Origin of the sequence: Pseudomonas sp. MWU16-30316 (assembly GCF_020515645.1) — a bacterium.
In the GTDB taxonomy this organism is placed as follows: domain Bacteria; phylum Pseudomonadota; class Gammaproteobacteria; order Pseudomonadales; family Pseudomonadaceae; genus Aquipseudomonas; species Aquipseudomonas cerasi.
The window spans coordinates 634,388-692,058 of record NZ_JAIZAZ010000003.1 but is presented as its reverse complement, the minus strand read 5'-3'; the positions used below and the strand labels follow the sequence as shown (position 1 = coordinate 692,058).

Annotated in this window: 45 protein-coding genes (2 of these 45 running past the window's edge); 11 read left to right on the top strand and 34 right to left on the bottom strand. The window is 59.4% G+C overall.

Annotated elements, in window-relative coordinates; all coding sequences use genetic code 11:
- The 3 genes in view from LCH65_RS14165 to lexA are tightly spaced (at most 7 nt apart) and all read right to left on the bottom strand, a layout consistent with a single transcriptional unit that may run on beyond the window.
- Positions 1-802 carry the 5' portion of a DNA polymerase Y family protein gene (locus tag LCH65_RS14165; RefSeq protein ID WP_072366573.1) on the bottom strand. 614 nt of this gene lie to the left of the window's left edge, so 802 of the gene's 1,416 nt are visible here — the first part of the coding sequence; the start codon lies at positions 800-802; the stop codon falls past the left edge of the window.
- A 7-nt stretch (positions 803-809) separates the two neighbouring features.
- Complete coding sequence (imuA, locus tag LCH65_RS14160; protein ID WP_226439582.1) at positions 810-1,430, bottom strand: translesion DNA synthesis-associated protein ImuA; 621 nt, start codon at positions 1,428-1,430, stop codon at positions 810-812.
- The gene (gene lexA / locus LCH65_RS14155; protein ID WP_032609584.1) at positions 1,430-2,047 is read right to left on the bottom strand and encodes a transcriptional repressor LexA; all 618 of its coding nucleotides are present in this window, start codon (positions 2,045-2,047) and stop codon (positions 1,430-1,432) included. The genes imuA and lexA overlap by 1 nt, the downstream gene beginning before the upstream one ends.
- A gap of 181 nt (positions 2,048-2,228) precedes the next feature.
- Here lexA and LCH65_RS14150 point away from each other — a divergent pair, with 181 nt between their 5' ends.
- Positions 2,229-3,224 carry an aldo/keto reductase gene (locus LCH65_RS14150; RefSeq protein WP_003369523.1) on the top strand — a complete coding sequence of 332 codons (996 nt, stop codon included), beginning with the start codon at positions 2,229-2,231 and terminating at the stop codon, positions 3,222-3,224.
- A 16-nt stretch (positions 3,225-3,240) separates the two neighbouring features.
- Here the strand turns inward: LCH65_RS14150 and LCH65_RS14145 are convergent, their stop codons facing one another.
- Positions 3,241-3,927, bottom strand: a complete 687-nt coding sequence (locus LCH65_RS14145; protein WP_032609586.1) for a hypothetical protein — start codon at positions 3,925-3,927, stop codon at positions 3,241-3,243.
- Positions 3,928-4,402: 475 nt separating this feature from the next.
- Between LCH65_RS14145 and LCH65_RS14140 the strand changes: the two genes are divergently transcribed.
- The 3 genes from LCH65_RS14140 to LCH65_RS14130 are packed head-to-tail and all read left to right on the top strand — an operon-like array spanning position 4,403 to position 6,972.
- Positions 4,403-5,413, top strand: a complete 1,011-nt coding sequence (locus LCH65_RS14140) for an aliphatic sulfonate ABC transporter substrate-binding protein (protein WP_151341960.1) — start codon at positions 4,403-4,405, stop codon at positions 5,411-5,413.
- A complete protein-coding gene (locus tag LCH65_RS14135) occupies positions 5,410-6,255 on the top strand; it encodes an ABC transporter permease (protein ID WP_003434080.1) in 846 nt (281 codons plus the stop codon). The genes LCH65_RS14140 and LCH65_RS14135 overlap by 4 nt, the downstream gene beginning before the upstream one ends.
- Positions 6,256-6,258: 3 nt before the next feature.
- Complete coding sequence (locus LCH65_RS14130) at positions 6,259-6,972, top strand: ABC transporter ATP-binding protein (RefSeq protein WP_003369514.1); 714 nt, start codon at positions 6,259-6,261, stop codon at positions 6,970-6,972.
- 6 nt (positions 6,973-6,978) lie between these two features.
- Here LCH65_RS14130 and LCH65_RS14125 read toward each other — a convergent pair whose 3' ends face one another.
- A complete protein-coding gene (locus LCH65_RS14125; RefSeq protein ID WP_003434083.1) occupies positions 6,979-8,058 on the bottom strand; it encodes a polyamine ABC transporter substrate-binding protein in 1,080 nt (359 codons plus the stop codon).
- Between the two features lie 389 nt (positions 8,059-8,447).
- On the opposite strand from LCH65_RS14125, the gene LCH65_RS14120 reads away from it, so the two are divergent.
- Positions 8,448-8,714 (top strand): DUF1652 domain-containing protein, encoded by a 267-nt coding sequence (locus LCH65_RS14120; RefSeq protein WP_003420677.1) that lies wholly within the window; start codon positions 8,448-8,450, stop codon positions 8,712-8,714.
- Positions 8,715-8,724: 10 nt separating this feature from the next.
- On the opposite strand, the gene LCH65_RS14115 is transcribed toward LCH65_RS14120, so the two are convergent.
- The 15 genes from LCH65_RS14115 to LCH65_RS14045 all read right to left on the bottom strand — a co-directional run bounded on the left by LCH65_RS14115 (position 8,725) and on the right by LCH65_RS14045 (position 21,655).
- A complete protein-coding gene (locus LCH65_RS14115; protein ID WP_164989769.1) occupies positions 8,725-11,217 on the bottom strand; it encodes a UvrD-helicase domain-containing protein in 2,493 nt (830 codons plus the stop codon).
- 129 nt (positions 11,218-11,346) lie between these two features.
- Positions 11,347-12,270, bottom strand: a complete 924-nt coding sequence (locus tag LCH65_RS14110) for a sugar kinase (RefSeq protein ID WP_054081459.1) — start codon at positions 12,268-12,270, stop codon at positions 11,347-11,349.
- Positions 12,271-12,297: 27 nt separating this feature from the next.
- Positions 12,298-13,500, bottom strand: a complete 1,203-nt coding sequence (locus LCH65_RS14105) for an amino acid deaminase (protein WP_003369502.1) — start codon at positions 13,498-13,500, stop codon at positions 12,298-12,300.
- 16 nt (positions 13,501-13,516) lie between these two features.
- Positions 13,517-14,281 carry an IclR family transcriptional regulator gene (locus LCH65_RS14100; RefSeq protein WP_003369500.1) on the bottom strand — a complete coding sequence of 255 codons (765 nt, stop codon included), beginning with the start codon at positions 14,279-14,281 and terminating at the stop codon, positions 13,517-13,519.
- Between the two features lie 82 nt (positions 14,282-14,363).
- Positions 14,364-14,750, bottom strand: coding sequence for a RidA family protein (locus LCH65_RS14095; RefSeq protein WP_003369497.1), 387 nt, complete (start codon positions 14,748-14,750; stop codon positions 14,364-14,366).
- Positions 14,751-14,790: 40 nt separating this feature from the next.
- Positions 14,791-15,576, bottom strand: coding sequence for an amino acid ABC transporter ATP-binding protein (locus LCH65_RS14090; RefSeq protein WP_003345505.1), 786 nt, complete (start codon positions 15,574-15,576; stop codon positions 14,791-14,793).
- Positions 15,573-16,235: an amino acid ABC transporter permease gene (locus LCH65_RS14085; RefSeq protein ID WP_003434088.1), complete on the bottom strand. Its 663-nt coding sequence runs from the start codon at positions 16,233-16,235 to the stop codon at positions 15,573-15,575. Before LCH65_RS14085 ends, LCH65_RS14090 begins: the two co-directional genes overlap by 4 nt.
- 9 nt (positions 16,236-16,244) lie before the next feature.
- A complete protein-coding gene (locus LCH65_RS14080) occupies positions 16,245-16,907 on the bottom strand; it encodes an amino acid ABC transporter permease (RefSeq protein WP_003345502.1) in 663 nt (220 codons plus the stop codon).
- Between the two features lie 63 nt (positions 16,908-16,970).
- A complete protein-coding gene (locus LCH65_RS14075; RefSeq protein WP_003416527.1) occupies positions 16,971-17,822 on the bottom strand; it encodes a transporter substrate-binding domain-containing protein in 852 nt (283 codons plus the stop codon).
- A 359-nt stretch (positions 17,823-18,181) separates the two neighbouring features.
- On the bottom strand, positions 18,182-18,541 hold the full coding sequence (locus LCH65_RS14070; protein ID WP_003369487.1) for a hypothetical protein: 360 nt from the start codon (positions 18,539-18,541) through the stop codon (positions 18,182-18,184).
- A gap of 48 nt (positions 18,542-18,589) precedes the next feature.
- Entirely contained in the window at positions 18,590-19,033 is a 444-nt protein-coding gene (locus LCH65_RS14065; protein WP_003369485.1) for a hemerythrin domain-containing protein, read from the bottom strand.
- A 115-nt stretch (positions 19,034-19,148) separates the two neighbouring features.
- Entirely contained in the window at positions 19,149-19,574 is a 426-nt protein-coding gene (locus LCH65_RS14060; protein WP_003369482.1) for a DUF3830 family protein, read from the bottom strand.
- Between the two features lie 70 nt (positions 19,575-19,644).
- On the bottom strand, positions 19,645-20,268 hold the full coding sequence (locus tag LCH65_RS14055) for a glutathione S-transferase (protein WP_226439559.1): 624 nt from the start codon (positions 20,266-20,268) through the stop codon (positions 19,645-19,647).
- 30 nt (positions 20,269-20,298) lie between these two features.
- Entirely contained in the window at positions 20,299-20,844 is a 546-nt protein-coding gene (locus tag LCH65_RS14050; protein WP_032609627.1) for a GNAT family N-acetyltransferase, read from the bottom strand.
- Positions 20,845-20,953: 109 nt separating this feature from the next.
- Positions 20,954-21,655: a DUF3053 domain-containing protein gene (locus tag LCH65_RS14045; protein ID WP_003369473.1), complete on the bottom strand. Its 702-nt coding sequence runs from the start codon at positions 21,653-21,655 to the stop codon at positions 20,954-20,956.
- A 458-nt stretch (positions 21,656-22,113) separates the two neighbouring features.
- On the opposite strand from LCH65_RS14045, the gene LCH65_RS14040 reads away from it, so the two are divergent.
- The 3 genes from LCH65_RS14040 (at position 22,114) to LCH65_RS14030 (ending at position 25,465) form a co-directional block, all read left to right on the top strand.
- Positions 22,114-22,251: a hypothetical protein gene (locus tag LCH65_RS14040; protein WP_003369471.1), complete on the top strand. Its 138-nt coding sequence runs from the start codon at positions 22,114-22,116 to the stop codon at positions 22,249-22,251.
- Between the two features lie 413 nt (positions 22,252-22,664).
- A complete protein-coding gene (locus tag LCH65_RS14035) occupies positions 22,665-23,501 on the top strand; it encodes a lipopolysaccharide biosynthesis protein (protein WP_060707724.1) in 837 nt (278 codons plus the stop codon).
- Between the two features lie 374 nt (positions 23,502-23,875).
- Complete coding sequence (locus tag LCH65_RS14030) at positions 23,876-25,465, top strand: ABC-F family ATPase (RefSeq protein WP_003434092.1); 1,590 nt, start codon at positions 23,876-23,878, stop codon at positions 25,463-25,465.
- A 63-nt stretch (positions 25,466-25,528) separates the two neighbouring features.
- Here the strand turns inward: LCH65_RS14030 and LCH65_RS14025 are convergent, their stop codons facing one another.
- Positions 25,529-26,662 (bottom strand): lactonase family protein, encoded by a 1,134-nt coding sequence (locus LCH65_RS14025; protein ID WP_226439558.1) that lies wholly within the window; start codon positions 26,660-26,662, stop codon positions 25,529-25,531.
- 163 nt (positions 26,663-26,825) lie between these two features.
- Between LCH65_RS14025 and LCH65_RS14020 the strand changes: the two genes are divergently transcribed.
- Together LCH65_RS14020 and LCH65_RS14015 are read left to right on the top strand one after the other, a co-directional pair.
- Positions 26,826-28,010: an MFS transporter gene (locus tag LCH65_RS14020; protein ID WP_044308186.1), complete on the top strand. Its 1,185-nt coding sequence runs from the start codon at positions 26,826-26,828 to the stop codon at positions 28,008-28,010.
- Positions 28,011-28,277: 267 nt separating this feature from the next.
- Positions 28,278-30,953 carry an autotransporter outer membrane beta-barrel domain-containing protein gene (locus tag LCH65_RS14015; protein WP_122240708.1) on the top strand — a complete coding sequence of 892 codons (2,676 nt, stop codon included), beginning with the start codon at positions 28,278-28,280 and terminating at the stop codon, positions 30,951-30,953.
- A gap of 30 nt (positions 30,954-30,983) precedes the next feature.
- Here the strand turns inward: LCH65_RS14015 and glgB are convergent, their stop codons facing one another.
- From glgB to LCH65_RS14000, 3 genes are read right to left on the bottom strand one after another with little or no spacing between them, the layout of a single operon-like run.
- Entirely contained in the window at positions 30,984-33,209 is a 2,226-nt protein-coding gene (gene glgB, locus LCH65_RS14010) for a 1,4-alpha-glucan branching protein GlgB (protein ID WP_058396965.1), read from the bottom strand.
- The gene (gene treS / locus LCH65_RS14005) at positions 33,206-36,532 is read right to left on the bottom strand and encodes a maltose alpha-D-glucosyltransferase (RefSeq protein ID WP_054081464.1); all 3,327 of its coding nucleotides are present in this window, start codon (positions 36,530-36,532) and stop codon (positions 33,206-33,208) included. The genes glgB and treS overlap by 4 nt, the downstream gene beginning before the upstream one ends.
- 19 nt (positions 36,533-36,551) lie before the next feature.
- A complete protein-coding gene (locus tag LCH65_RS14000; RefSeq protein WP_003434101.1) occupies positions 36,552-38,570 on the bottom strand; it encodes an alpha-1,4-glucan--maltose-1-phosphate maltosyltransferase in 2,019 nt (672 codons plus the stop codon).
- 294 nt (positions 38,571-38,864) lie between these two features.
- Here LCH65_RS14000 and LCH65_RS13995 point away from each other — a divergent pair, with 294 nt between their 5' ends.
- Positions 38,865-39,023 (top strand): hypothetical protein, encoded by a 159-nt coding sequence (locus LCH65_RS13995; protein ID WP_072366551.1) that lies wholly within the window; start codon positions 38,865-38,867, stop codon positions 39,021-39,023.
- Positions 39,024-39,071: 48 nt separating this feature from the next.
- On the opposite strand, the gene LCH65_RS13990 is transcribed toward LCH65_RS13995, so the two are convergent.
- The 10 genes from LCH65_RS13990 to LCH65_RS13945 form a co-directional block, all read right to left on the bottom strand.
- Entirely contained in the window at positions 39,072-39,818 is a 747-nt protein-coding gene (locus LCH65_RS13990) for an SDR family oxidoreductase (RefSeq protein ID WP_226439557.1), read from the bottom strand.
- Positions 39,819-39,930: 112 nt separating this feature from the next.
- On the bottom strand, positions 39,931-42,042 hold the full coding sequence (locus LCH65_RS13985; RefSeq protein ID WP_226439556.1) for a bifunctional diguanylate cyclase/phosphodiesterase: 2,112 nt from the start codon (positions 42,040-42,042) through the stop codon (positions 39,931-39,933).
- Positions 42,043-42,209: 167 nt separating this feature from the next.
- Positions 42,210-43,673 carry an efflux transporter outer membrane subunit gene (locus LCH65_RS13980; protein ID WP_003369448.1) on the bottom strand — a complete coding sequence of 488 codons (1,464 nt, stop codon included), beginning with the start codon at positions 43,671-43,673 and terminating at the stop codon, positions 42,210-42,212.
- Complete coding sequence (locus tag LCH65_RS13975; protein ID WP_003369446.1) at positions 43,670-46,777, bottom strand: efflux RND transporter permease subunit; 3,108 nt, start codon at positions 46,775-46,777, stop codon at positions 43,670-43,672. The genes LCH65_RS13980 and LCH65_RS13975 overlap by 4 nt, the downstream gene beginning before the upstream one ends.
- A complete protein-coding gene (locus tag LCH65_RS13970) occupies positions 46,774-49,884 on the bottom strand; it encodes an MdtB/MuxB family multidrug efflux RND transporter permease subunit (protein WP_003434108.1) in 3,111 nt (1,036 codons plus the stop codon). Before LCH65_RS13970 ends, LCH65_RS13975 begins: the two co-directional genes overlap by 4 nt.
- Positions 49,881-51,185, bottom strand: coding sequence for an MdtA/MuxA family multidrug efflux RND transporter periplasmic adaptor subunit (locus tag LCH65_RS13965; RefSeq protein WP_226439555.1), 1,305 nt, complete (start codon positions 51,183-51,185; stop codon positions 49,881-49,883). The genes LCH65_RS13970 and LCH65_RS13965 overlap by 4 nt, the downstream gene beginning before the upstream one ends.
- Positions 51,186-51,338: 153 nt before the next feature.
- A complete protein-coding gene (tpx, locus tag LCH65_RS13960; RefSeq protein WP_003369437.1) occupies positions 51,339-51,839 on the bottom strand; it encodes a thiol peroxidase in 501 nt (166 codons plus the stop codon).
- An 89-nt stretch (positions 51,840-51,928) separates the two neighbouring features.
- Positions 51,929-52,846 carry a LysR family transcriptional regulator gene (locus LCH65_RS13955; protein WP_003434111.1) on the bottom strand — a complete coding sequence of 306 codons (918 nt, stop codon included), beginning with the start codon at positions 52,844-52,846 and terminating at the stop codon, positions 51,929-51,931.
- A 119-nt stretch (positions 52,847-52,965) separates the two neighbouring features.
- A complete protein-coding gene (locus LCH65_RS13950) occupies positions 52,966-56,655 on the bottom strand; it encodes a translocation/assembly module TamB domain-containing protein (RefSeq protein WP_226439554.1) in 3,690 nt (1,229 codons plus the stop codon).
- Positions 56,652-57,671 carry the 3' portion of an autotransporter assembly complex family protein gene (locus LCH65_RS13945; protein ID WP_003369431.1) on the bottom strand. The gene runs 705 nt beyond the window's last position, so only the last 1,020 of its 1,725 coding nucleotides appear in the window; its start codon lies off the right edge, out of view — the gene reads right to left on this strand; its stop codon occupies positions 56,652-56,654. Before LCH65_RS13945 ends, LCH65_RS13950 begins: the two co-directional genes overlap by 4 nt.

Below are 57,671 nucleotides of genomic sequence, written 5' to 3'. Positions count from 1 at the left end.
GGAACAAGGCCAGATCGGCGATCAGCCGCTTGAGCGGAAACAACAGGGCCTGATGGGATTCGACATCGAAATTCAGCTCGATGCGTACATCGAAAAAATCCGGCGGCGTGTAGCATTCCAGCGCCACGGGGCGCTCGCCGAGCAAGGTGTCGAAGTGCTGCAGCACGCTGGCCGGAAACCGCCGTGCCAGCGTATCGCGGGGCAGCGCCAGCACCTGCCGCACGCTACGCAGCCCCATGCGCGTCAGGGCAGTAGCGGTTTCGCGGCTCAGGCCGATGCGTTCCAAAGGCATCTGCTCCAGACGGCGGCGCAATTCATGTGGACAGTCGATGCTCAGCCCGTCATGCATGTTGGCCAGCATTCGCGCGGCTATCGGGTTGGGCGCGACCACGATGCGATGGCGGAAACCCTGCGTGGTCAGCTCTTCACGCAAACGCGCCTCGAACACTGGCCAAGGGCCGAACAGCCTGAGGCTGGATTCGATTTCCATCAGCAGTACCCGCGGGTACTTGAGACTGACATTGGAGCTGAAACCGTAGGCCCAGGCCGCGAGCAGTTGCTGCAAACGCTCGATATCGGCCGGGTCATGCTCGATCGTGGTGAAGTTCGGCACCAGCGCCTGTGCTGCGGTCAGCGACTGCCCGGCTTTCAGCCCCAACGCACGCGCAGCCGGATTGACGCTCTGCAACACGCGACGTTGAGCGCTGCCGCTGATCAGCGCCAGCGGTTCATCGGGGTTGCCGTGACGACGCATGACGCCGTCCAGCGCCAGTTGTGGCAGCAAGACACAGGCCCAGAGCATAAGAACCTCAAGCGTCGGTCGGGAACGGAATGGGGAAAGGCGGCGCAAGTCCGCCCCGGCATTTGAGCACCCGCAACTGTGCCGGGCGGGTATCTATAGCTATGCGCAGGGCTGCGGGTGAAGGGTTGGCGGCGACCTGCTGCGGGCGACAGGCAAAAGCCAGGGTCTGCCCGGTTTCGGCAGCCACCTGCAAGCGTCGCAGCGCACGGTCATCGACCATGCCGGGCCAGCACACGACCGCGCCACAACTGCCGGAACGCAGGCATTGCTCGGCGGCCCACAAGGCATCACGGGGACTCGCCTCGATCACCACCAACTGGCGCAGATCGACACCGGCGGCCAGCCAGGCCTGTGGATACGGAATATAAGGCGGTGCGACCAGCACAATGCGCTCAGCGATTGCGGAAAGCCGTGCCAGGCTTGGCCACAGCAGGCGCAGTTCGCCGCTGCCATTGGCCGGAATGAGGATTTCAGTCAGGGCCGCTGCAGGCCAGCCGCCGGTGGGCAATGCAGCATCCAGCAACACGTGGCCACTGGGCTGCGGGCTGACCGGTGGCGCGCTCTGCTGGCGCCCTTTCCAGACCCTGCGCTCATCCAGCAAGGCATCCAGGCTGACCACCGCGCCCATCATTCGCGGCGCACCAGCCCGCAGAACACACCTTCGATGGCGAAGTCCTGATCGGGCGTGACGATGATCGGCTCGTAGGCCGGGTTGCGCGGCAACAGGCGCACCTGCTCGGCTCGGCGTTGCAGGCGTTTGATGGTCACCTCGCCGTCCAGCCGGGCAACCACGATCTGCCCGTCACTGGCCTGCGGGTTACGGTGCACGCCCACCAGATCGCCATCGAGAATACCGTCCTCGATCATCGAGTCACCCTGCACACGCAGCAGGTAGTCCGGCACACGGGTAAAGGTGCTGCGGTCCAGGTGCAGCGTGCTGTGTATATCGAGGTCAGGCCCGATAGGTGCGCCCGCCGCCACGCGCCCCAGTACCGGAATTTCCAGCAATTCGGGGAGTGGCTCACTGTTCAGCAGGCGAATGCCCCGCGCCTGATGCGCTACGACTTCGATCAGCCCGGCCTCGGTGAGGGCCACAATGTGTTTGCGCGCCACACTGCGCGAAGCAAAACCGAAAGCCTCGGAAATTTCCGCCAGGCTCGGTGATTGCCCCTGCTGCGCGATGCGATCGCGGATGAAGGTAAGGATGGCGCTGCGTCGAGGAGATAATGTGCTCATGGAGTACATTTGTACTCCACTGGTGATTTTGTGACTAGTACGGTTTGTCGGATTGACGCCGCACGCTCTCGCGCTTGGTGAACGTTAATTATTCGGATTTTCGCAACGGTGAAATAAGAAACACCAGGTTTATTGCGCCAGCCAAAGCGTAGAGACTTGATGGCTCTTTCAACGATCAGGAGCACTCATTGTGATCACGCGCCAATTGGGTCAACTCGGTCCGCACGTATCCGCCGTCGGGCTGGGCTGCATGGGAATGTCGGACTTCTACACCACCGGCATCGATGAAAAGGAATCCATCGCCACCTTGCACCGCGCACTGGAGCTGGGTGTCACCTTTTTCGATACAGCGGACATGTACGGCCCGCACACCAATGAAGCCTTGCTTGGCCGGGCCCTCGAAGGCAAGCGTGAAGGTATTTACCTGGCCAGCAAGTTCGGCATCGTGCGTGGCGACGATCCGCATGCACGTGGCGTCAATGGCAGCCCGGCGTACATTCGCCAGTCCATCGACGCCAGTCTGAAGCGGCTGAACACCGATTACCTTGATCTCTATTATCAGCACCGCGTCGACCCAAAGGTGCCCATCGAGGACACCGTTGGCGCCATGGCCGAACTGGTCAAGGCTGGCAAGGTTCGCCACATAGGCATCTGTGAAGCCAGTGCAGCGACCATTGAAAAGGCCCACGCGGTACATCCGTTGGCGGCTGTGCAGAGCGAGTACTCACTCTGGTCACGCGATCCGGAACAGAATGGCGTGCTTGCCACCTGCCGTCGCCTGGGCATTGCCTTCGTGGCTTACAGTCCGCTCGGCCGGGGGTTTCTGACCGGTGAATTGCGCACCCCGGACGATTTCGCGGCCGATGACTATCGTCGCTTCACCCCACGGTTTCAGGGCGAAAACTTCAATCGCAATCTGCAATTGGTCGAGAAGGTCAAGGCACTGGCTACGGCCAGAGGCATCAGCGCGTCGCAACTGGCGCTGGCTTGGGTGCTTGCCCAGGGAGAGGATATCATTCCGATCCCGGGCACCAAACAGCGCAAATACCTGGAAAGCAACGTGGCCGCAGCTTCATTGACGCTGAGTACCGATGACCTTGCCCAGCTGGAGGCGATTTTTCCGGCTCAGGGGTCGGCATCCGGCGAGCGCTATAGCGCGGAGTCGATGAAGTCCCTCAACGGCTAACGCTTGCGATTCGAGATCAGGTCGCCTCAGGGCAGGTCTCGGTGCCGTTGTTGAGGCCCTGCTTTTGATTTTTGTAATCGAGCGTGGCCTTGCCATCGACCCATTTCAGGGTGACGACAATCACTGAGTCGAAATCATCGTTCGTCCAGTCATCCAGCAGGTTAGTGCTCTTGCCGGACGCTTCTTCAGCAACCTTGTTGATCAGCTCCGGCAGGTAGCCATGCGACCAGGCGGTGTAGATAACTGCGTTGTGGTACTTGTCCCGCATCAGCTCATCGGCCAGGTCTGCGGTGTCGTTGGCACCAAAGTCGAGGTTGACGGGCAGACCCAGTTTGATTGCGCTGGGCCCTACCGTCATCAGCGGACGCACGTAGCTGTAGGACTGATCGCCCTCACCCTCTTCCACATGTCGGCTCGGATTGGCAGCGAAAATGAAGTCAGCCTTGCCGAATTCCCTGGGCAGGACTTCCGACAGTTCTATCGCCCTGTTGAGCCCCTGACAGTTCAGTTGCCCCAACCCCATGGCCGGTTTTTCGGCATGCCGAAGGAATACCAGTGTCTGGGTGCCATTCTTGGGCTCTGCATGCACGCCTTTGCCCATGGTGAACAGGGCCAGGGCCGAAGCCACCAGCAAGGAGGGGAAGAAGCACCACGCAAGACGGCGCTGAAGTCGGGTGATGGAAGGCATTTTCGGCATATTCATTATTTTCTGAGTCCGGTGCGCATTTGAAAGGGGACAGCCATCTGGCTGGTGCGAATACGCAGGCTTGTGCAGCTCGCCCTGGAAATTTCTGCGGATCAGTCAAACAGGGTCACGCGCGAATCTTAGTGCGCACATGTTTCGAAATTAAGAATGTGGACGATTAAGAGTGTCAAAAAACGATTCTGTTGCAATACCGGCAAAAAAAATCGTCTGACAAGCAGAGAATATGTCAAAAAATCGTCGAAAGATGGGTCATCAGACCGACTGTTTGCCTGGCAACAGCCATTCAACAGACCGCTGTCAGATCAACATCACGGACGTCGAAAAACCGCGTAAAGCCCCGGAATTCAAGCCCCTGCAGTTTGGCATAGAGCGTGCAATATTCCTGTTCTGAATTTCACGCCCTGCGAACTGCCTGTTTTGGAATATACCAGCCGATCGCTGCGGCTCTAGTTTTCCTGACCTGGATGCCACTATGCCACAACCCTCCGTTTCCTTTCGGTTGCTGTCTCCCCGTGCGCTGATTCGCTGGATGGCCAGCACCTGCGTATTGGCGTTGAGCCTCAACGGCGCGGTGCAGGCCGCCGAGGCCGTACCTGCCGAAATCCGTCTGGACTATGCCTACTATTCGCCGGTCAGCCTGGCGCTCAAGCATTTTGGCTGGCTGGAGAAAGCCCTGCCGGAGGCGAAAGTCACCTGGGTGTTGAGCCAGGGCAGCAACCGCTCGCTGGAATACCTGAACAGTGGCAGCGTCGACTTTGCATCGTCGGCCAGCCTGTCTGCGGTGCTGGCCCGGGCCAATGGCAGCCCGATCAAATCGGTGTATGTCTACAGCCGGGCAGAATGGACGGCTCTGGTGGTGCGCAAGGATTCTCCCCTGCAATCGGTTGCCGAACTCAAAGGCAAGAAAATAGCCGCCACCAAAGGCACCGACCCTTATCTGTTCACCTTGCGCGCGCTGCAGAAGGCCGGGCTGAAAAAGGATGATGTCGAGTTGCTGCACCTGCAGCATCCCGATGGACGCACCGCCCTCGAAAAAGGCGACGTAGATGCCTGGGCAGGGCTTGACCCGCACATGGCGGCCAGTGAAATACAGTCCGGCTCGCGCCTGCTTTACCGCAACAAGGACTTCAACAGCTATGGCGTACTGAGCGTCACGGAAACCTACGCCAGGGAACATCCACAGGCGATCAGAACAGTATTGAGCGCTTATGAGCAGGCTCGGGAATGGGCAGTGAAAAACCCTGACGAGCTGGCCAGGCTGCTGGCGACCGAGTCGGGTTTGCCGCTGGAAGTCGCCAGGTTGCAATTGACCCGCACAGACCTGAGCAACCCGCAACTGAGCGCGAAAGACATGGAAGCGTCCAAGGCCGCGGCGCCGATTCTGGTTTCCGAGGATCTGGTGCGCAAAGGCGTCAATGTCGAGCAGGTCATCGATCAACTGATCACGCCTGAATTCTCCAAAGCCGTGATCGCCACTCCATGACCAGCCGGGACAAAGCGTTGTCTGCATCAGCGCAGGCAACACCGAACAAGTCGCAACCAACGCTTTGGCAGCGCTACCGAACGCCACTCAAGGGCCTGGTGGTGCCGGCGGCGATCATCGTCCTGCTGGAAGTAATCGTCCGTATCGGCTGGCTACCTGCCTACCAGATGCCATCGCCCAGCGAGATCGTGCTGACCCTGCGCGATCTGGCGGACGGTGCGTTGTGGAAGCACATCAGTGCCAGTCTGTTGCGTGTGCTCAGCGGCTTTGTGATCGGCGCGAGCCTGGCCCTGGTGTTTGCTGCGTGGGTGGGGCTCAGTCGTGAAGCAGAGGCGTATCTGGAGCCGACGTTCGCCGGGCTTCGCTCCATTCCAAGCCTGGCTTGGGTGCCGCTTCTGCTGTTGTGGCTGGGCATTGGCGAAACATCGAAAATCGTGCTGATTGCCATCGGCGCGTTCTTTCCGGTCTACCTCAACGGCGTGGCCGCGATTCGAGGCATTGACCGAAAGCTGGTGGAAGTCGGCCAGATGTATGGCTTGAGCCGCTATCGCCTGACCCGGCGCATTCTTCTGCCCGCCGCCCTGCCCGGCCTGTTTACCGGTTTGCGCAACGGCATGAGCCTGTCGTGGATGTTTCTGGTGGCCGCCGAGCTGATCGCGGCCACCAAAGGCCTGGGCTACCTGCTCAGTGACGGACGCGAAACCTCGCGCCCGGACATCGTGCTGGCAGCCATCATCGTTCTGGCCACACTGGGCAAACTCAGCGACGGTCTGCTGGCAAACCTGGAAAAACGCTTCCTGGCCTGGCGCGACACATTCAACGGGCAAAGCCGTGAGGGTTGATAGATGCCGGAATCACTGATGGACATACGCGTCGACCACAAGGCATTTGCGGGCAATACCGTACTGCACGGCATCGATCTGTCGCTGCAGTCGGGGGAAATCGTCAGCCTGCTGGGCCCCAGCGGCTGCGGCAAAAGCACGCTGCTGAGAATTGTCGCCGGACTGGAGCAGGATTTTCGTGGCTCGGTGCGGCGCATTCAGGGCGAAGTGGCGTTCGTGTTTCAAGAGCCCCGCCTGATGCCCTGGCTGACCGTCGCACAGAATATCGGTTTCAGTGATGATGACCGCTACGACCGCCGCTGGGTCGGTCAATTGATCGAAGAAGTGGGCCTGTCCGGTTTTGCCGACGCCTTGCCCAAAGCGCTGTCAGGTGGCATGGCGCAGCGTGTGGCGATCGCGCGCGGCCTGTATTCGCACCCGGCGGTGTTGCTGCTGGATGAACCGTTCAGCGCAGTCGATGCGTTTACCCGGATGAAGCTTCAGGACCTGCTGCTGCAACTGGCTGCGCGCCATGCCATCACCCTGTTGCTGGTGACCCATGATGTCGACGAGGCGTTGTACCTGAGTGACCGTGTTCTGGTGATGGGCAGCCGTCCCGGCACAATCACCCACGATTTGCCGGTCGGGCTGCAGACACCGAGGGATCGTCGCGATCCGCTGCTGGCGCGATTGAAGGCTCAGGCGCTGACCGAGCTGCAGCAGGCCCATGTCATCTGAACAGCGTTACCTGCCGGCCCTGAATGTGTCCCAGAGCTTCTCGCGCAACGTATTGATAGTGTCCGAGACCTGAGACATCACGAACAGGCGGCTCAGCATGTCGGCGTCCGGGTACACCGTGGTATCGGTCCACAGGCCGGGACCGATCAGCGCGTCGGCCTTTTCATTGCCATTGGCGTAATGCACCGTATTGGTGATGTTGGCGATCACTTCGGGGCGCAACAGGTAATTCAGAAACGCGTAGGCACCCTTGGTATCGGTGGCGTCAGCCGGTATGGCGACCATGTCGAACCACATGGGTGCGCCCTCCTTCGGAACGACATAATCGATGGTAAAGCCATTGCCTTCTTTCTGCGCCTGCTCCTGAGCCTGGGAAATATCCCCGGAATAGCCCACTGCGACACAAATACTGCCCTTCGCGAGGTCGGCGATGTAATCGGCAGAGCTGAAATTGCGTATGTACGGCCGTACGCTGTCCAGTACCGCCTTTGCCTGACGGTAGTCGTCAGGCACTTCACTGTGCGGCGGCAAGCCAAGGTAATTCAGGGTGATCGGCAGAAGAGCCGGTGCGCTGTCGAGAAATACGACACCGCATTGGGCGAGTTTTTTCATGTTTTCCGGCTTGAGCACCAGATCCCATGAATCGAGCGGTACATCCTTGCCGAGGATGGCCTTGACCTTGGCTACGTCATAGCCGATGCCGGTACTGCCCCACAGATAGGGGAAACCATGCTGATTACCGGGGTCACTGCCCTCCAGCGCCTTGAGCAGGACCGGGTTGAGGTTTTTCCAGTTAGGCAATTGACGCTTGTCGAGGGTTTTGAGCAGCCCGCTCTGGATTTGTCTTCCCATGAAATGAATGGACGGAAAAACCACATCGTAGCCTGAGTGTCCGGCCAGCAGTTTTGCGTTCAGCGCCTCATTGGTTTCAAAGGTTTGGTAAGTGGTCTTGAAGCCGGTGGCGGCTTCGAAATTCTTCAGGGTGTCCGGCGCTATATAGTCCGTCCAGTTGTAGATATTGACCGTCTCCGCCGCGTGACTGGTGGAGGCCAGCAACACCAGTGCGGCAAGGGATTTTCTCAGCATGTGCAGTTCCTCGGGTCAATAGCGACAGCTTGCCCCAGACCCGGCACGAAAACCATCCTCGTCACGGCAAATTCAGTCCGTTGAAGGACTTGCGGCAGCGGCTCGGCAGATGCATGGAGCGCGCCCATTAATACCTTCGAATGACACCGGTCATATAATTGATTTTTTTATGCTGCGTCATAAAAAATTTTTCCAGAACGGCACTGGCAAATGCTATTTTCAGTATTCGTCAGACCGCTCAGCGATCCTGCTGGAAAGCAACTTGACCGACCGATGATGCGTACTGCTGGTCATCGTCTCGTCATCATGGCTTTACCGGACGCATTCTGGCTGTCTGCCTACCCATTGGAGCAAGGGAAGTGCTCGATTGATTCAGGTGGGCCATCGTCATGACTAAAGTCACATTCCCCAATGCATGCCAACTGATGCGCTGGCACTTCCATCCCGTGGGCTTTGAAGCCTCGATGGATGCGCCAGGGAGCATGATTGCGCGACTTTTCGACCGTGCCAGCGGTGAGACCGTGGTCGCCATTGCCGGCCTGCCTTGTTCTACCGTGATGAATGCCGCAGACGTGGAGCGCATCATCGAAGCGATCGAGGACGAGCTGGAGTTATTCGGCACTCAGACGCAACGACAGATCGCCGGTTTCATCTGACATGAACGCCTCAGCCAGCACGAACCCTGTTACGCAGGTCTTCGAAGAAAGGCTTGTCGCGGGCAATCCTGTCTGACGCTTTGGGCATCTGAACTGCTTCTCCCGAACTGGCGCTTTCATCGATATACCAATAACAGTGCCGCGCCGAGCGAGTAATGGCGACATAGGCCAGACGCAAGACTTCATCCTTCTGTGCTGTATCGAATGGCTGAAGATCACTCGCATCACCCAGCCCTGCCAACCGGTAAACCTGATTCTTGTATGGCGAGACGGTCAGATGCTGACAATCGCCCAGCAGAAATACGGCATCCGCCTGCAAGCCCTTGGAACTGTGGTAGGTCAGCGTTCGGATGCGGCGATTCTGCGCGCCATTTGCCGAATCAGCGTCGATCAATACCTGCAGGCGCGTCGAGAAACGTGCCTTCTCGCTGCCCTTGCGGTACAGCAGCAGGATCGAGTCGCCATCGTGATAGTGCTCGGCGACCCGCTCGGCAAGCTCGTCCTCATCGCGATCCAGTACCTTGACCGGCAGCAGCTCCTGGAGCGTGCCACTGGCGCGGGCCTTCTTGCCGGGGATAGCCGGGGCCGCACGGACGATGTGCTCGGCGGCGTCGATGATGTGCTGATGACTGCGAAAATTGTCGCTGAGCATGACCCTGGTGGTCGCCGGGGAGGAAAACTCCTTTGCGAACTCCATGAAGTATTTCGGTGAACTGCCGCGCCAGCCGTAGATCGACTGCCAATCGTCACCGACACATAACAACGATGAGTGCTGAGCGATGCGGCCGGTGTGCAATGCCGGACCACGACGCCTGATTTCGCGCAGGCTGGCGCGTAGCCATGAAACGATCTGCGGCGAGACGTCCTGGAACTCGTCGATCATCAAATGCGCCAAGGGTCTGAGCATCGGGTCACTGACGTGCTTGAGGTTCTCGGGAGACGTTTCGCCGAACAAGGCAAACATGCGGTTGTAGGTCATGATCGGCGGCGATTGAGCCAGCAGGTGCGTTTCGAAGGCTTTCCAGAACAGGCTGAGCGCTTCGAAGAAGAAACGGTCCGGGTCATCGCTGGCAAAACTCATCTCGGATACAGCGCTCGGCACATCCAGCCCGAGGTTCTCGATGAAGCTGGCAGCCGTGACAAAACAGTCAAGCAAGGGTGCCGCACCGAGCTCGCCCTTGACCCGGTAATCGAATCCAGGCCCCGCGACGGCATCGCCTGCCAGGGATTGCAAAACCTGATTGGCTGACTGGTAATTATCCATCCATATCAAAGGCTTATTGCAGAAAGCTTGAAACAGGGTGCGCTTTATGACGCCCTCTGCCCACACCGGTAACTTGGCGCCAGGGCGCTTGAGTTGCTGGTCCTCACTGGCGTCCAGACCCAGCACAACCCAAGCATCCAGCTCAGCGATATAGCCGTGAAACGAAAATGAAAAACCATTTATTTCAACAGCTTGGCGCATGGGCTCAATGCCCTTTATAGGCCAGGCCCCGGCGCGGATCCACAAGTCTTCAACGGTGTCACACCACTCTTCATCGCGTTTCGAGGACAATTCGGTCACGGCGACCCGTTTCTGCACATCAGGGTGATCGCGGTCCAGTTCCTTGAGCTGCAGGGCATGGCGATACAGCGGCGCCATGACTTCGCGAAAACGCTCATTGCCAGCGTACAGATCGCGATAGCAGAGATTGAGTTGCTGGCGCTGCGCATCGTTGATCCGCAAGTCGAAGGGGTTGCTGTCCGCCTCTTCCAGACCGGAAGACTGGCTGCTCAGGTTCTCGAACGCGCGCAGCTGCTCAAACCCCGGCAGACTGCGCACCAGCGGCAGAATGCGTGAATGGAAGGTGCGCACTACCTCGCGCGCCTGCTTTTGCTCCAGCGCATGCCCCCAGAGGGCCATGATGTCGATCAGTTTGCTGATGAAGTCCTTGCGCGACTCGCGGGTGAAGGTCACCACCGTCATGGCGTTCAGTTCGAAGCCCAGGTAGTGATGCAGCAGCAGAATCCGCAGTACCAGCGACGTGGACTTGCCCGCGCCCGCCCCGGCAATCACGTAGGTCGACGGCGTGTCGCTGAAAATCATCTTCCACTGTGCCGTGCTGGGCTGGGCATGTGCGGGGAGCTTTTCGGCGACATCGGCCTTGATGCGCTTTTTCAGTTCAGGTGTGAGTGCCAGTCGCCAGTCATCGAACAGATGATCATCGACCTTGGGGCCACGATGCCGTGCTGGCCGGGTATCGCTGATGACCAGCACCTGACGGCCCGACTCTTGGCCATCCAGATAACCCTCTTCATAGCCTTCACGCACGCCTTCGATGTGGCCGTTCAGATAACCGTCGGCATGCCCCTGCGACCATGAGGGCGCGTGCTGCGAGCGCAGTCCGGTAAGACCACGCCCCATCAGCCGCGCCAACAGGCGTCGAAAAAACGGCAATTGCCGGGGCGGTACAAGGTCGACATCCAGGTCATGAGGAAGCGCAGAAGGCAGGTCGTCAGGCACGCAGACTCCGGTGGTGGGCTCGCAGGCGAAAAGGTCGCCTATGGTGGCCGGATTTTCGCGCGGGTTCCAGCGAAATGCTTGTCTGTCAGTGTGTTAGCCGATCAACTGCATGTTCTGTGGCAAGTGCCATCAGACTGGCATGACCGACTTGGGCACCAGCGCGCCTGGATGCTGGATCACGATACTGGCCAGACGATGCCCTGCTTCCGCCGCCTGCAGCGGGTGGTCACCCGTGAGCCGGGCCGCAAGATAGCCAGCACTGAAGGAGTCACCCGCTGCCGTGGTGTCGACCACACGCTCGACCTTCTGCGCTGCGATGTCGAAACGTTCGCCGCCGGCTTCGACGAGGCAACTCTGCGCGCCACGCTTGACGACGATTTCACCGATGCCGCGCCCGCGATAGGCGGCCAGCAGCTGTTCGCTGTCGGCATAGCCATACAGTGCCTGCTCGTCGTCTTCGGTCAGCAAGGCCAGATCCACATGCTGCAGACACGCACGGTAGGCTTCGCGGGCCTGCTCGACACTGGCCCACAGCCGCGGACGATAGTTGTTGTCGAAGGCGACCCTGACTCCGCGCTGACGAGCACGCGCCAATGCCTCCAGCAGTTTGGCACGCCCCTGCTCGCCAAGCACTGCCAGGGTAATGCCGCTGAAATACAGCACGTCATAGCTGGCCAGCGCTGCCAGGATCGGCTCGGCCGCCGGGGTCATGAAGCAGTCCCGCACGGCAGCTTCGTTGCGCCAGTAGAGAAAGCGCCGCTCACCATTGGCGTCGGTCTGGATGCAGTAGAGTCCCGGCAAGCGTCCGGGCAGGCGCTGCACCTTGCCCAGACCGATGCCCTCGTCCGCCCAGATCCGGCACATCGCATCGCTGAAGCTGTCGTCACCCAGTGCCGTAACGTAGTCGACCTTGGCCCGCTCACCCAGCAATCGGGAAAGGTAGACCGCCGTATTGAGTGTGTCGCCGCCGAAGCTCTGGCGCAGACTGCCATCGGCATGTTGTTGCAGTTCGATCATGCATTCGCCGATCAGGGCGACCCGTGGAAGGCTCATGTGACGATACTCCTGCAAATACTTTGACTAGAAATATGTACTGAAAGACTCGATCACGTGTAGGTCATTATCCACCAGGCAACCTGAACGCCACTTGTCGAACGTCAGACACGGGTGCGAGGTGCCGAAGGAAATGATATCGCCGACCTTCAACTCGCATCCGGGTGCAACCGTCATGAACGCGTGCTGGTCCATAACCGCCGTCACCTTGCAGGCGCTCACATCGTCGCCAGCCGATTGCACGCCTGGCTTGTAACGCAGCAGCGGGTTGGGCAACCCGGCGTCGTAGGCAACATCGCGCTTGCCCATGGCAATCACTGCAAAGCCCGGTTCCGGCAGGGATTGCACATGCGCCCAGACCTCCAGGGCCGGGCGCAGTGCTTCGCTCAATTCGGCGCGCCGATCCAGCACGCAGCACTGCGCGTCCTTGTAGATGCCGTGGTCATGCACCACATAGCTGCCGGGCCGCAGCACGCTGAGGAAGCGCTCGCGAACAGACTGGGCATCGAAGGCTTCGGCGATCAGGTCATACCAGGCCGAGCCGGAGGCTGTGACGATCGGGCGATCCAGGGCGAAGGCGCCCTTGTCCTGCAGGTCGACAGCCAGGCGCACAAGCGATGCGGCAAAGGCCTTGATGCCTTGGATGGCGTGGTCGCCGTGGATGACGCCCTCGTACCCTTCAATGCCGGTCAATGCCAGCGCCGGCTGTGCCAGAACAGCGTCGGCCAGTGCCAGCACCTGCTCTTCGCTACGGCAGCCGCAACGCCCGCCAGGTACGCCGTATTCGATCATCACGTTCAAACGCAGGCCACGCGCAGCGAAAAACTCGCCCAGCGCAGTGACATTGTCCGGATGGTCGACCATGCAGTGAAACTCGAACATGGGATCAGCCAGCATGTCGGCAACGATTGCCATGTTCGGCGCACCGACCAATTGGTTGGCCATCAGCACCCGGCGCACGCCATGCGCATAAGCGGCCTGCGTCTGGACCGCCGTGGCGAGGGTCATGCCCCATGCGCCTGCGTCCAATTGCCGGCGAAACAGCGCGGGCACCATACTGGTCTTGCCGTGCGGTGCCAGCTCTGCACCGCTGTCGCTGACAAACTGCTGCATCCAGCGAATATTGTGTTGCAGCGCCTGATTATGAATTACCAGTGCGGGCAGGCTGACATCACTGACCAGGCTGTCACCCGGCTGCGCAGTACCCTTGTCCATTACGGCGGTGCTCATCGGTAATCTCCTGCGGTTATTCATTGATACGGCGAGCCAGGCCATTGGCGCTTTCGATCAGCACCCGCCGATAGTCGTCGTAGTGGGTCTTGGCGTCGGCACGCGGCGCGACGATGCACAGCGTGGCGATGCACTGACCGTGTTCGTTGTTCACCGGAGCGGCGAAGCAGTGGGTGAAGGTGTCAGCCACGCTATTGAAGGAAAAGAAGCCCTCCTCGCCGGCCTTGCGGATTTCCCGAAGAAAGGTCTCCAGCGGCAGACGTTCGCCCCCCGGCAGAATGAAGTCGTCGGGGTCGATCAGGTCGATGATCTGCTGATCGCTCAGGTGACTGAGCAACAGACGTCCGGACGCCGTCCATGGGATGGGCGCGTTCTCGCCGATGTCCGAAGAAATCCTGAAATGACGCTCACCCTCCTTCATCAGCGCCACGGTGTATTTGCGACCATTGAGCAGGCACATCTGCGCAGTTTCCCGCGTCCGGCTGACGATCTCGCATAGGCAGGCCTCGGCCTCGCGAGTGAAATCGAAGTGCCGCAAGTGTGCCTGCCCCAGAAAATACAATTGACGGCCCAGATAGACATGCCCGTCCTTGCCCACCGTCTCCAGAATCCGCCGCTCCAGCAACGATGCCACCAGCTCGTAAACCGTCGATTTGGGGCTGCCGATCCCGCTGGCAATCTCATTGGGGCGCATGGGCCTGGCCTTTTCCTTGAGAAAATCCAGGATATCGAACGCCCGGTCCAGTCCACGTGCCCGGCGCTTGATAGTGTCTTCGGTCATGAGATTCGTTCCTTGGGAAAGCGGCAAGCCAAAAGCCTCAGGTGATCGGGCTTCCGGCTTGCAACGTGTAGCTGTACGTGTGCTATTTGCGTTTGTAGGCAATACAGTCGATTTCGACCTTGCAGTCGACCATCATGCTGGCCTGAACGCAAGCGCGTGCCGGCGCATGCTCGGGGGTGAAGTACTCACCGAATACCTTGTTGAAACTCCAGAAGTCCCGCGGGTCCTCCAGCCATACACCGACCCGGATCACATCCTTGAGCGCATAACCGGCCTCTTCAAGAATTGCGATCAGGTTGCGCATGGTCTGGTGCGTCTGCTCGACGATGCCGCCGACGATGATCTCGCCATCCAGCGCAGGTACCTGGCCGGAAACGTGCAACCAGCCGTCAGCCTCGACGGCGCGAGCGAATGGGCGTGGCTGGCCGCCTCCTGCTGTGCTGCCTGCGCCATAACGGGTAATAGTCATGAGTTTTTCCTTGTCTTGAAGCATTGGACGTAGTGAACGTTTAAAAACGGATGTTCTTGAGAAACTCGCTCAAGCGCGCCGACTTCGGCTGCTCGAACAAGGCCTTGGGTGGCCCCTGCTCTTCGATGCGGCCCTGATTCATGAACACGATCTGATCCGACACTTCGTAGGCGAAACGCATTTCGTGCGTCACCAGCAGCATGGTCATGCCCTCCTCGGCCAGGTCCTTGATGACGCTCAGCACTTCGCCCACCAGCTCCGGATCGAGTGCCGAAGTGACTTCGTCAAACAACATCAGGCTGGGGTTCATGGCAATGGCGCGTGCAATCGCCACACGCTGCTGCTGCCCGCCGGACAACTGACCGGGGAAGTGATTGCGCCGCTCCAGCAGGCCGACCCGGTCCAGCCACTTTTCGGCCAGCGCAACGGCTTGATCCTTGGGCATCTTCTTGACCTTGAGCAAGCCCAGGGTGACGTTCTGCAAGGCGCTGAGGTGCGGAAACAGGTTGAATTGCTGGAAGGCCATGCCGGTCATTGCCCGGTGTTGCGCGATCAGACGCTCCGGATGGCGGGTGCGCTTGCCGTCTACGTTGCTGTAGCCGATGTCCTGCCCCTCAAGACGGATATGCCCGCCCTGAAACTCTTCCAGCAGGTTGACGCAGCGCAGCAAGGTGGTCTTGCCCGAGCCGCTGGAACCGATCAGGGTCACGACATTGCCTTTCTGCATGCGCAGATCGACGCCCTTGAGCACTTCCACTGCGCCGTAGGATTTATGCAAGCCTTCGATGCTGAGCAGCGCCGGGCCGGGGTTATGAGTCTGTGTCATGGCAATGCCACCCGTTTTTCGATTTGCCGCCCAAGAAGCTCGATGGCGTAGTTGATGAGAAAGAACAGGAAACCTGCAAACAGGTAGAACTCCAGGGTCATGAACGTGCGCGCGATCACCTGCTGGGTGCTGAGCAGCAGTTCAGCCACACCGATCACCGAAAGCAGCGTCGACGCCTTGACGATCTCGGTCGAGGAGTTGACCCAGGTCGGCAGGATCTGGCGCATGGCCTGAGGCAGCAACACATAGCGCAGCGACTGGCCGAAGCGTAGACCGATGGCCTTGCCGGCTTCCAGTTGGCCACGGGGAATGGCCTGCAGGGCGCCGCGCACGATTTCCGAAACGTGAGAGCCGCAGAACAGCGTCAGGCCTATTGCGCCGGCCTGAAACGCGCTGATCTGCCAACCCAGCGCCGGCACCATGTAAAAGACCGCCAGCACCAGCACGAACACCGGGGTACCGCGAATCAGATCCACATAGAGCCGGATCGGCAAGCGCGCGAAAAAACCGCCGTAGGTCAGCACCAGACCGGCCAGCATGCCGATCAGAGTACCTGCGGCAATCGCCAGCGCCGAGCACTGGATACTGGTCAGAAAACCGGACCAGAGCACTTCCCGCGCATTCCACAATTCCTGCAACCAGCCAGGGGGTTGATACATGACAGCCTCCTAGCGGCGAATCGCCAGACGTTGTTCGAGGGTGCGCAGAAGCAGAGCGATCACGTAGCAGGCCACCACATAGAGTGCTGTGGTCACCAGCCAGGTTTCGATCACCCGGTAGCTTTCGACGTTGATCTTGCGCGCGTAGTAGGTCAGCTCCGGCACGGCAATGGCGGCCGCCAGCGAGGTGTCCTTGAACAGAGAAATGAAGTTGTTGGAGAGCGCCGGCAATACATTGCGCAACATCACCGGCACGATGATATAGGCCCGCACCTGCCATTCGCCCAAGCCGATCGCCAGCCCCGCTTCACGCTGCCCTTTATGAATGCTCAGCAGCCCGGCACGGAACACTTCGGTCAGATAGGCACCGGCGTACAGCGACAACGTGACGATGAATGACGCCAGCTTGTCGAGTCGAATGCCCAGCCCGGGCAACGCGAAGTAGATCAGCAGGATCAACACCAGGATCGGCGTATTGCGTACCACCGTTACATAGATCGACGCGACGATACGCAACGCCTTGTAACGTGACAGCAGCGCAAATGCATTCGCCAGCCCGATCACACAACCAATCGCGATCGAGATCAGGGCCAGTTCCAGGCCAAGGCCCAACCCCGCCAGAAGGCTGGGGAAGTCGCGCCACACGGCATCAAAATTCAATTGGTAATTCATGCTTGCCCGTACCTGGCAGGGAAAGCCCGAGGGCCTGCCCTGCCGCTGAAGGTCAGAGTGGACTTATTTGTATTCCATCGGAAAGCCGATTGCAGGCACCGGCAGATCGACACCGAACCACTGCTTGAAAGACGCCGCGTAAGCCGGGAACTCGACACCGGTCATGGCTTCATGCAACGCGGTGTTGACGAAGTTCAGCCAGTCCTGATCGCCACGCTTGACCGCGCAGGCATAGGTTTGCGGGCTCCAGGCAAAGGCAGGCGAACGGTAGCGACCAGGGTTCTGCACCATCAGGTACTTGACCGAAGACTGATCGGTGGCCGCTGTATCGGCACGCCCGGAGTTGATCGCCTGGTACATCAGGTCGACGCTGTCGTACTGATCGACCTTGGCTTTGGGCAGTGCCTGATGCACCAGTTCCTCGGCGTACACGTTTTGCAGGACGGCCACGGTCACATCGTCACCTGCTGCCTTCAGGTCATCGATTTCCTTGTACTTGCTATTGGCAGGCAACAGCAGCGCCACACCCTCGCGGTAGTAGGGCAAGGTGAACGCCACCTGCTGTGCGCGACTGGCGGTAACGGTGATGAACTGGCAGCTGATGTCGACCTTGTCGGTCAGCAGGTTGGGGATACGTGCATCCGAGGACTGCACGACAAATTCCACCTTGCTCGGGTCATTGAACAGGCCTTTGGCGATGATTCTGCCAATGTCGATATCGAAGCCCTGCAACTTGCCGTCCGCGCCCTGAAAGTGCCACGGGGCATTGGTGCTGCCCGTGCCGACCACCAGATTGCCGCGTTTCAATACGGCATCCAGCTTGCTGCCTTCGGCTGCCTGCACCGTATTGGCCAGCATGAATGAAGCTGAAAGAACAAAGGCACAAGCTTTCACAAAGGAAGGTCCGCGATGCATGACTTAAACTCCGCCGAAGTATTTGTTATTCCGCTATAGCGGATACAGGTATGTAACAACGGAATAGACAGCAGAAAGTGTGCCACAGAGGACGCGCGGAGAACACCGCATGAAAAAGTCGAGATAAATCAACAGACTGGAATTTTGGCTTGGAGCGGAGACGCGGGGGCGCATTGCGCAGGTAACGCTACCGATTGCCATATCTGAGTGCTAGGGCCCCACTCTTGTGCATAGGCGCTATTATCGGGCGTGGAGTATCGACGCGGTCAAGCCCGAAGCATGAGTGGGCGCACGCAACGCGTCCAGACCGGCATTCCCACGCGGGCGCATGGGAATGAGAGGTGTCAGTGTGAAAAGACTTAAAGGCAGGTAGCAATGGCCGCAGAGCGCAATGCGGCCTGAGCATCGCCTTGCGGGGCATAGAACTCAACGGCAGTGGTCGGGCCCTTGCCGCGCACGTCAGCGAAGTAGGTCGACTCAGTGGTAAACACGGTGAAGCCGCCGCCGGAGAGGTCATGAAGGAAGACGTCAGAGGACGTGCCGAACATGGCTTCGTTCTGCCAGGTCACCTGAATGCACTGGGCAACGGCGGCATCCTGCTTGGTGCTCGACAGGACCTTGTAGGGTCCTGCGGCACGTGCAGCACTGGAAGGCGCTGCACACCCGGTCAATAAGGTTGCCGCAATCACCGTCGCGCTTGTCAGAAACAGAAACTTCATGTCATGCCTTCGCTGATAAAAAGCCGATTCTAGCACTGCACAGCGCTATCAACCCTCAGCCAATTGCTCTTCGTATTCCTTCACGTATTCGCCGGCCAGACTCTGTTTCTGCTTTTCGTCGAGCAATTTGCCCGCCATCTGGAAGAACTTCTGCTCTTCTTCTTTCAGGTGGTGGTGCACTTTTTCCGACAATTTTTTCGCAGTGGCCAGCCAGGCCGGGCTCGACATTTCAGTTTCATCGAGCTCTTCCATCATCTCGTCCATCTCATGATGCTCGGAAATGGCGTGACGGCTCAGGTCCACGCCATTGTCGTGGGCCATCAGAGGAATGTAGAAAAACCGTTCTTCGGCCGTTTCGTGGGCCTGCAGTTCTTCCTTGAGCTGTTTGTAGGCCTTCTCGCGTTCGGCGCTGTCGCCACTGGTCTGGATCAGGGCATCAGCGTAGCTGCGTTGACGGTCATGGCTTTCTCGCAGGGCTTCGAAAATATTCAAGGGCGTGTCTCCAGGTCGGCTTCCGGGAGCTGGAAGCATCGTGGACTAGACCCCTGGCGAAGATCAGCAGTTCCACCAAATACTGGCAAATGCCTGTCGCGCAATAACGGCAGACTCAAGCACGCTCGAAAACCACATCCTGAGCGCCCTCCCAAAGCGTCTTCACGCCCAGCTTGCGCAGGTTTTCCTTGCCCTGAGTGATGGTCAGAAAATGGTTGCCCGCCAACTGCCCCATCTTGCTGGCGAAACAACACGAACCGTAGGCAAGGATAATCTCGGTTTCGCTGTAACCGCCCGGGTAGAAAAGAATGTCGCCCACCGAAGGATGGCTGGTTGCGTTCTCGAAACCGATCAATGCGTCATCCAGCTTGAGCTGATAATCATCCAGCGGCACCCAGCAGCCCTCGCCGCTCCAGCGTACATGGATGAATTTCTGCCGATAAGGCAGCAGCTTGAGAAACGCCTCCACCGTTTGCGGCGCGTCCGGATGGGTTTCGGCGAGAAACTCGTATCCGCCCGCGGTGATTTTGATGGTGGTCACTTCAACGACTCCTTAACAGACAACAAGGCTCAGAATAGTGCCCAAGGATAAACGCGAGCCCGACAAGCCGTCACGGAGTTCCGTTACGCCCATACAGAAGGTAGCCGGAGCGATGGCTCAGGCGTTCGTAATACGCATTGACGGCGGGCAGGTCGGGATGCTCGAGAGGCGTCTCGAACCAGCGATTGACTGAAAGACCGATGGGGATGTCAGCCAGGGTAAAACGCTCGCCGCAGACATAGGCGCCAGTCTTTTCCAGTTGCCTGTCGAGTATTTGCATATGCCTGGCCCACTGGGCCCAGGAAGCGGCTATGGCGACAGGGTCCTGGTGCTCGCTCGAGCGTCGCACCAGTGACATGAAGGCATAGCTCCATGATCTGTTCAGATCCGAGCCTTGCCAGTCGATCCACTGATCGGCCTGCGCTCTGGCACGTGGATCCAGCGGATAAACAGCGTCGCCAGCATAACGGTTGGCCAGATAGCGAACGATGCTGTTGGACTCCCAAAGCACGAAGTCATCATCCACGATAACCGGCACCATGGCATTCGGGTTGAGCGCGACAAACTCGTCCGTGTTGGCAGGTTTGAAGCCTGACCCCCAGTCTTCCTGAGTGAAGGGTATCTTCAGTTCCTCGCAGGTCCAGAGTACTTTTCGTACGTTGATCGAGGAGGTCTTGCCCAGTATGCGCAGCATTCAGCGTCCTTGTTGCACAGCAACGTCGTGTCAGTCAGTAGTCATCAGCGATTTGGCAAACAGGTGATTCTCATGTGTCTCGCCCTGAAACACATAGTGCGGAGCACCTTTCAATTCATAGCCTTGACGAGGGTAAAACGCCAGCGCGCGCGGGTTGCCAACCCAGACCGTCGCCCATAATAGCGAGGCGTGACGGCTTGTTGCACGCCGCTCGGCGGCTTCGAGTAACAGCCGCCCTGCTCCACGCCCTGTAAAACGTTCCTGCACATAGAGCCGTTGCAACTCGGCAGCGGTCGATACGCCCAGCATTGCATGATCGGTGCGCAACGCGACCTGAGCAAAGCCAATCAAATGCCCTTGCGACTCCGCAACGATGATCAATGTCGTCGGCTCGATGAGCAGTTGTGCGAAGTTCGCAGGCGAGAAAGCTTCCAGCGCTTCGCGGGCGATGGATTGTCGAATGCCCTGCGTTGCGTAGGTGTCGAGAAAAACCTGCATGCCGAGCGCCGCAAGGCACAAAGCGTCCGCAGAGGCAGCATCACGCAGGGTAATGGTCATTGAAGAGGGAGTGATCATCAGACGGTGGATTCCCGGCGTCAGGTAGACAGATGGCGGAATCATACCTGACACAAGGATCGGCCCGGCAGCAGGGCCGGGCCGTCACTTCAGACGCAGCAGCTCGTTATCAGCGGCCGGTCATGAGCGATTGCAGTTTGGACTGGGCTTGTTGCGCGTTCTTGCCCTGCTCATTCAGCTCTTGCAGCAGTTTGTTGAGCTCGGTTTGTACCACCGGGTCCTTGACGGTGATCGTCGAACCCGAGATATCGATCTGCGATTTGTGCGCGTCCACATAATCGGCAACCTTCAGGCCACTGGAAAAGGTGCCCTTTATCTGCGGCAGCACTTCACGGAAGGTGTTGGCGGGTACGCTGACAGTTCGGTCGTAGGCCTTGTCGTAAACCACCTTCAGGTCTTCTGGCTGCTTGAGTTTCGCACGTGCCGCGTCTGCCTTGCCCTGCTCGATGGTCAGCTTTTCGCCCACTTCATCGAGTCCCGTCTGCACGGCGGCCAGGTCTGCACGGCGTTGAATGACATCGCTGACCGAATGAAAGGAGCCTTTCTGCATCAAGCCGGCGAGTGGCTGCACCGCAGTGTCCATGCCCGCGCCGAAGTCGGAGATGACCGCGTAGTGCGAGGTGTAGTCACCAAAGGCTTTCTTTTCTTCATCCGTCAGCTTGGGCACATGCACGCCCGGCTTGTCGACAATTCGGGTTTGCAGGAACTGAGTGAACGCAGTGCGCTGCTCGGGCTCCTTGTCTCCGCAGCCAGCCAGGAACAGGGGTAAAGCGACAGCCAGCAGCAAAGCTGGACGGAAAAGGGACTTCATGTCAGTAACCTCCGGGATCATAAGAATGCACGTTCACAGGCCACGCCTGCTGAACGCGAGCGTGCTTATAGTCTCGTCATCGCCTCATCTAGTTCCACGACGGCATTGAAGATACTTGTCGGAATGCCAGCTGACCGTTGAGGGTTTCGGGTGATGGGCGGTGCAAACGTCACGCGGTGCGAGCCCTTCGAAGAGCAGCAGGATGCCTGTCGAACCCGGTTTCAGATAAATATCGCGTGTAGCTTCAGCGCGTCATCCTGGCAAAGTCGGCGCGCGACCGGACTGGTTCGGCGGAAGGAAACCGGGCATCTGCGCCCGGATCGTGCGTACGTCTGCATGGCGCCGGGTCCTCTCTTGAAGCCATTGCGGGAAAGTTCCTTAACATTTCTTCATGAGGTGAAACGTTTCAGCGACTAGTCTTCAACGGACCGACAAAGTGACAACAGGAGTCAATCACTATGTTTGCACACGAAGGGCTGGGTCTGATCCTTGTCTCCATCGTCTTTCTGCTCGGAGCGATTGCGATGTTCATTCACCCTTTCCATGCGCTGGGAAGCTGGTTCAGGAGGAAAAAGCAGGAAAGGAAATCCGACTAACCGTCAACACGCACCAGAAATGGCGGGCCCGGTGATCACCGGGCCTTGCAGAAAAAACCTTTTGTGACCGACTTCGTCCAACTTACCCTCTGCAAATGTATCGTCCTGATACATATTTCGATCTTCTCGCTGCGCATCTAAAGTACAGAATATTTTGCCAGAAACAGAAGCCGATACAGTCGCCATCAAGTAGTGGCTAATCAGTATTAAATCAATATCACCGACCTGACCTTACATCCGAAAACCATCTAGTGAATAACGCGTTTCGTGAATCGGCGCCTGTGCTATGTAGCCAGTTGTTTCCAGTGTGATACTCTTTTTAGACCCTTTGATGTTGAATTACTGGCCACCAGCCAATAACATCCTGCGCAATATGTCCCAACTAATTTGCCACTAGTGCCTACAGGGTAGTCATGACTAGTCAATCAATTAATTCGACGCGCTACCTACGCAATGCTGTTGATGAGCACATGCCTGAACCGACGCGCGTGCTTGATTTCAGTACATGCAGGGGCACTAAAAAAGGGCCGGTCTTCCTGATTGGCTCTGGGAAGTCAGCAAAGGATTTCCCGATCAAAGAGTTCTCGCACATCCCCATGATCACCATGAACGGTGCGTTCTCGATGTTCGCAGGCACGAACATAAAACCGTTGTTCTACGTCTGCTCCGACAGGGATTTCCCCAACCAGCAGCCTGAGCTGTTCGCCGCTGCAATGCGCTCCAGCGAGAATGTAGGCCTTTGGGAAGATCAGTTTCGCGGCGACATTCCCAGACCTTCCGGACGCGCTTATGCACTGAAGAAATCGCCCAGATTGTCGACGGTTGCAGCGCTGTGCTCCCGGGAAAATGCACTGGTCAGAAAACTTTCGTTATGGAGTAGCAGAAGCCGGGATATCGGCTTCAGCAAGAATCTGGAACTTGGTTTTTTCGACGCCCGAACGGTCATGTATCTGGCGCTGCAACTGTCCTATCACCTTGGTTTCGACGACGTCTTTCTGGTCGGTTTCGACATGAATCAGTCCGTGGGCCGGTTCTATGAATCATCCAGCGACAATTGCTCACCCTGCGGTCTGGATCAGCATTACGAATCAAGAATTCTTCCTTCGCTGGAGCTGATGTCGAAACAGGTCGTCGGGAGCGGCTTCCAGGTATTCAATGTTTCCAAGAGCTCGCGAGTGCCGCATGAGGTCATTCCCAAGTTGAGCCTTGACGAAGTTCGCCATAAAGTCAGTTGCGCACTTCAGGGATAGTACTTCGCCACTATAGAGAGCGTCGCCTGCAATGCACCTGTTTATGTTGAGGCATCCGCAGTTGTCCGCAGCGAAGGGTGCTGAAACGGGCACCAGCCCTGCCCCGAACCGTTAAACTCGGCAATCCTCTGCCGTCCACCATGTCACTGCCGCCCGACCTATGCGACAATGCGCGCCAATGTCTGGCGTGAACCCCCACATTCATATCCCGGCAACGCAGTCGTGGCAGGCTGCCGTTGCGGTAGACGTATGCCCGTTGGGTCAGCTCATGCTCGGACGGAGCGGACTGAACAGCTTGGGTGGGGTCCTGAACACCACACCCCTGACGCCAGCGCTCCCCCGGTTATTGCCCACGTTATTGATAGGTAAAGTAATTGATCTCCACAGCTAACATCACCATGCAGTTCGGCCCCAAACCCTTGTTCGAGAATGTCTCGGTCAAGTTTGGCGCCGGTAACCGTTACGGCCTGATTGGCGCGAACGGCTGCGGCAAGTCCACGTTCATGAAAATCCTCGGTGGCGACCTCGAGCCTTCGGGTGGGCAGGTGATGCTGGAGCCGAACGTGCGTCTGGGTAAGCTGCGCCAGGATCAGTTCGCCTATGAAGAGTTCACGGTGCTCGACACCGTGATCATGGGTCACGAAGAGCTGTGGAAGGTCAAGGCCGAGCGCGACCGCATCTATTCTCTGCCGGAAATGAGTGAAGATGACGGCATGGCCGTTGCCGAGCTGGAAACCGAGTTTGCGGAAATGGACGGTTACACCGCCGAGTCCCGCGCCGGTGAACTGCTGCTGGGTCTGGGTATCGGCATCGAACAGCACAATGGTCCGATGAGCGAAGTATCGCCGGGCTGGAAGCTGCGCGTTCTGCTCGCTCAGGCACTGTTCTCCGATCCGGAAGTACTGCTGCTCGACGAACCGACCAACCACCTGGACATCAACACCATTCGCTGGCTGGAAAACATCCTGACCCAGCGTAACAGCCTGATGATCATCATCTCCCACGACCGTCACTTCCTGAACAGCGTGTGCACGCACATGGCCGACCTGGATTACGGCGAGCTGCGTCTGTTCCCGGGCAACTATGACGAGTACATGACCGTGGCGACCCAGTCCCGCGAGCAGTTGCTGTCCGACAACGCCAAGAAGAAAGCGCAGATTTCCGAACTGCAATCGTTCGTCAGCCGCTTCTCGGCAAACGCCTCGAAAGCCAAGCAGGCCACCTCCCGGGCCAAGGCGATCGACAAGATCCAGCTGGCCGAGGTCAAGCCCTCCAGCCGTGTCAGTCCGTTCATTCGTTTCGAACAGACCAAGAAGCTGCACCGCCAGGCGGTCATCGTTGATCGCATGGCCAAAGGCTTCGACGGCAAGACCCTGTTCAAGGACTTCAGCTTCCAGGTCGAAGCCGGCGAACGCGTGGCCATCATCGGCCCGAACGGCATCGGCAAAACCACCCTGCTGCGCACGCTGGTCAACGAGCTGCAAGCGGATGCCGGCACGGTCAAGTGGACCGATGCGGCGGAAATCGGCTATTACGCTCAGGATCATGCTCACGATTTCGAGGATGACTCCACCCTGTTCGACTGGATGGGTCAGTGGACCCAGGGCGGCGAGCAACTGGTACGTGGCACCCTGGGCCGCATGCTGTTCTCCAACGACGAGATCCTCAAGTCGGTGAAGGTGATTTCCGGTGGTGAACAGGGCCGCATGCTGTTCGGCAAACTGATCCTGCAAAAGCCCAACGTGCTGGTGATGGACGAACCGACCAACCACCTGGACATGGAATCCATCGAGTCGCTGAACCTGGCGCTGGAAAACTATCCAGGCACACTGATTTTCGTCAGTCACGACCGCGAGTTCGTGTCCTCGCTGGCTACCCGCATCATCGAACTCAGCCCAAGCGGCGTGGTCGATTTCAGCGGCACCTATGACGACTACCTGCGCAGCCAGGGCGTTTCGTTCTAAGCCTGTCAGCCTGCAATAGCAAAAAGCCCTGTCTTGTGACAGGGCTTTTTGGTTTCAGAGCGCTTATTCGCTCGGCTGGCTGAGCATTTCAATCCACAGCGCACCCTTGCCCGAAGGCGCCTCGCCGACCCGTTGCAAGGCACCTTTCTCGTCGATGGCGTAACTGCCGACCTTGTCGCTTTTCTCGCCACTCACCAGCAACCAACGTCCATTGGGCGACACCGCGATGTTACGCGGCTGCTTTTCCTGAACGGGATAATTTTCAACGAACGTCACTTTGCCGCTGGTGGGATCAACGTTGAACACCGACACGCTGCTGCTGGTGCGCTCGCTGATGAACAGCCATTTGCCGTTCGGCGCGAGGCGAATATCCGCAGCCCAGATGCGCGGCGTCGGGTCATCCTTGAGATCGTTGTTGCGCGCATCACGGGCCTGCCCCGGTGCCAGGTTCAAGCGTTTGGGAATACCGTCTGCCTGACTGGTCTGCTTCAACGCACCGGTTTTCTGATTGATCGCGAAGGCCGTGACGGTGCCACTCATTTCACCGACGACATACAGAAACTTGCCATCGGACGAAAAGGTCAGGTGGCGTGGGCCGGTGTTGTCGGGAACGACGACGTAGCCCTCGCCGATGGGCACAAGCTTGCCGTCCTTGGGCTCCAGGCGGTATTGCAGCACACGATCGACGCCCAGGTTACCGGCGTACACAAACCGGTTGCTCGGATCGGTGCGCACCGAATGCGCGTGCATGCCGGTCTTGTAAGTCTGAATGCTGTCGCTCGGGCGGTGCTGCGCATCGATGGGCTGGACGCTGAGCAAGTCGGCGCCATAGGACGCACCAAACAGGAAGCGTCCGCTGCGATCGGTAGACAGGTAGGCCAGACTCTCGGCCAGCGGCGCCTGAACGAGAGGTTTGAGGTGCCCGGTGCCAGGCTCGATGCTGAAACTCAGCACCTGATAGGGTTTGGCGCGCAGCGCGGCGAATAACGCTTTGCCATCCGGCGTGATGGCCATCGGATTGACCTGATCACCTGCCTTGGTCTGCTCGACCAGGCTGAGCGCCCCGCTCTGCTCATCGAGACGGTATTGAGAGATCAGCCCATCGATGGGGCTGGAAATGTAGGCGAAGGTGGCTGCCTGGGCGCTCAGGCCGAATGAACAACCCACCGCAGCGGCCAGCAACAGAATATTTTTCATGACAAACCTTTTTATTATTGTGATGTGATCAGTCATCCTATGAGTATCTCCTCACAACGGCAACTGTCTGATAAGCAGCCGCATAATACCGTTAGCCTGCTTTCATTTATCCACGACGCACGCCATGATGGGGCACTCCCACCGCCTGCCAGCGAAGAGTCCAATGCCTGCCGCACAACCCGGTTCCATGACGATTACGCTGCAGATCGTCTCTATCGTCTTTTACACGTTCATCGCCTTCCTGTGCATCGGCCTGCCTATTGCGGTGTTGCCCGGCTATGTTCATGACCAGCTCGGTTTCAGCCCGCTGATTGCCGGCCTGACCATCGCCTCGCAGTACCTCGCCACCCTGCTCAGCCGGCCTTTCGCCGGTCGCGCGACAGATACGCTGGGCAGCAAGCGCTCCATCGTATTCGGGCTCTGGGGCATCGTCATCAGTGGCAGCATGACCTTGCTGGCCACACTGCTGCACGAGTTTGCCACGCTGAGCCTGTCAATTCTCATCGTCGCGCGGCTGTTCCTCGGCGTCTCTCAAGGGCTTATCGGGGTCGGCACCATCAGTTGGTGCATCGGCAAGGTCGGCCCGGAGCACACTGCCCGCTCAATCTCGTGGAACGGTATCGCGTCCTATGGGGCGATTGCCATCGGTGCACCGCTGGGCGTAGTGGTCATCGATAGCATTGGTTTCAACAGCCTGGGTATTGCCCTGATGGTGATGGCAGGTCTGGCGCTGAGGCTGATTCGCGACAAGCCTTCGGTGCCCATTATTGTCGGTGAGCGCCTGCCCTACTGGTCGGTATTCGGCCGGATCGCACCCTATGGTCTGGGCCTGACGCTATCGTCGATCGGCTATGGCACGCTGACCACCTTCATCACCCTGTTCTATCTGAATCGTGGCTGGGAAGGCGCGGCCTATTGCCTGAGCATGTTTGGTGTGTGCTTTATCCTCGCCCGCCTGCTGTTCATCGGTGCCATCAACCGGCTGGGCGGCTACAACGCGGCCATTGTGTGCATGGCGGTAGAAATCTGCGGGCTGTTGATGCTCTGGCTTTCGTCGAGCAGCGGCGTTGCCCTTGCAGGGGCCGGATTGACCGGCGTGGGGCTATCGCTGGTCTACCCGGCGCTCGGCGTAGAAGCCATCAAGCGCGTACCCACCCCTAGCCGCGGCGCAGGCCTGAGCGCCTACGCGGTGTTCTTTGACCTGGCATTGGCAATCGCAGGTCCGGTGATGGGCGCAATTGCCTTGGGCCAGGGTTATGACTGGATATTTTTTTACGCTGCCCTGCTATCGGTTTGCGCGCTGGCCCTGACAATCTGGTTGTCGCGGCGCACCGCTCGACTTGAGTAAATCGCCCTCGACAGTGGCTTTGCCGCATAAGCTTTTCGGTTGTAGTTCCAATAGTTAGTAGATAAAGCTTAAATTCTGCCATCGGTCGGTCAACTTCTTGACGCATTCAGCAACGACTTCTTGACTTGATACTGCGAGCCTCGAAACAGGCTTGCAAAGCGATTGTCAGCCGCCTTGGCGTGACGCCGCTTTGCGTAGCAGTCAGGCACCTCGATCCCTCTCGATTGCCTCCGCCTCCCTGCTGCCAGCCTGGACGGGAGTGCTGTCATGAAAATCCGTTGTGTCCATCTTTACCAGACCTGCAACGTGCTACCGGTAGTGATACTGGCAACCATCCCTTCCTGGGCCGAAGGTGCCTGCAGCCTTTCCTCCCTGGCATCGGCAGGCGTTCAGGTCTGCGACAGCGGCAGCAGCGGGCCGTTTAGCGCGCTGAGCGGTGACCACGTGCTGATATTTCCGGCCGGCGGAACGGGCACCGTGTCCGGCAATATCCTGTTCGGTCCAGGAATGGACAGCGTGGACCTGCAGTCGGGGCGGATTCTGGGCAACGTCACCCAAGCGGCCGGAATCGACCGTTTCACACTCTCCACAGGTGAGGTCAGCGGCGATCTGAACCAGGGCGATGATCCCGACGATTTTGTCATGAGCGGCGGCACGCTGAGCGCTCTGGCCCAGGGGGATGGACGGGATACCTTTCTGATGACGGGCGGCACCATCACCCGCGCGTTCGAGGATGGTGACGTGGCGGTGATGAGCGGTGGCAGCATCGGTCGCGTGGACATGAAGCTGGACAACAATGTATTCGAGATGTCCGGTGGCACCATCATCAACAACCTGGTCACCGGCTTTGGCCGGGACACGATCACCTTGTCGGGCGGCATTGTTGGCGGCAACGTCAGCGTCAGTGGCGGCGACGACCAGATCACCCTCAGCGGCGGCGAGATTCGCGGCGAAGTTCGCACCAGCGTTGGCAATGACAACTTCAACTGGCTGAACGGCGGTTACGCACGCAGCAACGTGTTGATGGCCGACGGCAACGATACGGCACGCCTGTACAACCTGAGCGAATACTACCTGAGCGCCAACCCGCTGCTCGACGGCGGCGCGGGCAACGACGTGTTGACCTTCGATAACACTGTATCGTCGCAGCCGGGTCGTTATGCCAACTGGGAAACGATCAATGTGAGCAACGGCTCGCAGCTGGACCTGGCCAGCGCGCTGGTCCTTGGTGACAACGTGAGTAACACCGGCGTTCTGAACATCGATTCCACCAGCACATTGATCTCGACTTCGGGCAGTATTCTCCCCTTCAGCGCCGGATCCCTTGCGTTACTGGAGAATGCGGGAACGCTGGACGTCAGCGATGCAGGCCGTTCGCTCACTGGCACATTGACGGTGACCGGCAATTACACCGGCCAGAACGGACGGCTGCTGTTGCTCTCGGCACTGGGCGATGATGCATCCGCCAGCGACCGACTGGTGGTTGCACAGGGTCGTATCAGTGGGTTTACGCGCATGATCGTCAGCAACTCGGGTGGGCTGGGCGCCCTGACCCGTGGCAACGGCATTGAAGTGGTACAAACCATCAACGGTGCAACCAGCGATAGCGGCGCCTTTTCGTTGCAAAATCCGCTGTCTGCAGGCGCTTATCAGTATTACCTGTTCAAGGGCGGCGCCACTGCCGGCTCGGAGAACAGCTGGTTCCTGCGCTCTGCGGTGATTGCTCCGCCAACGTCAACGCCTGTCGAGCCCACCCCAGAACCGGCACAGCCAACGCCACTGCCAACACCTGTTCCTGTTCCCGAGCCAACACCTACACCGCAGCCTGAACCTGCTCCCGAACCTGCACCCACGCCACAACCTGTACCTGCAAACCCTGAGCCTGAGCCGAACAGCCCACCCCCTGTCCTGCCAGCAGCCACACTGCCGGTGCCTGCCATTGGAACCCCGCCACTACCTGAACCCGTTCGTGGAGCCGCGCCCATCGCGCTGTACCGACCCGAGGTCGCCAATTACTCCGTCCTGGCGCCAACTGCTGCGGTACTCGCGCTGAGTTCACTGAGCACCTTTCATGAGCGTCAGGGTGATCAAGCCCTGCTGACACAAAACGGCGCGACGTCGGCAGGCTGGGCACGCGTGTTCGGCAGTGACTTCAGGCAACGCTGGTCCGGGGACGTGAGGCCTGGCCTGGATGCTTCATTCAAGGGTTATCAGATTGGCCATGACCTGTATGCCTGGCAACAGGACAGCGGACAGACTCAGCGCGTCGGCCTGTTCGTCGCGCATAACCGTCTGGACGGCAAGGTGAAGGGGTTTGCAGACGGTTTCAGCGACTACGAAACAGGGCGTCTGAAACTGCAGGGAGAAAGCCTGGGCGCGTACTGGACGCTGACCACACCGAGTGGCGGATACGTCGACGCAGTAGCGATGGGCACACGCCTGGATGGCCGCAGCCGCTCTGTCAGGGGCATCGGTGTCGACACTGAAGGCCACGTCATGAGCCTGTCCGTCGAGACAGGTTATCCGCTGCCGCTTTCACAGCGCTGGGTTGCCGAGCCGCAGTTACAGATCATCTACCAGCGCGTAGACCTGCAGGATCAGGATGACGGCATTGCCCATCTCGGGTTCGACAGTCAGGCCTACACCACAGGGCGCATCGGCGTGCGTTTCAAGGGACGCTATCAATTGAGCAGCGTACCGATAGAGCCTTATCTGCGGGCCAACCTTTGGCACACCAAAGACGGCCATGACACGCTGACCTTCGATCACGCAGAGCAGATAAAAACCGCGCATCGATCAACGACGGGCAGTATTGGCGCAGGGATGATAGCGACATTGAGCAGCAACGCCAGTCTGCACTGGAGCGCTGATTACCTTGGCGATCTGAACGAGCGTGGAGCGGAGGGAGTGAACACCAGCCTGGGGTTCAGGCTGGTGTGGTAACGCGACCATCAACGCGGGGACGCGCCTTGGTCAGTCTTTCTTCGGTTTGAGGATCAACACCGCAAGTGGTGGCAGATTCAGCACCAGCGAATCTTCCATCCCATGCGCCGGCTCGGCTTCAGTCATGACCTCGCCACCATTGCCAAAGTTGGAGCCTGCGTAGGTTTCCGCATCACTGTTCAACAGCTCCGTCCAGGCACCTCGCATCGGCGCGCCGAGACGGTAGTCCAGGCGCGGCACCGGGGTCATGTTGGCGACCACCAGCAGCGGTTCACCCTCGTTGCTCCAGCGCAGGTAGGCAAACACGCTGTTGGCACTGTCATCGCCGACCAGCCACTGGAAGCCGGCAGGGTCTGCATCGCGCTCGTGCAGCGCCTTTTCGTCTCGATAGAGGCGGTTCAGATCGCCGACCAGATTCTTCACGCCCACGTGTTCGGCGTATTGCATCAAGTACCAGTCCAGTTCCCTGTCGTGATTCCACTCGCGCCATTGGCCGAATTCGCAGCCCATGAACAGCAGCTTCTTGCCGGGGTGCGTCCACATGAAAGACAGATACGCGCGCAGGTTGGCGAATTTCTGCCAGCGGTCACCCGGCATCTTGTCGATCAGCGAATGTTTACCGTGCACCACTTCGTCGTGGGAAATAGGCAGTACAAAACGCTCGGACCACGCATACACCAGGCTGAAGCTCAGCTTGCCATGGTGATGCCCGCGGTTGATCGGGTCCTCTTCCATGTACTGCAGCGAGTCATGCATCCAGCCCATGTTCCACTTGTAATTGAAGCCAAGCCCACCCTGCTGGGTCGGCTCGCTGACGCCCGGCCACGCCGTCGACTCTTCGGCAATCACCATGGTCCCGGGGGCTTCCAGCGCAACCACGTCGTTCAAATGACGCAGGAAGTCGATGGCCTCGAGGTTTTCGCGGCCGCCGAAGCGATTCGGCACCCATTCGCCCGCATTACGCGAATAGTCGCGGTACAGCATCGATGCCACTGCATCCACGCGCAGACCGTCGATGTGGTAATGCTTGAGCCAGTGCAGTGCCGAGGCCAGCATGAAGCCATGAACCTCAGTGCGCCCCAGGTTGTAGATCAGGGTGTTCCAGTCCTGATGGAAGCCTTCCTTGGGGTCCGCGTACTCATACAGGCAAGTGCCGTCGAACTGCGCCAGACCATGGGTATCGGTCGGAAAATGCGCGGGAACCCAGTCAAGAATGACGCCGATCTCAGCCCGGTGACAGGCATCGACGAAGAAGGCGAAATCTTCCGGCGAACCGTAGCGGGCAGTTGGCGCGAACTGGGCCAGCAACTGATAGCCCCACGAACCACCGAACGGGTGCTCCATGATCGGCATCAGCTCGATGTGCGTGAAGCCAAGCTCCTTGACGTAAGGAATCAGGCGATCAGCCAGTTCACGCCAGTTGTACTGCCGCCATTGATTGTCGTCGACCTGCTCCATCTGCCAGGAGCCTGCGTGCAACTCGTAGATCGACAAGGGTGCAGTCACTTGGTGACGGCCTGCCCTTGATTGCAGCCACTCCTGGTCATTCCACTCGAATTGCAGCGGCGCAGAGATCTTCGACGAGGTGTCAGGCGGCAACGTGGTGGCCAGGGCCATCGGATCGCTTTTCAGCGGCAGAATACCGTGAGCACCGAGAATCTCGTACTTGTAGAGCTCACCTGGCTGCAGACGCGGGACGAAAATCTCCCATACGCCGGTCGGGTGGCGCATGCGCATCGGATGGCGACGGCCATCCCAACTGTTGAAGCTGCCAACGACAGAAACACGACGCGCATTGGGCGCCCAGACCGCAAAACGCACACCGTCCACGCCATCGACGCGGGTGACTTGTGCGCCCAGACAGCTGCTCAGGTCGCGATGATTACCCTCGGCAAACAGGTAAAGGTCCATCTCGCCCAGCAGCGGGCCAAAACTGTAAGGGTCTTCGGTGATCTGTTCACCACCGGCCCAGTTGATTTTCAGCAAGTAAGGCTGCGGGTGCTCAAGGTGGCCGACGAAAAACCCCGGCACTTCGCTCATTTCCATCTCGCCCAGTTCACGACCGTCATCTCTGGCCAGCAAGCGCACACTCAAGGCTGCGGGCAGATAGGCGCGAACGAACTGCCCGCTGCCGCCATCGCCATGCGGGCCGAGGACAGAGAACGGATCACGATGTTCAGCACGGATCAGCGCGTCGAGGTCCACAGCAGCGGGAATCGCGCGGCGGCGCGTGCCGGTTTTGTCAGGCGCATTCATATTGACTCTCCATCAGACGGTTGCAGCAGTCCACGCAAGCCTTGCAAGGGAACGGCCAGCCACGCTGGACGGTTCTCGGCTTCGTAGATCACTTCATAAGCAGCTTTTTCAAGGGTGAACAGCTCGAGTGCAGCGTCCTCCCCTTTCGCATCTTTCCAGGCATGGGCAATGCCGGTGGTCGCCGAGCGATAACCTTCGATGAAGGTTTCTCGCGCCTGCGCCAGGTAGGTATCGGCAACACGTTTGCGCGCGCCGGCAGCCTCGGGAGACGTGTCTACGCTCTGCGCACTGCGTACAGCCATCGCCGCAGCGTAGTCGAAGGAGCGCAGGACACCGCTGACATCCTTGAACGGGCTGTGCTTGGCACGGCGCTCTTCGAGTGCGCGGGCCGGCTCGCCCTCGAAATCGATCAGGTAGGCATCGCCCTTGACCACCAGTACCTGCCCCAGATGCAGATCGCCATGCACACGTATGCGCAGGCCACCGGCCGAGCGCTTGGCCAGGCCTTCGACGCGCTGACGGATCTGCTTGCGCTGCGCGAGCAAGTCTTTGACCAGTTGCTGATCGTCCTGCTCCAGCTCGCCCATGCGCTGCTCCAGCAACTGCAAGGCGCGCTCGAGCTGAGCGTTGACGCTGGCACCCGAGGCCTTGCTGTCCTGGCCGCTGGTGACCTCAACGGCAAAGTCGGCATTGTCAGTGGGCGATGCCAGAATCTGATGCATCTCACCCAGGCGCTGGCCGAGACTGCGCGAGAAGTCCGCGAGTTCGAGCAACGCGTTGTAGTGCTGTTCCTGGCCGGAAACACCATGTGCCAGCTCGTCGCGTACCGCACGCTCGAGATTGTTCTGGGTCCATTCCCACGCATCGCCCTGATTGCTCAGGTAGCCTTGGGCGATCATCAGCAGGTTGGGCTGACCGTCCTTGCCGACGCGTACCAGAGAACCCAGCAGCGGTGAAATGTTCTTGAAGCCGGCATGAGTCAGGAATGCGCCCATTTCCAGCTCGGGGTGCGTCCCGGCACTGACTTTGCGAATCAGCTTGAGCACCAGGCTGCTGCCCACCACCACTGAACTGTTCGATTGCTCGGCAGACAGGTAGCGCACTTCCGACTCGGCGTTCAGGCCGAGGGGCGCCAGCTGCGAGCTTTGCTCAAAACGCAACTCGCCGTCGGCACAGGGTATGACGGTATCCGACTGCATGCCCTGAATCACGGCACGGATGAAGGTTTCCAGAGTGAATGCATCCGTGATCAACCCGACATCGCGGTTGCGACGTACTCGGGCGAGCGCCAGCTGCTGCGGCAATGCACTGCTGATGTCGTCTTCGGCCAGCAAGCCGAACGGCAATTGATAGCGATCGGTCTGCCCGCCTGCGGTGACTTCTATTTCACTGAGCAATACCGGATTCGCTTCGTCGCCGAAGCGCACGGCGTAGGCAATGCTGACCTGCTCGATCGCCTTGTCCTTGCCCGCGAACCAGCGTCGTTTGGGCAGGTAAACCGCCAGCGAGGTGTTTTCCATGGTGCTGCGCAGTGGCTCTTCGAGCAACTCTTCCAGACGCTTCTTGAGCACCAGGGTCGGGAAGTCCGGCATGCTCTGCGCGGGTTCAACGTGCCAACTGGGCATTTGATTCTCCGAAGCCAGTAAAAACCAGTAAAAGCCGTACGGCGGCAGCGTCAGCAGGTAGCTTAACTGGCCGATAGGCGGGAATGCGCTGCCGCCGAGCATTTCCACCGGCACCGTGCCTGCATAGGCAGACAGCTCAAGCTCTGCAGCCTGGGCAGCGCTGGAAACGTTGGCGACACACAGCACAACTTCACTGTGTCCGTCAGGCGCTGTGTATTCGCGGGTATAGGCAAGAATGCGGCGGTTCGACGGCGAGAGCATTTTCAACGTGCCACGCCCGAATGCCTTCTGCTGTTTACGCACGGCGAGCATGCGCCGGTTCCAGTTCAGCAGAGAATGCGGATCACGTTCCTGGATTTCGACGTTGACCGACTGGAATCCGTACATCGGGTCCATGATCGGTGGCAACACCAGACTGGCCGGGTCGGCGCGCGAAAAACCGCCGTTGCGGTCGATGGACCATTGCATGGGCGTGCGCACACCGTCCCGGTCGCCCAGGTAGATGTTATCGCCCATGCCGATCTCGTCGCCGTAATACAGCGTCGGTGTGCCGGGCATCGACAACAACATGCTGTTGAGCAACTCGACCCGACGGCGGTCGCGATCCACCAACGGCGCGAGGCGCCGACGGATGCCCAGGTTGATCCGTGCACGGCGGTCGGCGGCGTAGTAATTCCACAGATAATCACGCTCACGATCGGTGACCATTTCCAGGGTCAGTTCATCGTGGTTGCGCAGGAAAATCGCCCACTGGCAGTTTTCCGGAATCTCCGGCGTCTGCCGCAGGATATCGGTGATCGGAAAACGATCTTCCTGAGCCAGCGCCATGTACATGCGCGGCATCAACGGAAAGTGAAAAGCCATGTGGCATTCATCGCCATCCGGGCCTTTGCTGTCGCCAAAATACAGTTGGGTGTCTTCCGGCCATTGGTTGGCCTCGGCCAGCAGCATGCGGTCAGGATAATTAGCGTCGATCTCGGCACGGATGCGCTTGAGCACCTGATGGGTTTCCGGCAGGTTCTCGTTGTTGGTGCCGTCCCGTTCGATGAGGTACGGAATGGCATCCAGACGCAAGCCGTCAATGCCCAGATCCAGCCAGAAGCGCATGACTTCCAGTACCGCATCCAGCACGTGCGGGTTGTCGAAGTTCAGGTCCGGCTGATGCGAGTAGAAACGGTGCCAGAAGTACTGGCCGGCAACCGGGTCCCAGGTCCAGTTGGACGTCTCGGTATCGAGAAAAATGATCCGCGTGCCGTCGTACTTCTGATCAGTGTCCGACCACACATAGAAATCCCGCGCCTTGGAGCCGGGCTTGGCATTGCGGGCTTTCTGAAACCATGGATGCTGATCGGACGTGTGGTTGATGACCAGCTCGCTGATCACTCGCAGGCCGCGCTTGTGTGCCTGGGCGATGAAACGCTTGGCGTCGGCCATGGTGCCGTAGTCGCTGTGCACATCGCGGTATTCGGAAATGTCGTAGCCATCGTCCCGGCGCGGCGACGGATAAAACGGCAACAACCAGATGGTGTTGACGCCCAGCGCGGCAATGTAGTCGAGCTTTTCGATCAAGCCCGCGAAATCGCCGATTCCGTCGTTGTTGGAATCAAAGAACGATTTCACGTGAACCTGATAAATCACCGCATCCTTGTACCAGAGCGGGTCTTTGATAAATGTCGCGTCACCGGGCTTTTTGGCCATTATTGACTCCTCGGGAGTGTTATTGCGCGGCCTGGATACGCCAGATTCCAAACGGTTGAGCTGGATCGAGACGCGTGTGCTGATACTTGCCATACCAGGTCCAGCGGTGCCCTGTCATCAGGTCTTCACCCGACGTAGCGGCGTCATCCGGCAGACCCATTTCCCACAGCGGCAACTCGAAATCCGCTTCCTGTGCGTTGTACGGGTCAAGGTTGACGGCAACCAGAATGAAGTTGCTGCCATCCGCAGAGCGCTTGCCGAAATACAGGATGTTGTCATTCCACGCGTTATACAGCTTCAGCCCCAGGTGCGTTTGCAGCGCAGGGTTCTGCCGACGAATACGGTTGAGCTGAGCGATCTCGGCAATGATGTTGCCCGGCGCCGCGTAATCGCGAACCCGAATCTCATACTTCTCCGAGTCCAGATACTCTTCCTTGCCAGGGATTGGTGCCGCTTCGCACAGCTCGAACCCCGAATACATACCCCACAGCCCGGAGCCCATAGTGGCCAGTGCCGCCCGGATCAGAAACCCAGGGCGACCGGACTCATGCAGGAAGCGCGGGTTGATATCGGGCGTGTTGACGAAGAAATTCGGGCGATAGCAATCACGCCACGGGACTTCATTGAGCTGAGTGAAATACTCAGAGAGTTCCGCCTTGGTGTTGCGCCAGGTGAAATAGGTGTAGCTCTGGCTGTAACCGACCTTGCCCAGGCGTGCCATCATTGCCGGCTTGGTAAAGGCTTCGGCCAGGAACATCACCTCAGGGTGCTGACTGCGCACTTCGCCGATCATCCACTGCCAGAACGGCAGCGGTTTGGTGTGCGGGTTGTCGACGCGGAAGATTTTCACCCCTTCGTTGACCCAGCCCAGAACGATGTCGCGCAACTCCGTCCACAGGCCGGGGATGGCGTCTGGTGCGTAGAAATCGACGTTGACGATGTCCTGATACTTTTTCGGCGGGTTTTCCGCATAACGGATCGTGCCGTCCGGACGCCACGAGAACCAGCCCGGATGCTGCTTGAGCCACGGGTGATCCTGGGAACACTGAATGGCGAAATCCAGCGCGATTTCCAGACCATGGTCGGCTGCAGCTTTCACGAGGTTACGGAAATCTTCACGGCTGCCCAGCTGTGGGTGAATGGCTTCATGGCCGCCATCCCCGCTGCCAATTGCATACGGGCTGCCCGGATCATCAGGTCCGGCGGTCAGGGAGTTGTTCGGCCCCTTGCGGTGGGCACGGCCGATAGGATGAATCGGCGGGAAATACAGCACGTCGAAGCCCATGTCGCGAATGATCGGCAGACGCGAATGGACGTCGTTGAATGTGCCGTGGCGCGCCGGATCGTCGGTCATCGAACGGGGAAACAGCTCGTACCAGCTGGCAAACTGTGCTAGCTCACGCTCGACATCAAGCGGGAACTCGACGCTGCGGCTCAGGAAGGCCTGATTGTCGGCCAGCTTCATCAGGCTGGCGGTTTCGCTGTGCAACAGTAGCGCTACTTTCTCGTCTTTATCGCCCTGTTCAAGCTGACCCAGCAGACTTTCGATCTGCTGGCGCTGTTCGTTCTGGCTGCGCTCGGCGGCGTGGACCAGATGAATGCGGCCCTCTTCCAGCTCCAGATCGACAGGAACGCCAGCGCCGAACTTCTTTTCCAGTTCATAGCGGTAGCTGCCGAACTGATCGATCCAGGCTTCGAGGCGAAACACATGACGGCTTACGGAGGTCGGGGTGAATTCACCAACCCAGCTGTCATTGCCCAGTTCGCGCATTGGCGCGCTGTGCCAGTGTTCTTCATCGGCAGCACGCCAGCGGATATTCACCGCCATTTTGTCGTGCCCATCGGCATAGACCTTGCTGGTCACGGTAACCGGTTGCCCGATGATCGCCTTGGCCGCAAACAGGCCACCGTCGATCACCGGCAACGTGTCTTCGATCACGATGCGGGGTAATTGCAGCGCCTGGGTCAGTGACAGCGGAAGGGTTGCTTGCGGGACATCGGTGGCCAGGGAATCCGGACCGTATGGCTGTTCATTCATCGAGCATCACTCCTCACGCCCCAGGGACGCTCCTGTGCATTCCATGCAATGGAAAAATTGACGGTATGGCAGCGTACGATCGCACTGTGCTGGCGACTCGTCTATTTCCGCTGCCTAGGTTCCGAGCGGTCAACGAGGGTAAAGTTCAAAGGTTTTGAGGATGTTTGGTGGTCGTGCGCAGAGATGAAGCAGCCAGCGAGCGGATCAACGAGGCGACTGTAGCGGGAAGCAAATCAATTGAATCATCGGCCCTGCCGGGCGGTCGTAAACAGGGTCGACAAGGAGGCTGCAACCATGACCCTACCCAATCCGGTAGAAGTACCCGATCCAAACATCGATGACCCCGCCCTGCCCGAGCCAATCCCCGAACAGGAGCCGCCGCCATCCACGCCACCACCCAATGAAACGCCAGTCGGCGACCCGCCTGCCAATGCGCCACCGGTTACGGTGTGACGAGTCAGTAAACGGGATCTGAAGGCGTCTGTCCGAGCATGGACGCCTTCAGCGCCCTCCCGCTACATCGATGAACGTTCCAGTCGTATACGACGCATTGTCCGACAGCAACCAGAGAATGGCCTCGGCCACTTCCTCCGCGTTACCGCCACGGCCCATGGGCAATGCACCCTCAAGCTTGCTGACGCGGAACGGATCGCCGCTCAGGGCGTGAAAGTCGGTGAAGATGAAACCCGGACGTACTGCGTTGACGCGCACGTTTTCCGTCGCGACCTCTTTGGAAAGTCCGATAGTGAAAGTGTCCAGTGCCCCTTTGGATGCCGCATAGTCGACGTACTCGCCTGCCGAGCCGAGGCGCGCCGCGAGCGAGGATACGTTGACGATGCTGCCGCCGTGCCCCCCGTGTGCCGGCAACATGCGCAACAAGGCGTGTTTGCTGCACAGCATCGGGCCGACGACGTTGTTCATCATCATCTTCAACATGCGAAATTCCGACATGTCCTCGACTCTGGAAGCCTGCGCCAGGGTGCCCGCATTGTTGACCAGATGAGTGACTCGACCGAGTTCGGCGTCGACCCGGGCAAACAGCCGCATGATCTCATCTTCGTTGCTGACGTCGGCTTGCACGGTGATCGCTCTGGCGCCCATCGCCCTTACCTGGACTGCGGTCTTTTCGGCGGCGGCATGATCCGACAGGTAATTGATGCAGATCCGATAACCCTGTGAGGCGGCCAGACGCGCCGTGGCAGCGCCGATCCCGCGCGAACCACCGGTGATAATGAGGACTTTTTCCATGGAGTGTCTCGTGTTTTTTTAAAGGCCGACATCAGGATCCAGCCAACCCTCGCAGGTTAACCAGCCGGTTCAGATCGTGCCAGCCTTTACCGTCCAGCGCCATCTGTGCGTTTCAGAAATCGGATTGCCCGGTATCGGACTCATCCACCGCAGCTTTTGCCTCAGCAGCATGGATTTCTTCGAGAAACTGCTGGGCCGGCAACGGATAACCCAGCAGGAAGCCCTGCAGCGAGTGGCACCCCAAATGAGTCAGGAAACGCTGCTGAACGGCGGTTTCGACGCCCTCGGCGACTATCCGCAGATTCAGCGCCTGCCCTACCGCCACGATGGCCGAAACAATGGCAGCGTCGTCGGTGTCATGCTCCAGATCGCGGACGAAGCCTCGATCAATCTTGATTTCATTGGCAGGCAATCGCTTCAGGTACATCAGGCTGGAGTAACCGGTGCCAAAATCATCGATCGACAGGTCCACACCCATTTCCGAAAGCCTTCTCAACACCGCCAGGCTGGCATCCGCATCATGCATGGCAGTGGTTTCGGTGATTTCCAGGGTCAGGCAGTTGGCCGGTAACTGATGCCGCGCCAGTGTGTCCGCCACTGCCGTGACCAGCCCGGAATGACAGAACTGCAAGGCTGACAGGTTGACTGCAATGCGCCAGTGCGAGTAACCCTGCGCGTACCACTCACGCATTTGCCGACAGGCTTCATCCAGGACCCACTCGCCGATCTGAATGATCAGACCGGTTTTCTCTGCCATGGCGATGAACAGGTCGGGAGCGAGGATCCCCTGTTCCGGATGGTTCCAGCGCAACAACGCCTCTGCCCCTACGGGCAGTACGGTCATGGCATCGAACTTGGGCTGGTAATAGATACAGAACTGTCGATGCTTGATCGCCTTGTGCAAATCCTGCGACATTTGCAGCTGATTGCGGGCGTTACTGTTCATCGACGCATCGAAAAAGCTGTAGCCGTTCTTGCCGGCAGCCTTGGTGTGGTACATAGCGGCGTCGGCATTGATCAGAAGCTCATGCTGGGTGCTGCCATTGCCCGGGTAGATGCAGATGCCGATGCTCAGTGAAATCTGCAACTGATGTTCACCAATGGTGAACGGGTTGCCGACTTCGTTGACCTGTCGTCTGGCAACGGCCAATGCATCCTCAGGGTGTTGAAGCTCCACCAGCAGGACGAACTCATCGCCGCCGACTCTTGCCAGCGTGTCACGCCGCTGCAGGCTGTTGCGAAGACGCAAGGCGACCTGCCGCAACAGCAGGTCGCCGGTGTGGTGGCCGAATGCATCGTTGACCGGTTTGAAGCCATCAAGGTCCATGAACATCAATGCAAAGCACCCACCCGTCTCATTGGCCCTCTTCATTGCCCGATCAATGCGCTCCGTCAACAACGCACGGTTTGGCAAACCGGTCAGGTTGTCATGCAGGGCCAGGTGGGTCAGTTCCAGATTGGCTTCAGTCAGGGAATCGGCCAGAACCGCGGTACGTGTTTCCAGGTGAGAATCGAGAATGCAGCTGAACAGCGCAATCCCCAGAATCGACAGGCTGGCGACCAGCACGAATCTGTCCAGCCCGTTGCTGCTCAGCCCCTGCGGCAGCGCCCCGCAAAAGCTGCCATCAGCAAAATTCGCAGCGGCCATACCGGTGTAATGCATGCCAATGACAGCCAGCCCGAGCAACAGTGCCGCCGAGGCGCGTAGGAGGTAGACTCTGGGGCGTCGCTGACGAAGATGGAAGGCTATTCGCAGTGCTGCCGCGGACGCAGCGACAGCGATCACCAACGAAAGTACCAACAGCCACGGCGTGTATTGAATCCCCGGCTGCATGCTCATGGCCGCCATGCCGGTGTAGTGCATGGCGCTGATGCCAAGCCCCAGCAATAACGCCCCCAAGCTCAGTTGCAGGGCAGGCAATCGCGGCTGGGTGGCGAGCCACAGGGCGAACCCTGAAAAGCCGATGGCGATCAACAGCGAAAGCAGCACCAGTGGCACGTCATAGCCAAGGTTGATGGGCAATACGAACGCCAGCATACCGATGAAATGCGTTGACCAGGTACCGACGCCCATCGCGATCGCGCCTCCCGCGATCCATACGTGAACGGCACGGCCCCTGGCCGAGACGATGCGGCCAACCAGATCGAGGGCCGTGTACGCAGCAAGAATAGCGACGAGAATCGAGATTACGACGAGTGAAGGGATGTAACTGCCAATCAACATAAACGCACCTGGAAACCAATGAGCGCGTCCATGCCGATCTTGTGCGGGTGATTGTACGCATTCGCGGCAGAATGTCGCGGCACTTGGTCGCAAAGATGGCGAATAGCTATTATTTTTCCGGTTACTGCGAACAGTTCACTGAAAAAGTGTGTTTGAACCCGAAATATTCACTCCCGGAGCGTCAGGCCTGTCTCGGCATTCCAGCCCCCGCCCAGTGCGGCGATCAATTGAACGCTGGCAATCAAACGGCTTTGCAGCACGCTGAGCACACTGCGCTCGTTGCTCAATGCGGTGGCCTGGACATTGACGACGTCCAGGTAACCGATCAACCCGGCCTTGTATTGATTGTTGGTCAGGCGCAGCGAGTCACGAGCCGAGACCAGCGCTTCCTGGCGTACCGCCGCTTCCTGCTCGTATACCTTGAGCTGAACCAGATAGTTTTCGACCTCCTGGAAGCCGTTCAGCACGGTCTGCCGGTACTGGGCGACAGTCTGGTCATACACCGCTTCGGTGCGATCGACCTCGGCCGAACGTTTTCCGCCGTCGAACAGGGTCAGCGCCAACTGCGGGCCCACCGACCAGAAGCGGTTGGGCAGGCTGATCCAGTTGGCAAAGGTACTGCTGCTGTAACCGCCGCTCATGCTCAGCGTGAAGTCCGGATAATAAGCCGCCTTGGCCACGCCGATGTTGGCATTGGCGCCCATTACCGAGCGCTCGGCTGCGGCAATGTCAGGGCGGCGCTCGAGTAACTGCGAAGGCAGGCCTGGCGGGATTTGCGGCAACTGCGGAATTGAAGTGGTGACGGGCAGATTGAAGTCTGCCGGCGCCATGCCCATCAGTACGGCGATGGCATTCTCGTATTGCGCCCGTTGCCAGGCCAGGTCAATCAGATCGGCCTGGGTACTTTTCAGTTGCGTCTGTGCCTGCGCAACAGCATCACTTCCGGAAATACCGGCGCGGTACTGGTTCTGCGTCAGGGTCAGGGAGCGCTGGTAGGCATCCACTGTGGACTCCAGCAGGCGTTTCTGTTCATCGATCACGCGCAATTGCAGGTAATTCTGCACCAGTTCCGATTGCAGGCTCAGGCGCATCGCCGCCAGGTCGGCAAGACTCGCCTGCGCATTGGCGGTGTCGGCTTCCAGCCCACGACGCAGCTTGCCCCAGACGTCGGCCTCCCAACTGACGCCCAACTGCGCGTTGTAACTGTTGCGAATCCCCGAGGCACTGGTGCCGGTGTTCGAGGTGCCAGTGCCCTGCCCCGAGCGCGTCTTGCCGGTCGTCAGGTCGAGGGTCGGCAGGAAGGCAGCCCTGGAGCTGCGCACCAGTGTCTGTGCCTGTCGATACTGCGCGTCGTACTGGGCGACTGTCTGGTTGGAGGTGTTGAGGCGCTCGACCAGAGCGTTCAACTGCGGGTCCTTGTACACCTCCCACCATGCACCTTTGGCCATCCCGTCACTTGGCGTGGCCGCACGCCAGCCCTGCGCAGCCTTGAACTGCGCGGGCGCGGCCATCGACGGCTTCTGGTAATCCGGACCCACAGCGCAGGCGCTGAGCAGCACGACGCAAAGCCCCAGCGCGAATGGACGAATCAGCCCTGTCGGGCGGGAGGTGAATGCCAGGCGTTCGGTCATAGCGGAGTTTCCAGAGCAGCATCGGTGCGCACGCCACGCCATTTGTTGTAACGATGGCGCAGACGGTCGAGATAAAGGTAAACCACCGGGGTGGTATAGAGGGTCAGGACCTGGCTGAAGATCAGGCCACCAATGATGGTCAAACCCAGCGGCTTGCGCATTTCGGCACCTTCGGCGGTACTCAGCAGCAGCGGCAAGGCACCCAGGATGGCGGCCATCGTGGTCATCAGAATGGGCCGCAGGCGCTGCAGGCAGGCGCTGCGAATCGACTCTTGCGGCGTCATTCCCTGTTCGCGCTCCAGATGCAGGGCAAGGTCGATCATCATGATCGCGTTTTTCTTCACCACGCCAATCAGCAGGAACAGCCCCAACAGGGAAATCAGGCTGAATTCGCTGCCCAGCACATAGATCGTCAGCAATGCGCCAACGCCTGCGGACGGGAGCGTCGAGAGGATCGTCAGCGGATGAATGTAGCTCTCATAGAGGATACCCAGCACCAGGTACACCGCCAGCAACGCACCGAGGATCATCCACGGCTGACTCTTCTGCGTGGAAGCGAAGGCGTTGGCGGTCCCGGCCATCTTGGAAATGATGTCGGATGGCAGCCCGATGGCGGCAATCGCCCGTTCTATCGCCACGGTGGCCTTGTCGAGGCTGGCCCCTTCGGCCAGATCGAAGGAGATGTTCTCGGCCGCGAACTGACCGTCATGCGATACCCGGTCATTGGCCAGGCTGCGCTCGTAATGGGCGATGCTCGATAGCGGTACACGCTGCCCGTCTGCGGTAATGACCTGAACCTGCTCCAGCGTCACCGGGTCCTGGGCGTATTTTGGATTGACCTCCATCACCACCTTGTACTGGTTGAGGCTGTCATAGATGGTCGATACCTGGCGCTGGCTGTAAGCGTTGTTGAGCACCGCCGTGACCATGTTCATATCGATACCCAGTCGCTTGGCCGTGTCACGGTTGACCACCAGGGTCACCTGTTGTGCCCCGCGCCCTTCCCGTGCGTCGATGGCGGTCAGCTCGGGCACCGACTTGAGCGCTGCGACAATCTTGGGGTACCACAGACGCAGACTGCCCAGATCAGCGCTCTGCACGATGTATTGATACTGTGAACTGGTCTGCTCGCGACCGCCGCCCAGTTGCAGGTCCTGATCCGGGGCCAGGAACAACCTGCCGCCCGGCACATGCGGCATGTTCTTGCGCAGGCGCTCGACCACTTTCTCGGCAGACAGCTTGCGCTCGGCAATCGGCTTGAGGCGCACGATCATGAAGGCGTTATTGGTGCCACCGCTGCCACCGATAAAACCGGCAACGCTTTCCACCGCAGGGTCAGCGAGAATCGACAGGCGGAAGGTCTCCATTTTCGGCTGCATGACCGAAAACGAAAGACCGTCGTCACCGCGAACAAAACCCATCAGTTGCCCGGTGTCCTGCTGCGGCAGAAAGGTCTTGGGCACCACCACATACAGCGCGATATTGACCACCACGGTAACCAGCAGGCTGAGCAGCGTCAGCCGTCGATGCCGCATCACCCAGCCCAGCGAGCGGTCGTAGCCTGCCACCATTCGATCGTTGACCCGCTCGCTCCAGCGCTGAAAGGCGTTTTCCCCATGGGCTTCGCGTGGCTTCAACCAACGCGCGCACAACATCGGCGTCAGGGTCAGGGACACAATCAGCGAGACGATGATCGCTACCGACAAGGTGATGGAAAACTCGCGAAACAGACTTTCGACCAGACCGCCCATGAACAGGATGGAAATGAACACCGCGACCAGCGAGACGTTCATCGACAGCAAGGTGAACCCCACCTCCTTGGCGCCCAGAAAAGCCGCTTTCATGGGGTCGAGGCCGTTGTGAATATGCCGGGATATGTTTTCCAGCACAACGATGGCATCGTCCACCACCAGACCGGTCGCGAGGATCAACGCCATCAGTGACAGGTTGTTCAGGGAGAAGCCGAACAGGTGCATGATCGCAAAGGTGCCGACCAGCGATACCGGAACCGCCAGGGTGGGGATCAGCGAGGCGCGAAAACTGCCGAGGAACAGGAACACCACCATCACCACCAGCACCACGGCAATCAGCAGGGTCATTTCGGCTTCGTGCAGCGTCGCCTTGATCACCGGCGAGCGGTCCATCGCGATATTGAGACTGACACTGGCCGGCAGCACCGCTCGCAGCGCCGGCAACTGCGCCTTGATCTGCGCCACGGTTTCAATGATGTTGGCGCCCGCCTGGCGATTGACGACCAGCAGCACGGCACGGTCATTGTTGTAGAACCCGCTGTTGTAACGGTCTTCCACGGCATCGCTGACTTTCGCCACGTCCTTCAGGCGCAAGGTCGCTCCGTCCTTGTAGCGAATGATCAGCGGCGCATAATCCTCGGCGGTTTCCAGCTGGTCGTTGGCCTGCACCTGCCAGTTATGCTGGTCGTCCTCCACAAAGCCCTTCGGCCGTCGTACGTTGGTGCCAGTGATGGCAGTGCGTACGTCGTCCAGCGATACACCGTACTGGGAGAGCATCTGCGGCTCCAGTTCGATACGCACAGCAGGCAGCGAGCTGCCGCCGATCTGCACTTCGCCGACCCCGGAAACCTGTGACAGGCTCTGTGACAGGATGGTGGACGCCAGGTCGTAAAGCTGGCCCTTTTCCAGCACCGTCGACGTCATCGACAAGACCATGATCGGCGCCTGGGACGGGTTGACCTTCTTGTAGGTCGGCATACTGCGCATACCGCTGGGCAGCAGATTGCGTGAGGCATTGATCGCCGCCTGCACTTCCCGCGCGGCGCCGTTGATGTCGCGATTCAGATCGAACTGCAGAATGATCCGCGTGGTGCCCTGGCTTGAATTGCTGGTCATGGTGTTGACACCGGCAATACTGCCCAGCGATCGCTCCAGCGGCGTTGCCACCGTGGACGCCATCACTTCCGGACTGGCACCGGCGAGGCTGGCCGAGACCACAATCACCGGGAAATCCATGTTCGGCAACGGTGCCACCGGCAACAAGCGAAAGCTCACCGCGCCCAGCAGCATGATCGCCAGGCTTAGCAGAACGGTCGCAACGGGGCGACTGATGAACGGCGCTGAGAGGTTCATGCGTCAGCCCGTTCCAGTCGGTCCGGGTCAGCCGGTTTGCGACTCCAGCGACGGCCAAGGCGGTCGAAATACAGGTAGATGACCGGCGTTGTGAACAGTGTCAGCACCTGACTGAGCAACAGTCCGCCAACCATCACCAGCCCCAGTGGTTGCCGCAATTCGGCGCCGGAGCCACTGGCGAGCATTAGCGGGATGGCGCCGAACAATGCGGCCAGGGTGGTCATGAGAATCGGCCGGAAGCGCAACAGTGCCGCGTCGTAGATCGCCTGCTCGGGCGCAACACCGCGGTTGCGCTCCGCGTCGAGCGCGAAGTCGATCATCATGATCGCGTTCTTCTTGACGATGCCGATCAATAGAATGATGCCGATGATCGCGATCATCCCCAGATCGTTGCCGCTGATCAGCAGAGCCAACAAGGCTCCCACTGCTGCCGACGGCAGGGTCGAGAGGATGGTAATCGGGTGAATGTAGCTCTCGTAGAGCACGCCCAGCACGATGTACATGGTGACCACCGCCGCCAGAATCAGCAGCAACGTGCTGGACAACGAAGCCTGAAACGCTTCGGCAGCGCCCTGGAACTGAGTCTGCACGCCGATCGGCATGCCGATCTCCTGCTCGACCTCCTCGATCACCTTCACCGCCTTGCCCAAGGCAATATCGGGCGCCAGGTTGAACGACATCATCACCGCCGGAAACTGCCCGAGGTGGGCGATGGCCAACTGTGCCTGGCGCTGCTCGACACTTGCCAGGCTGGATAGCTTCACCTGCGCGCCATCGGTGGTCTTGACGTGGATCTGCTCGAGCGCCGCCGGGCCAAGTTCACTGCCCGACGCAGCCTGCAGCACCACGCGGTACTGGCTGGCCTGCGTGTAGATGGTGGATATCTGGCGCTGACCGAATGCGTCGTACAGCGCATCGGTAATGTTCGCAACCGTGACCCCGACCCGGCTGGCCGCATCACGATCGATGTTCAGGTACACCTGCAAACCTTTATCCTGCAGGTCGCTGGCCACATCCGTCAGCTCGGGCCGCTTGCCGAGCGCGTCTACCAGTTTTTCGCTCCACAGCGTCAGCAGCTCGGCGTCGGGCGACGACATGCTGAATTGATACTGGGTGCGACTGACGCGGTCTTCAATGGTCAGGTCCTGCACCGGCTGCATGAACAGGCGGATATCCGACAGCTTGTCGACCTCGGGTTGCAGGCGCTGGATCACCTCGGACGCGGTCAGGTCGCGCGCTCCGTGAGGCTTGAGGTTGATCAACAGGCGCCCACTGTTGAGCGTGGCGTTGTCACCGTCGACACCGATGTAGGACGACAGACTGACCACTGCCGGGTCCTTGAGAATGATGTCGGCAAGTGCCTGCTGACGCTGGCTCATCGCGGCGAACGACACCGACTGCGGCGCTTCCGAAATACCCTGAATCACTCCGGTGTCCTGCACCGGAAAAAAGCCTTTGGGTACGACGATGTACAGCAACACAGTCAAGGCCAGGGTGGCCAGGGCAACCAGTAGGGTCAGTGGCTGATGCTTGAGCACCCAGCGCAGTCTGCCCGCGTAGATGTCGATCAGCCAGTCGATCCAGGCACCGCTGGCCCGGTAAAAACGGCTCTGCTCTTCTTCCCTGGGCTCGCGCTTGAGCAAGCGCGCGCACATCATCGGCGTCAGGGTCAGCGAGACCACCAGCGATATCAATATCGCGACCGCCAGGGTAATCGCGAACTCGCGGAACAGCCGCCCGACCACGTCGGCCATGAACAACAGCGGGATCAATACCGCAATCAGCGACAGGGTCAGGGAAATCAGGGTGAAACCGATCTGCTTCGCGCCCTTGAGTGCGGCCTGCAAGGGCGTCTCGCCCTCTTCGATGTGTCGGGAGATGTTTTCCAGCATGACGATGGCGTCATCGACGACGAAACCGGTCGCAATGGTCATGGCCATCAGCGTCAGGTTGTTGACCGAAAAACCGGCCAGGTACATCACGCCGAACGTGCCTACCAGCGACAGTGGGACGGCGATAGACGGAATGATCGTCGCGCTGAAACGACGCAGGAACAGGAAGGTGACCAGCACCACCAGGACGATCGCGATCAGCAGTTCGTGCTGAACATCGGTCACCGACGCACGGATGGTCTGCGTACGGTCCGTCAGGACCACGACGTCGAGCCCTGCCGGAAGGTTTTCGGTGATCGACGGCAGCAACGCCTTGATCCGGTCGACCACCTCAATGACGTTGGCGCCCGGCTGACGCTGAATGTTGAGCAGCACCGCCTGGCTCCGATTGGCCCAGGCCGCGAGCCGCTCGTTTTCGGCACCATTGACGATTTCGGCCACATCCTTCAGGCGCAAGGGTGCGCCATCCTTGTAAGCCAGAATCAGGTTGGCGTACTCCTCCGGAGACTTCAGCTGATCGTTGGCATCCAGCATCGAAACCCGGGTCGGCCCGTCGAAATTGCCCTTCGGCTGGTTGACGTTGGAGGCGCTGATCAGGGTACGTACATCGGACAGGTTGAGACTGTTGGCGGCCAACGCCTCCGGGTTGACCTTGATCCGTACCGCCTGCCGCTGCCCGCCGGCAATGCTGACCATGCCCACACCGCTGATCTGCGAGATCTTCTGCGCCATGCGCGTATCGACCAGATCATTGAGCTTGGGCAACAACATGGTTTTCGAGGTGATCGCCAGGGTCAGAACCGGTGTGTCGGCCGGGTTGACCTTGTTGTAGACCGGAGGCGCCGGCAGATCGGTCGGCAGCAGGTTGGTGGCCGCATTGATCGCCGCCTGCACCTGCTGCTCGGCGACATCCATATTGATTTCAAGGCTAAAGCGCAACGTAATGACCGACGCACCGCCCGAGCTGGTCGAGGCCATCTGGGTCAGGCCGGGCATCTGTCCGAATTGACGTTCCAGAGGCGCAGTCACGGAGCTGGTCATCACCTGCGGGCTGGCGCCCGGGTACAGGGTCATCACCCGGATGGTCGGATAGTCGACCTGGGGCAACGCCGAAACAGGCAGCAAGGTATAGGCGATCAGACCCGCCAGGACGATTGCCAACATACTCAGCGTGGTGGCAACCGGACGCAGGATGAACAGGCGTGACATGTTCATACGCTTGGTTTTTCCACCTTGCCGAGCGCCGCCGACTTGTCGGTCTTGCTGTCAGGCTTGCCTTGCAGCTTCTGAGTCGGGCCGGCCGGCACTTCCTTGCTGTCGTTGACGACCTCGACTTCGGCACCGTCGCGCAGACGATCGGTGCCTTCGAGCACCACCCGCTCGCCGGCTGCCAGACCTTCGGTAATCACTGTGGATGTCTCGTCGCTCGGGCCGGTTTTCAGCAGTTTGAGTTTGACCTTCTTGTCACCGTCCAGCACATACACAAAGGTCCCGTCGGTGCCGAACTGCACCGCCGCAGTCGGTACGAGCGTGACTTTTTTCAGCGTGTCGGCGCGCAGCCGCACATTGACGAACTGATTGGGGAACAGGACCTCGTCACTGTTATCGAAACGCGCCTTGAACTTCAGTGTGCCGGTGGCCACGTCGATCTGGTTGTCGAGGCTGGCCAGTACGCCGCTGGCCTGCATCTTCGTATCGCCACGGTCCCAGGCTTCAACGAGCAGCTTGTCGCCGGTGCGGTAGCGGGAAATGACTTTCGACAGGTCCTTTTCAGGCAGCGTGAACGCCACGGATATGGGCTGGGTCTGGGTAATCACCACCAGTGCAGTGGTGTCGTTGGCGGCAACCAGATTGCCCACGTCCAGCTGTTTGAGGCCGACACGCCCGGCAATCGGGGCACGGATGCGAGTGAAGTCCAGGCTCAGTTTTGCGTCAGCCACAGCAGCCTGATTGGTCTTGATCGTGCCCTTGTATTGATTGACCAGCGACTCGGCAGTGTCGAGGGTCTGCTTGGCGATGCTGTCCTCGGCAAACAAGCCTCGGTAACGCTGCACATCGAGCTGAGCATTCTTGAGCAGCGCCTGGTTAGTGGCCAGGGTACCTTCGGCCTGCTGCAACGCCACCTGATAGCTGCGCGGATCGATTTCAGCCAGCAGATCACCGGCCTTGACCATCTGCCCTTCCTGGAAATAAAGCTTGACCAGCTCCCCCGCCACGCGGCTGCGCACATTGATGGTGTTCATTGCCGTCACGGTGCCAAGCGCCTTGTAGTAGATCGGAAAATCACCTTCGGTAGCCGGGGCCACACGCACCGGGACCGCGACAGCCGATCCGCCGAAGCCGGGTCGTGCCATGCCGCTTGCAGCCGGCTTCTTGTTGCTCTCGGCCCCCTTGCCGGCAGTGGACGCAGGCCAGAACCGCCAGCACAAGGCAACAATGACCAACAGGACCAACAAACTGATCAACCAGCGACGGGATTTACGGGAGCCAGACAATTGCATGAATAAATCAACCATTACAGGTGGGGGTTTGTTCAGAAGGCTGAACAATAAGCACAGTTACGTTACAAGCAAAGCGGCTTTACCAAGCGCTTACTTTGGATAAACGTATGACGCACAAACAAAAAAAACGGCCTGAGCGGATTCAGGCCGTCGACAGGTTGCGGAAAGTTACTTCAGCACAGCCAATGCAGCGTCATAGTTGGGCTCGCTGCCAATCTCGGCAACCAGTTCGCTGTGCAGTACCTTATCGTTCTCGTCCAGAACGACCACGGCGCGTGCTGTCAGACCCGTGAGCGGGCCGTCTGCAATGGCAACACCATAATTTTGAGCAAAATCGGCGCTGCGGAACGAGGACAGGTTCTGGACATTTTCCAGACCTTCGGAGCCGCAGAACCGGGCCTGGGCAAACGGCAGGTCAGCCGAGATGCACAGAACAACGGCGTTGCTCAGGTCATTGGCCTGGGTGTTGAATTTACGTACCGAGGTGGCACAGGTCGGCGTATCGACGCTCGGGAAGATGTTCAATACCTTGCGCTTGCCGGCGAAGGACGCCAGGGTCTTATCGGCAAGACCTGCGCCAACCAGCGTGAAATCGTGTGCCTTGCTACCGACTTCAGGCAGGTTGCCACTGACCTGAACGGGGCTGCCTTTGAGGGTCACTTGAGCCATGAAACACGTTCCTTTTCAAAATGGATGAAAGAGCCGGAAGTTAAACACGAAAGTGTGCCGCGGCCTATATGGGATAATTCTGAATTTTTTCAGGAAACCAGTCTGTCCCTGATATCTGTGTGGGCACACAATTCCACCAGCCAATCAACGAATACCCTCACTCGTCGTGACAACTGTCGATGCGGGGGGTAAAGGGCCGTCAGTGGCAGTGGCGGCGGACGATGCAATCGCAGCACTTCCACCAGCACACCGCTGCGCAATTGCGCGGCGACATGGTAGCGCGGCACCTGAATCAGGCCGAATCCCGCTTCGCACGCCGCGACATAGCCATCGGCACTGTTGACAGCGATCGAGCAGGCCGAGGCGTGTTCAACATCCATGCCATCGGCCATGAACTCCAGACCGTAGCGCTTGCCGGTACTGGTCGAAAAATATTCGATTACCTGATGTTGCGCGAGCTCATTCAGGTTCCGTGGCGTGCCGTATTGCTCCAGGTATTCACGACTGGCGCAGGTGATCTGGGTCAGACTGCCCAGCGGCCTGGCAACCAGCGTTTCATCCAGTGCGGCGCCGGCACGCAGCACGCAGTCCACGCCTTCGCGGATCAGATCGACCGGCCTGTCGCTCATGCCGATTTCCAGGCGGATCTGCGGATAGCGCCGGCTGAATTCAGGCAACGCCGGGATGATGATCATGCGCCCCAGACTGACGGGCAGATCGACACGCAGCAACCCCTTGGGCTCGGCCCCCGTCGCCGAAAACGATGCTTCGGCATCGTCCAGATCGGCCAGCAGGCTGACGCAGCGCTGGTAATAGGCCTTGCCGTCAGGGGTGGCGCTGACCTGACGCGTCGTACGCTGCAAAAGCTGTACGCCCAGGTGCGCTTCCAGCTGCTTGATCAGGATCGTTACCGAAGCACGAGGCATGTGCAGACTCTCGGCCGCCCTGGCGAAACCGCCGAGTTCGACGATACGGGTGAACACGCGCATGGCGTTGAATCGATCCATGATGACCGGCAACCTGAAGGTAAATGACGTGTGAAGGGACTTGCAGTTGCAAGAGGGACGCTCGAGAAAGGCCAGGCGGTTCGGCACAGGGCCGCGCCGTTACCGCCACCAGCCCTCGCCTAGAAGTCCCTTTTATAGAAAATATCCAGCGAGCTGGCAACACCACTCGCGGCCTCGAGGTACACGCGCTTACTGAGCAGGTAGCGCAAGGCAATGGTATTGGCCGGTTCAAACACGCCTACGCCATAACGCAGGCTGAGCTTGTCGGTGATCTTGCCGCTGGCAACCACATTGGTCTTGTCGCCGGTTCCCGAAGTGTCCAGCTCGAAATCCTTGATACCCAGATTGTCCGCGAGCTTGCCGGTGGTCGACGAGCTGCCCGCAACACCCAGTGCCAGCGCAGCCTGAGCGACCATGTTGTTGTCTTCGCCGGAAGTGCTGAGCGGTCTGCCCATGACCAGATAGGAAAGCGCCTGCTCCTGGCTCATCGCAGGCTCGGAAAACACCTCGGTGGTGGGCTGCTCGGCGCTGCCGGTCAGGCGGATACCGGCAATCACGTCGTCGGTCTGGCGAATCGCCTCGATGTCCAGATAAGGCTGGTCGACCGGGCCGGCAAACAGCAAACGCGCCTTGCGTATGGTCAGCCGTTGACCGTAGGCACGATAACGACCGTCGTTCAGGTTGAGCTCGCCACGAGTGTCCAGATTGTCACCAATGTGTACATGCCCGACCAGATTGGCGGTGAGCCCGAACCCGCTGAAACTGAGCTTTTCCTGGCCGACTTCCACATCGATATCCATCGCCACGGCCAGCGGCGGAGCGCCCTCCTCGGTCTGCTGTCCGACGATCACTGTGTCACCGGAGAGCTTCACAGTGGACGGCGGCAACTCGCGTACGGTAATCGCGCCCTTGGGCACCAGTACCTTGCCGGAGATCGCCAGTCGCTCGCCCTGCATGGAGATTTTCAGGTCAGGCGCCGCCTCTACCGCCGCATAGGGTTCGACATTGATCGGCAGGCGCGAGCCCTTGAGGCTCACATCGACATTCAGGCTTTGCCCCCAAGCCACCTGACCGCCTATGCTGCCCTGCCCGGTGCTGCCACTTTTCCAGCCGCCGTTGAGCTGTACGCTTTCTCCGGCAATCAACGCCTGGACCTTGAGGTCATGCAGTTCCATAGGCAGCTCTGTCCCCGCCACTTCACCCCCTTCAAGCGTCACGTTGCCGTTGACCAGTGGCGCCAGCAACGTGCCTGACAACCGGCCATTGCCATTCAGACGCCCATTGAGTTTCTGCACCATCGGCGCGAAAGGACGTGCCACCGAGATATCCAGCCCCGAGAGATTGAAGTCGCCCGCCAGGGTCTTGTCCTTGGCCAGCGGGTCGATCTGTGCGTTGAGCAACAGCCTTCCCAGCTTGCCGCCCTCGAAGTCGAGACGCGTGTCGATGCGTTTGGGCGCCAGCGTGGTGGCCAGTTTCAGCGTCTGATAAGGGAAGTCCAGCCACTGGTTGTTGTTGCGTACCCGCAGCGTGCCGCCTCCGGCGTCAATCGTGACCTTGCCGCTGGGGCCAGCTGCCGGAATGTCGAGTTGCACGTCTGCATTCAACGCGCCCTTCCAGGCAAAATCCTTGGGCATCCATTGCGCCAGGCTGTCCAGGGGGAAATTCTTGAGCTGATAACGCAGATGAGGCTCCGGCATCAGGCGCTGATCGCCGCCACACAGGCTGGCGCCCCCGGACAACCAGCAATGGGCACCAAAGTTGAGCCGGCCATCGGCCAGACGCTCGATCTTCGCCGGCTGCTGCAAACGCCAGTTCTGCCCGCCGCTCTGCACCGTACCGCTGGCCAGTCGGCCTCGCCAATCACCCTTGTCCAGGCCACCGTCAAGGCCGATGGCCAGCTTGAGCAGCGGTCCTTGCAGATCCAGCTTCAGCTGCTGGCTCTTGAGTGTGCCCTGACCGTCTACCAGCAAGGTGCCCAGCTGGGTATCGCCAGCCTGAATACCGGCACCTTTCAGGTTGATGATCGCGCGCTGCGCCTGATCCAGTCTGGCGTTGAGCGTGAGGGTCTGCAGACGATTGTCCTGCAAGGCGAGCTGGCTGCCCTGCAAGGACAATTGCCCTTGGGGCGCCTGTAGCGTTCCGGCCAGGTCCAGCCGGCCTTTGACTTGCCCCTGCAAGCGTGGCCAAAGCTGGGCCAGACGCGGCAGATCCAGGTCCAGCTGCCCCTTGAGACGCTCCTGCAGGCTACCCGCACCTTGAATACGGTTGTCGCCGAGACGGATGCTCAGGCTGCTGACATTCCATTGCTGATCGTGGCCGTCAGCCTTGGCTTGCAGCAGCGCCGGCTGACCACGCAAACGCCCTTTCAAATCGAGGTCTGCGCTGAGTTCAAGCTGCTCGTTGCGCATCTGACCTTTGCTGCGCAACGGGCCTGCCAGTGTGCCGGGCAGTTCGGCAACCCAGAATGAAGGGTCCAGCGCACTCAGGTCCAGAGCCGTATCCCAGCCGATGCCGTCAGCGAATTGCAGGTTCAGGAAACCGCTGGCCTTGCCCTGCCCTGCGACCAGTTCCAGTTCCGGCAGATGGATCTCTTGCAGATTGCCGCTGAACGGGCTGACCACGGTGAATGCACCGGCAGGCCCTTTGAGGCTGGCGTTGAAATTGCCGAGGTATTTGCCATCGGTATAGGAAATATCGCCCTTGAAGGCATGCAATGCCACTTGAGGCGCTGAAGCCAATGGATACAGGCGCTGCCAGGGGAAATCCAGCCAGTCGATGCTCGCATCTGCAGAAAAACCGCTCTGCCAGTTCATCTTGCCGTTGATGGCCAGACGCTGCTGATCATCGGCGGCCAGATCGAGTCCGGCGATGGTTGCGCCGTTGGCATCCACGCTTCCTTTCAATGACAACGCGACAGGACCTTTCTCTGCGGGAAGGTTGGCGCTGCCATCTATCAGATAGCCCGAGTCAAGATTGCCTTCGGCGGTCAGCAGCAACTGGTCCAGCTGCAACGTATCAGGCAATGCAGCACTGGGTTTGAAGTGCTCGGCCGTCAGCTTGATGCGTGCAGGAAGGTGTTCGGCCAGGGGTTGCAACTCGCCGGTCAGCAAACCCGGCAGGTAGCCGCTGCTGTCCGCCTTGAGTTGCAGCGTTTTCAGCAGGTCGCCCTGAATATCCAGCGCCAGCGCCCAGGGCTGGCCATCCTGTGGTGGAAGTTGCAGTTGACCTTGCACGCTGAGTGGCCAGTCGCCCTCGGGTTTCAGCAGGCCATTGAGGTCCAGCACAAGCGCATCACGTTGCAGGTGCGCACTGTCGATCTTCAAGCCTTCGGCTGTCCAGTGCGCTGCCAGCTTGAGATCGCGCAATTGTTCGACGCCATCCAGTTGCAGACCACCCAGCTGTATATCACCCAGTTGCAGCGCCAGCGGTAACCTGAGCGTCGGTAACCGGATCGGGCCGTCGCTGGCGGGCGTATCGCTCGGCGGGAAGTGCATCAGCACCTGCTGCGCATGCAGACGGTCGATGCACAGCGTCATCTTCAACAGGCAGGCAGGCGTCCAGGCGAAATCGACGGATTGAACCTCGACACGGTCTGCGCCCTGCTGCCATACCAGACGCTCGGCGCTCCACTGACTACCCAGTCGCCCCTGAAAGTTTTCCAGCTGTACGCCGGGTACCCGAGCCAGGGCCCACTGGCTGCCCGAGTGGGTGCCCAGCAGCAGCGCGACAATAATGACCACAAGCAGCAGTAATGCGACAAGTCCCAGCCCGACGACCTTGGCTCCGCGGGTGATGTTCGACGTGTTCAAAGCTCCGGCCCCATCGAAAAGTGCAGACGGATTCCGCCATCATCGTCCAGCGCGTGGGCCAGATCGAGACGCAGCGGGCCCACTGGAGATACCCAGCGCACGCCGAAACCCACCCCGGTTTTCAGGTCTGGCTTGTCCAGGCTGTTGAACGAGTTGCCCTGATCGATGAAGGTCGCCAGGCGCCATTTGTCAGCAATGGAATATTGGTATTCGACGCTACCGGCAAACATATACCGGCCGCCGATACGGTCGCCGTCAGAATTGGTCGGTGACAGCTTCTGATAGTCATAGCCGCGCACGCTTTGATCGCCGCCGGCAAAAAAGCGCAGCGATGGCGGTATCGAGGTGTAACCGTCCGTAAGGTTGCCGCCAAACTGCACGCGACCGAGAAAGCGGTGATTTTGCGCGACGGTGGTCAGCCCTTTGAGCAGCACATTGGCATGCACCAGGTTAGCGTCAGACAACATGCCCTCCTTGGCCACCTGCGTATCGAATTGCAGGCGATAACCCTGGTGCGGGTCGATGCGATTGTCACTGCGCAGATACGAGTAACTGATACCGGGCATCAGCAGCGTACTGAGGCCGGCGTCATCACCCAGGCGATATTCTTCACGCTGCCATTTCAGGGATATGACCCGTTCCCAACCGCTGGGCAGCTTGCTGTGCCATTCCGGCCCGGCAGTCAGCAACTTGCTGAGGCTGTCGGTTCCGGCAATCTCTTCGTACTGATACCCGCCGGCGTAGCGCAATTTGTCGGTCAGCGGCGGATCAAGTGGCACGTCGTACCACAGGCCGATATTCTGCCGTGGCGCGGATATCTCGGATTCGAAACCGTAACTGTGGCCCTGCGGGTTGGCCCAGTGCCGGGTCCAGTTGGCTTTGCCGCGCGGGCCGACGTCGGTCGAATAGCCCAGACCCAGGCCCATGGTACGAGGTTTACGGGTTTCGAGCTGGACGGTCACCGGAATGACCTGGTTTTGCGCTGCGGTGGGCGCCGCATCGACCCGTACGCCCTC

Bases quoted from the DNA above. Each gene is read 5' to 3' on its own strand.
- LCH65_RS14085 (WP_003434088.1), bottom strand. From the start codon at position 16,235: ATGTATCAACCCCCTGGCTGGTTGCAGGAATTGTGGAATGCGCGGGAA.
- LCH65_RS13985 (WP_226439556.1), bottom strand. From the start codon at position 42,042: ATGTTGATTGGCAGTTACATCCCTTCACTCGTCGTAATCTCGATTCTC.
- lexA (WP_032609584.1), bottom strand. From the start codon at position 2,047: ATGTACTCCATGAGCACATTATCTCCTCGACGCAGCGCCATCCTTACC.
- imuA (WP_226439582.1), bottom strand. From the start codon at position 1,430: ATGGGCGCGGTGGTCAGCCTGGATGCCTTGCTGGATGAGCGCAGGGTC.
- LCH65_RS14000 (WP_003434101.1), bottom strand. From the start codon at position 38,570: ATGAATGAACAGCCATACGGTCCGGATTCCCTGGCCACCGATGTCCCG.
- LCH65_RS14140 (WP_151341960.1), top strand. From the start codon at position 4,403: ATGCCACAACCCTCCGTTTCCTTTCGGTTGCTGTCTCCCCGTGCGCTG.
- LCH65_RS14110 (WP_054081459.1), bottom strand. From the start codon at position 12,270: ATGAGCCTTCCACGGGTCGCCCTGATCGGCGAATGCATGATCGAACTG.
- LCH65_RS14020 (WP_044308186.1), top strand. From the start codon at position 26,826: ATGCCTGCCGCACAACCCGGTTCCATGACGATTACGCTGCAGATCGTC.
- LCH65_RS14130 (WP_003369514.1), top strand. From the start codon at position 6,259: ATGCCGGAATCACTGATGGACATACGCGTCGACCACAAGGCATTTGCG.
- LCH65_RS14075 (WP_003416527.1), bottom strand. From the start codon at position 17,822: ATGCATCGCGGACCTTCCTTTGTGAAAGCTTGTGCCTTTGTTCTTTCA.
- LCH65_RS14070 (WP_003369487.1), bottom strand. From the start codon at position 18,541: ATGAAGTTTCTGTTTCTGACAAGCGCGACGGTGATTGCGGCAACCTTA.
- LCH65_RS14040 (WP_003369471.1), top strand. From the start codon at position 22,114: ATGTTTGCACACGAAGGGCTGGGTCTGATCCTTGTCTCCATCGTCTTT.
- LCH65_RS14135 (WP_003434080.1), top strand. From the start codon at position 5,410: ATGACCAGCCGGGACAAAGCGTTGTCTGCATCAGCGCAGGCAACACCG.
- LCH65_RS14025 (WP_226439558.1), bottom strand. From the start codon at position 26,662: ATGAAAAATATTCTGTTGCTGGCCGCTGCGGTGGGTTGTTCATTCGGC.
- LCH65_RS13980 (WP_003369448.1), bottom strand. From the start codon at position 43,673: ATGACCGAACGCCTGGCATTCACCTCCCGCCCGACAGGGCTGATTCGT.
- LCH65_RS13965 (WP_226439555.1), bottom strand. From the start codon at position 51,185: ATGGTTGATTTATTCATGCAATTGTCTGGCTCCCGTAAATCCCGTCGC.
- glgB (WP_058396965.1), bottom strand. From the start codon at position 33,209: ATGAATGCGCCTGACAAAACCGGCACGCGCCGCCGCGCGATTCCCGCT.
- LCH65_RS14015 (WP_122240708.1), top strand. From the start codon at position 28,278: ATGAAAATCCGTTGTGTCCATCTTTACCAGACCTGCAACGTGCTACCG.
- tpx (WP_003369437.1), bottom strand. From the start codon at position 51,839: ATGGCTCAAGTGACCCTCAAAGGCAGCCCCGTTCAGGTCAGTGGCAAC.
- LCH65_RS13975 (WP_003369446.1), bottom strand. From the start codon at position 46,777: ATGAACCTCTCAGCGCCGTTCATCAGTCGCCCCGTTGCGACCGTTCTG.
- LCH65_RS14035 (WP_060707724.1), top strand. From the start codon at position 22,665: ATGACTAGTCAATCAATTAATTCGACGCGCTACCTACGCAATGCTGTT.
- LCH65_RS14045 (WP_003369473.1), bottom strand. From the start codon at position 21,655: ATGAAGTCCCTTTTCCGTCCAGCTTTGCTGCTGGCTGTCGCTTTACCC.
- LCH65_RS14105 (WP_003369502.1), bottom strand. From the start codon at position 13,500: ATGAGCACCGCCGTAATGGACAAGGGTACTGCGCAGCCGGGTGACAGC.
- treS (WP_054081464.1), bottom strand. From the start codon at position 36,532: ATGGCCAAAAAGCCCGGTGACGCGACATTTATCAAAGACCCGCTCTGG.
- LCH65_RS14125 (WP_003434083.1), bottom strand. From the start codon at position 8,058: ATGCTGAGAAAATCCCTTGCCGCACTGGTGTTGCTGGCCTCCACCAGT.
- LCH65_RS14090 (WP_003345505.1), bottom strand. From the start codon at position 15,576: ATGACACAGACTCATAACCCCGGCCCGGCGCTGCTCAGCATCGAAGGC.
- LCH65_RS14100 (WP_003369500.1), bottom strand. From the start codon at position 14,281: ATGACCGAAGACACTATCAAGCGCCGGGCACGTGGACTGGACCGGGCG.
- LCH65_RS14050 (WP_032609627.1), bottom strand. From the start codon at position 20,844: ATGATCACTCCCTCTTCAATGACCATTACCCTGCGTGATGCTGCCTCT.
- LCH65_RS14055 (WP_226439559.1), bottom strand. From the start codon at position 20,268: ATGCTGCGCATACTGGGCAAGACCTCCTCGATCAACGTACGAAAAGTA.
- LCH65_RS14145 (WP_032609586.1), bottom strand. From the start codon at position 3,927: ATGAATATGCCGAAAATGCCTTCCATCACCCGACTTCAGCGCCGTCTT.
- LCH65_RS14120 (WP_003420677.1), top strand. From the start codon at position 8,448: ATGACTAAAGTCACATTCCCCAATGCATGCCAACTGATGCGCTGGCAC.
- LCH65_RS13990 (WP_226439557.1), bottom strand. From the start codon at position 39,818: ATGGAAAAAGTCCTCATTATCACCGGTGGTTCGCGCGGGATCGGCGCT.
- LCH65_RS14095 (WP_003369497.1), bottom strand. From the start codon at position 14,750: ATGACTATTACCCGTTATGGCGCAGGCAGCACAGCAGGAGGCGGCCAG.
- LCH65_RS13955 (WP_003434111.1), bottom strand. From the start codon at position 52,846: ATGGATCGATTCAACGCCATGCGCGTGTTCACCCGTATCGTCGAACTC.
- LCH65_RS13995 (WP_072366551.1), top strand. From the start codon at position 38,865: ATGACCCTACCCAATCCGGTAGAAGTACCCGATCCAAACATCGATGAC.
- LCH65_RS14080 (WP_003345502.1), bottom strand. From the start codon at position 16,907: ATGAATTACCAATTGAATTTTGATGCCGTGTGGCGCGACTTCCCCAGC.
- LCH65_RS13970 (WP_003434108.1), bottom strand. From the start codon at position 49,884: ATGAACATGTCACGCCTGTTCATCCTGCGTCCGGTTGCCACCACGCTG.